Consider the following 55,613-nt stretch of genomic DNA (forward strand, 5'->3'; position numbering starts at 1 on the left):
TTTTTGCCTCTTGGCCCCCTTGTGTTCCGCCCTCAGGGCTAGGAAAGGACACCGGCTCGTTAGACGGGAAAGTGGGTGGGTCGGACGCCTCCTCTTCTCCCCCCAGTTCCGCGTCGACGGACTCGTCCGGCACGTCGGGCTCGCTCGACTCCTCGCCGGCCGACTCCTCCGGCTCGTCCAGCTCCTCTTCGTCCGAGTCCCCCTTGCCCGATTCGTCCTCTTCTGGCACCTCCTCGGATGCGGCCGAAAACTCGACGACGTCCGACACCTCCTCGGGTTCGAGTGGTAGCTCGGACGACGCGAGCACGGACGCCGGTACGGCAAAGGGTGACGAGTCGGACAAGTCCGGGCAGAGTGACGACTCTTCGGAGGCGCCCGACGCGACCGGAACCGACGCGACCGGCTCGGGGCGCCACCGCGGCGACAGTGCGGACGACAGCGCCGCGAGCGGCTCGTCCGCGGGGCGCGACGAGGACGCGGCCGGGCGGCATGCCTCACGCGACTCCGGTGCGGCCCGCGACGCCGCCGACGGCTCCTACACCGTCCGTCCCGGCGACAGTCTCTGGACCATCGCCGACTCCCTTGACCTCAAGGGCGGATGGTCCGAGCTCTACGCCGCGAACAAGAAGTCGGTCGGCGCCGACCCCGACCTCATCCTGCCCGGTCAGAGCCTTGAGCTCGGTAGTGACTAAGTAGCTGTCAGCTGGCGAATCAGGTACAAATCAGCGGCAGTTCACGTCATGATTCGCCGTGGAATGTCCGGTTTGGCGAGATGAGAGATGGGTCTCAGAAGCCCTGATCGTCTTTGAAATTCCGTCGGTCGCGTGTCTACGGTCGTGACCGCTCGCCACAGCGGGCCCCGATGGTCGCAACGCCGAATCCTGCCAGCGGCCGTACGGGAACAGTCGTCGCTTCAAGCGCCGTAGGCAGGAGCGGGGGACCCAAGGTAAGTGCCGCACCGGACAGTTGACCGGGACGGCTTGGGGTTAAGCCGCGCACTGAAGAGTGCGCGGCCGGGCAACTCACTCGGCCCGAACCCGACAGCTCACCTCGCAGGCGTCGGTGAGGGGATCACTTCATGCTGCTTTCCGGCAAGGGCAAGCACCGTCGCCCGTCCAAGGCCACCCGTGTCGCCACGCTCGCCGGCGTCACCGGCGTCGCCATCGCCGCCCCGCTGATGGCGGCCGGCAACGCCTCCGCCGCCTCCACCTCCGAGTGGGACACCGTCGCCCAGTGCGAGTCCGGCGGCAACTGGTCCATCAACACCGGCAACGGCTACTACGGCGGTCTGCAGTTCTCGCCCTCCACCTGGGCCGCGTACGGCGGTACCTCGTACGCCTCCAGCGCCGACCAGGCCTCCAAGTCGCAGCAGATCGCCGTCGGCGAGAAGGTTCTCGCCGCGCAGGGCAAGGGTGCCTGGCCGACCTGCGGCACCGGCCTGTCCGGCGCCTCCCCGTCGAACTCGGGCAGCTCGCAGAGCACGACCCCGTCGCAGCAGCAGAGCACTCAGTCGCAGGAGCAGCGCGCCTCCCGTTCGCAGGAGCGTCCCGCGGCGAAGAAGACCGTCGAGACCCCGACCGGCAAGAAGGTCAAGAAGGGCGACGGCGAGTACAAGGTCGTCAAGGGTGACACCCTCAGCTCGATCGCCGAGAAGAAGAACGTCAAGGGCGGCTGGCAGAAGCTGTTCAAGCTGAACAAGGACATCGTCGACGACGCCGACTTCATCTTCCCGGGTCAGCAGCTCCACCTGAGCTGACACCCCTGAGCCGACATCCGCCCCTCGACCGGTCGGCGGACCGGTCGCGAGGCTGAGGAAGCTCGTAGTTGAACCACAGTGCCCTCACATCCGTGACCTCCAAGGTGGAGGCCTCGTGAGGGTCGCCCCCGTCCCCCACGGGCTGCCCCGTCCCGGTGCGTTCTCCCCCGTACGCACCGGGGCGGGGCTTTTTCGTGCCCTCAACGGGCTCCGGCCGCGCTCCGGTCGGGCTCCGGTCTGGTTCCGGTCGAACTCCGGCCACGCTCCGGTCGGGCTCCCGCCTGGTCCCGGCCGTGCTTCGCCCGCGCCCCGTCGGGCCCCCACTCTGGTTCCGGCCGCGCTCCGCTCGGGCCTTCACCCGGCCCCCCACCCGTCTCCACCCCGCTCCACCCGGGTTCCGGTTTCGCGGCGGGTCAAGGTCCGCTCTTTGTTCCGTTCGGAAACAATTTACTCTCGGTTCCGTCCAGGGGGCGGTCGAGGGCTGGCCGATCCCGCGGAGCCGGTTAGGCTCGTCCCGCGGAGCCCCAGCGGCGCCGCACCTGCCGGGCCACGGTCCGGCGTACCCGCGTCACATCCAAGAAGGAGATGCTCGTGCCGTCCATCGACGTCGTCGTAGCCCGGGAAATCCTCGACTCGCGAGGCAACCCCACCGTCGAGGTCGAGGTCGGCCTCGACGACGGCAGCACGGGTCGTGCCGCCGTCCCGTCCGGAGCCTCCACCGGTGCCTTCGAGGCCATCGAGCTGCGCGACGGTGACCCCAACCGCTACGGCGGCAAGGGTGTCGAGAAGGCCGTCCTCGCGGTCATCGAGCAGATCGGCCCGGAGCTCGTCGGTTACGACGCCACCGAGCAGCGCCTGATCGACCAGGCGATGTTCGACCTGGACGCCACCGACAACAAGGGCTCGCTCGGCGCCAACGCCATCCTCGGCGTCTCGCTCGCCGTCGCGCACGCCGCCTCCGAGGCCAGCGACCTGCCGCTGTTCCGCTACCTTGGCGGCCCGAACGCGCACCTGCTGCCCGTCCCGATGATGAACATCCTGAACGGCGGGTCGCACGCCGACTCGAACGTGGACATCCAGGAGTTCATGATCGCCCCGATCGGCGCGGAGTCCTTCTCCGAGGCGCTGCGCTGGGGCGCCGAGGTCTACCACACCCTCAAGAAGGTGCTGAAGACCAAGGGCCTGTCCACCGGCCTCGGTGACGAGGGCGGCTTCGCCCCGAACCTGGAGTCCAACCGCGCCGCCCTCGACCTCATCGTCGAGGCCATCAAGCAGGCCGGTTACATCCCCGGTGAGCAGATCGCGCTCGCGCTCGACGTCGCCGCGTCCGAGTTCTACAAGGACGGCAAGTACGAGTTCGAGGGCAAGTCCCGCTCGGCCGCCGAGATGACCGAGTACTACGAGGAGCTCGTCTCCGCGTACCCGCTGATCTCCATCGAGGACCCGCTGTACGAGGACGACTGGGCCGGCTGGAAGGTGATCACCGACAAGATCGGCGACAAGGTCCAGATCGTCGGTGACGACCTCTTCGTCACCAACCCGGAGCGCCTGGCCCGTGGCATCGAGGAGGGCTCCGCCAACGCCCTGCTCGTCAAGGTCAACCAGATCGGTTCGCTGACCGAGACCCTGGACGCCGTCGAGCTGGCCCAGCGCAACGGCTTCAAGTGCATGATGTCCCACCGCTCCGGCGAGACCGAGGACGTCACCATCGCCGACCTCGCGGTCGCCGTGAACTGCGGCCAGATCAAGACCGGCGCCCCGGCCCGCTCGGACCGCGTCGCCAAGTACAACCAGCTGCTGCGCATCGAGGAGATCCTCGACGACGCCGCGGTGTACGCCGGTCGCAGCGCATTCCCCCGCTTCAAGGGCTGACGCCCTGCGCTCGGCGGTTCCCCGCTTCAAGGGCTGAGCCGCACCCGCTTGGGAAGCGTCGTACGTACGTCCCCGTACTCGGTCCCGTACCGTGTGCGGGGACGTACGCACGTGACGGGCTTGTTCCGGGGAGGCGGGATTCATGGCCGTGAAGGACCGGGACCGGTTCTCCACCGCGACCAGGCTGCGGGCGCTGGGTGAGCAGACGGCGGCCCGGGTCTACCGCTCGCAGACGAAGCGTCAGGCCCGCCGCTCCCGGCTCACCAGCCGGGCAGCGCTCCTGGCGCTCGTCCTCTGCTCCCTGATCGTGGCCCTGGCGTACCCGACAAGGCAGTACGTGTCCCAGCGCGCCGAGGTCGCCGACCTGGAGCGGCAGCAGGACCAGGCCAGGGAGCGGGTCGAGCAGCTGCGCGACCTCAAGGCACGCTGGCAGGACGACGCGTACGCCGAGCAGCAGATCCGGTTGCGGCTGCACTATGTGATGCCGGGCGAGACCGGCTACATCGTGATCGACCCGGACGCCGCGAAGCAGTCCCGCGCCGAACAGGGCGCGGCCGCCCGTCCCTGGTACGCCAACGTCTGGGACGGCGTGGACAAGTCCGACCGCGCCGCCCGGTGAGCGGGCCGGCGCCCCGGCCGCTCGCCCGCTCCGACCACCGAACTGACTAGAGAGACAAAAGCACAGGCATGGAAACCCCTCCGCCGCCCACCCCGCGCACCGAGCCGACCGACGCGGACGTCGAGGCCTTCAGGCAGCAGCTCGGCCGGCCGCCGCGCGGACTGCGCGCGATCGTGCACCGCTGCCCCTGCGGCCAGCCCGACGTGGTGGAGACGGCCCCCCGGCTCCCCGACGGCACGCCGTTCCCGACGACGTACTACCTGACGTGTCCGCGCGCGGCGTCGGCGATCGGCACCCTCGAGGCGAACGGCGTCATGAAGGAGATGACGGACCGTCTGGCGACCGACCCCGAGCTGGCCGCGGCCTACCGTGCCGCCCACGAGGACTACATCGCCCGCCGCGACTCCATCGAGGTCCTGGAGGGCTTCCCGAGCGCGGGTGGCATGCCGGACCGGGTGAAGTGCCTGCACGTACTCGTGGCGCACTCCCTGGCCGCGGGCCCGGGTGTGAACCCCCTCGGCGACGAGGCGATCGCCCTGCTGCCGGAGTGGTGGCGCAAGGGCGCGTGCGTGGTCCCTGCCGGCGAGAGCTGACCTTCTCCAGAGCCGTCCGCAGTTTCGGCCCCTCCGGCGTTCGAGGAGCGGGGTCTGGGAGCAGAGCCCCGGGTACGGGACCGGCAGGGGCGCAGAGGGCGAAACCATTGCCGCAACGCCCCGTCCGGGAAACAGCGCCTTCACGACAGGAGACCGAACGCATGACCAGGGTCGCCGCCATCGACTGCGGTACCAACTCGATCCGTCTGCTCGTCGCGGACGCGGACCCGGCGACCGGTGAACTCGTCGACCTGGACCGCCGGATGACCATCGTCCGGCTGGGCCAGGGCGTGGACCGGACGGGACGGCTCGCGCCCGAGGCGCTGGAGCGGACCTTCGCCGCCTGCCGTGAGTACGCGGCGGTCATCAAGGAGCACGGCGCCGAGCGGATCCGCTTCGTCGCCACCTCGGCCACCCGCGACGCGGAGAACCGGGACGAGTTCGTCCGAGGGGTCCTGGACATCCTCGGGGTGGAGCCCGAGGTCATCACCGGCGACGAGGAGGCGGAGTTCTCCTTCACGGGTGCGACCAGGGAGCTGACCGGGCGGGACGACCTGGCCAAGCCCTACCTGGTGGTGGACATCGGCGGCGGCTCCACGGAACTGGTCGTCGGGGAGGACCACGTGCGCGCAGCGCGGTCCGTCGACATCGGCTGCGTACGGATGACCGAGCGGCATCTCGTGCACGACGGGGTGGTCACCGACCCGCCGACGGCCGCGCAGATCGAGGCCGTGCGCGCCGACATCGAGGCCGCGCTGGACCTCGCCGAGCGGACGGTCCCGCTGCGCGAGGCCCGTACCCTGGTCGGCCTCGCCGGCTCGGTCACCACGGTGGCGGCGATCGCGCTGGACCTCCCCGCGTACGACTCCACGGTGATCCACCACTCCCGGGTCACCCTCGACCGGGTCCGCGAGATCAGCGACTGGCTGCTCGCCTCGACGCACGCCGAGCGCGCGGCGATCCCCTCCATGCACGCCGGCCGCGTCGACGTCATCGCCGCCGGGGCCCTCGTACTCCTCGCGATCATGGAGCGGATCGGGGCACGCGAGGTCGTCGTCAGCGAGCACGACATCCTCGACGGCATCGCCTACCGGGCCGCGGAAGAGGCGTAGGGGGCGACGGCCTGAGCGGCCGGCGCCCGCAGGACGCGACGGGTGCGATCGAGCCGCTTCGGCCTGCATCGAGCCGCTTCGGCTGCATCGAACCGCTTTGGAGCCGGCTTCGGCTACCCGCCGGTAGCCCTCGGCTGAGCAGGTCATATAACGTATGAGCGGGCCCGAGAGGCCTTCCGGACCCCCTCCGTGACGTGCCGTCGGGAAAGTTCGTGAAGTTCTTCACAAGGAAATCGGCCCTGTTGGGCGCGGATTTCGATCCATCGGCCCCTCCCGGGGTCCCCATGGGCCGTCAGGGGTGCCCGCGAGGGTGTTCCGGGGGTGTTTCGGGGGTGTGAAACGAGGGGCTGGTCCAGCGGGTCCGAAGGGCCGGAGTGGCAGCTCACGCGGTGTTGACAACGGTCCGCACGGCACGGTGGTTCCCCGCCGTGGGCATGACCTGGGTCACGTGAGCCGCGCAGTGTAGCAGAGCCCCCGCCCAAGCTTGTGAAGGGGCGCACGAGCGACCCCCCTGATGCAGGTGGATACTCGATGGCATGAGCACCACGGAGCGTCCCAGGATCCTCGTAGTAGGCGGTGGGTACGTAGGCCTGTACGCAGCTCGGCGCATCCTCAAGAAGATGCGCTACGGCGAGGCGACCGTCACGGTCGTCGACCCCCGGTCGTACATGACCTACCAGCCCTTCCTCCCCGAAGCCGCCGCCGGCAGCATTTCGCCTCGGCACGTCGTCGTCCCGCTGCGACGCGTGCTGCCCAAGGCGGAAGTTCTCACCGGCCGCGTGACCACCATCGACCAGGACCGCAAGGTCGCGACGATCGCCCCCCTCGTGGGCGAGGCGTACGAGCTGCCTTTCGACTACCTCGTCATCGCGATGGGCGCGGTCTCCCGCACCTTCCCGATCCCCGGCCTCGCCGAGCAGGGCATCGGTATGAAGGGCATCGAGGAGGCCATCGGCCTGCGCAACCACGTCCTCGAGCAGCTGGACAAGGCCGACTCCACGACCGACGAGGACGTCCGCCGCAAGGCGTTGACCTTCGTCTTCGTGGGCGGTGGCTTCGCCGGTGCGGAGACCATCGGTGAGGTCGAGGACATGGCCCGCGACGCGGCCAAGTACTACTCCAGCGTGTCCCGCGAGGACATGCGCTTCATCCTCGTCGACGCCGCGGACAAGATCCTTCCCGAGGTCGGCCCGAAGCTCGGCCAGTACGGCAAGGAGCACCTGGAGAGCCGTGGGGTCGAGGTCTACCTCTCCACCTCCATGGACTCCTGCGTCGACGGCCACGTGGTCCTGAAGAACGGGCTCGAGGTCGACTCCAACACGATCGTGTGGACGGCCGGCGTCAAGCCGAACCCGGTGCTCTCCCGCTTCGGTCTGCCGCTCGGCCCGCGCGGTCACGTGGACACCCAGGCCACCCTCCAGGTCCAGGGCACGGACTACATCTGGGCCGCGGGCGACAACGCCCAGGTGCCGGACATCGCCGCCCGCAAGGCCGGTGTGGAGAACGCCTGGTGCCCGCCGAACGCCCAGCACGCGCTGCGTCAGTCGAAGGTCCTCGGTGACAACGTGATCTCCGGTATGCGGGGCTTCCCGCAGAAGGAGTACGCGCACGCCAACAAGGGTGCGGTGGCCGGGCTCGGCCTCCACAAGGGCGTCGCGATGATCGTCATGGGCAAGGTGAAGATCAAGCTCAAGGGCCGGCTGGCGTGGTACATGCACCGCGGCTACCACGGCCTGGCGATGCCGACGTGGAACCGGAAGATCCGCGTCGTCGCCGACTGGACGCTGCAGATGTTCCTCAAGCGCGAGGTCGTCTCCCTCGGCGCGATGGAGACTCCGCGCGAGGAGTTCTACGAGGCTGCCAAGCCGGCGCCGGCCGCGGCCAAGGCCGCCGAGGCGAAGCTGCCTCCGGCGAAGACCGAGGCCAAGGCCGAGGCGAAGACCGAGGCGAAGGCCTCCTGACCGCCGGTCGCCCGACCGCCGGTCTCCTGGCCGCCGGTCACTGAACGCCCCGAAGGGGCCTCCCGCCATCCGTGGTGCGGGGGGCCTCTTCGGCGTTTCCGGGCGGCCCCGGGACCCCTTGAACAGGGGAGCCGGCGGCGCCAAGCGCATGGTGTGTACAGGTATTTTGCTCAGCCGTAACGCGGAAGGGGGACTGCGCGCGGGGGCGGTTGGTGTTTACGTGGTGTTGGACGTTCCGGGATCTGTTGTCACGGAGGTGTGGCCATGCCCGACGCCGCGCTGCGGCTGAAGAGCCTTTTCGAGCAGTTGCTGGGGACCCCGGTCCTGGTACGCATTCGTGCCTGGGACGGTTCGGAGGCAGGGCCCCCGGGCGCCCCCGCACTGGTGATCAGGAACCGCAGGGCCCTGCGCCGACTGCTCTGGAAACCGGGCGAGTTGGGGATCGCGCGGGCCTGGGTCGCCGGGGACCTCGGGGTGGAGGGAGACCTGTACGCCGCGCTGGACGTGATGGCCGGTCTCGTATGGGAGCGCGGAGAGGGCGCCAAGGGCCTGCGTGAGGCCCTGCGGGACCCGGACGTGCGGGCCGCGGCACGCGGGCTCATCCGGATGGGCGGCCCCCCGCTGCCGCCCGCACCGCCGCGCGAGGAGGTCCGCAGACGCCGCCATCTGCACACCAAGCGCAGCGACAGACGCGCCATCAGCCACCACTACGACGTGGGGAACGACTTCTACGAGATCGTCCTCGGCCCGTCGATGGTGTACTCCTGCGCCTACTGGGAGGAGGCCGGCACCCTGGAGGAGGCCCAGCGCGACAAGCTCGACCTCGTCTGCCGCAAGCTGGGGCTGAAGCCGGGGCTGCGGCTGCTGGACGTCGGCTGCGGCTGGGGCTCGATGGCCATCCACGCGGCCCGCGAGTACGGCGTGAGCGTCGTCGGCGTCACCCTGTCGCAGGAACAGGCCGCGTACGCCCGTAAGCGGGTCGCGGACGAGGGGCTGACCGACCGGGTCGAGATCCGGGTGCAGGACTACCGGGACGTCATCGACGGGCCGTACGACGCCATCTCCTCCATCGGCATGGCCGAGCACGTCGGCGCCGACCGCTATCTGGAGTACGCCCGGGTGCTGCACGCCCTGCTGAAGCCGGGCGGACGGCTGCTCAACCACCAGATCGCCCGGCGCCCCCAGATGGACGAATCGGCGTACAGCGTCGACGAGTTCATCGACGCGTACGTCTTCCCGGACGGTGAGCTCGCGCCCATCGGCACTACCTTGACGCAGCTGGAGCGGGCCGGCTTCGAGGTGCGCGACGTCGAGGTCCTCCGCGAGCACTACGCACTCACCCTGCGCCGCTGGGTCGCCAACCTGGAGGCGCAGTGGGTGCGGGCCGTACGGCTCACCAGCCCCGGCCGCGCCCGTGTCTGGCGCCTCTACATGGCGGCCAGCGCTCTCGCCTTCGAGCGCAACCGCATCGGCGTCAACCAGGTACTGGCGGTCCGGACACCCGAGGCCGGCACGTCCGGGCTGCCGCTGCGGGCCCGCACCTGGAACACCGGGACGTAGGGCACGGAACGGAGAAGGGGCCCCGCCCGGTGTCCGGACGGGGCCCCTGCCGTGCACCGCTACTCCGACTTGATCGCCCCCAGCATGTTCAGGCGGGCCGCCCGGCGGGCCGGCCACAGCGCGGCCAGCACGCCGACCGTCGCGGCCAGCAGCAGGAAGAGGGCCATCCGGCCCCAGGGCACGACGAGTTCATAGGTGGCCATCTTGGTGCCCAGCAGCTCTCCGGCGGCCCAGCCGAAGAAGACGCCCAGGCCGATGCCCAGCACCCCGCCGAAGAGCGAGATCACCAGGGACTCCAGCCGGACCATCCGCTTGATGCCCTTGCGGTCCAGGCCGATCGCGCGCAGCATCCCGATCTCCTGCGAGCGCTCGAAGACCGACATGGCGAGCGTGTTGATGACGCCGAGGACCGCGACGATGACCGCCATCGCCAGCAGGCCGTAGAGCATGTTCAGCATCAGGGTGAACATCTGCGCGATGTCGTTGGAGATGTCCTTCTTGTCCTGCACCTTGATGGCCGGGTTGTCGCCGAGGGCCTTCTCCAGCTTGTCCTTGACCTGGCCGGAGGCGCCGCCGGACGTCTTGAGCATGACCTGCATGTCCTGCGGGTCGCTCTGGTGCGGCGCGAGCACCGCGTTGTCGAGCATGATGCCGCGCATCATCTCGGTGCTCCGGTAGACACCGGCGACGCTCAGCCGCTGCTTCCTGCCGTCCTCGTAGGAGACCGTGAAGTGCGAACCGGTCTTCCAGCCGTGGGACTTCGCGGTGTCGTCGTCCACGACGACCCGGCTGCCGTCGACCTTGAAGGCACCCTCCGAGAGGGTCAGGTCGGTGAGGGAGGTGATGGACGCGCCGTTCACGCCCGTCAGGTACTCGGTCTCGCCGTCGATGCGCGAGGGAGCGTCACGCAGCGGACTGGTGGCGGTGACCCCGTCGGTGGCCGCGAGCTTCTTCTCGACCTCGGGGGAGAGCATGTTGCCGTTCGCCATCGACACCACGTAGTCGGCCTTGATCGCCGAGCTGGCCATCTTGTCGATCGACGTCTGCAGACTGCCCGCCATCACCGTCATGCCGGTGATCAGGGTGAGCCCGATCATCAGCGCCGAGGCGGTGGCGGCGGTACGGCGCGGATTGCGCACCGAGTTCTGACGGGCGAGCTTGCCGGAGACACCGAAGGCGCGCAGCACCGGCGCCGCGGAGGCGATGAGCGGGCGCGACAGCAGGGGCGTCAGGATGAAGACACCGATGATGAGCAGCACCGCGCCGAGGCCCATCGGGGCCTGGCCGTCGGAGCCGTCCATGGTGGTGGCGAAGAGGACCACGGCGACGCCGGCCGCCGAGAAGAGCGCGCCGAGGGTGTTGCGTACGACGAGCGACTTGGTGGTCGCCTTCGCGTGCACGCTGCTCATCGCGGCGACCGGCGGGATCTTCGCGGCGCGGCGGCCCGGCAGCCAGGCGGCCAGCATGGTGATCAGGACGCCGACGAGCAGCGCGGTGGCGATGGTGCCCGGCGAGACGACCAGCGGGCCGTCCGGGACGGTGGCGTCGAACGTGCCCATCAGGGCGCGCATTCCGGCGCCGATGCCGATACCCGCGGCCAGGCCGGTGACGGCCGCGACCGTGCCGACCACGAACGCCTCCAGCAGCACCGAGCGCGTGACCTGCCGGCGGGAGGCGCCGACGGCGCGCAGCAGCGCCAGTTCCCTGGTGCGCTGGGCGACCAGCATGGTGAAGGTGTTGGCGATGATGAACGTGCCGACGAACAGCGCGATGCCGGCGAAGACCAGCAGGCCCGTCTTCATCCCGCTCATCGCCGCGGCGATCTGCGTGGCCTGGTCGTCGGCGAGCTGCTTGCCCGTGGTGGTGGAGGCGACGTCCTTCGGCACGACCTCGTCGAGCGCGTTGCGCAGCGCGGTCTGGGTGGTGCCGGTCGCGGCCTTCACATCGATCTCGTCGTACTCGCCCGCCGAACCGAAGAGCTTCTGCGCGGTCGCCGTGTCGAACAGGGCGAGGCTGCCGCCGGCGGCGACATTGCCGTCGTCGGTGGTGAAGACGCCGGTGATGGTGGGCTTCAGAACCGGGCCGTCGACGGACAGCCGCACCGTGTCGCCGATCTTGTAGCCGGCCCGCCGGGCGGTCTCCGAGTCGACGGCCACCTCGTTCCTGCCCTGGGGCGCGTGACCGCTCGTCAGCGGGTAGCGCGGGTCCTTGTCCCCCCAGTAGTTGCCGCCCTGCGACTGGAAGCCGCCGCCGATCAGCTTGCCGTCCTTGTCGGCGATGGCGGTGAAGCCGTTCACGACACCGATGGTGGACTCGGCGCCGGGCACCGCGGCGGCCTTGTCCAGCAGCGCCTGGGTGAGCTTCGGCTCCTTGCCGATCTTGTCGCCCTCGTCCTGCCGGCCGTCGGGGTGGATGGCGACGTCGACCTGGTCGAAGCCCTTGGCGGAGCTCTTCTGGTAGGCGTCCGAGATGGTGTTGGTGAAGACCAGCGTGCCGGACACGAACGCCACGCCGAGCATCACGGCGAGCACGGTCATCAACAGCCTGGCCTTGTGCGCAAAGACGTTGCGCAAGGCGGTACGGAACATGGGTTTTCTCAGTCCAGGGAGAGTAGAAGCTCGTGTCCGCCGCGGCCGGCGGCGAGGGCGGAGGGAAGGTGCGCCGGGCGCCTCAGCTCGTACGGCCCTTGGCGTCGAACTGCTTCATACGGTCCAGGACCGCGTCGGCGGTGGGCTCGTACACCTCGTCGACGATGCGTCCGTCGGCGAGGAAGACGACGCGGTCGGCGTAGGCGGCGGCCACCGGGTCGTGGGTGACCATGACGACGGTCTGCCCCAGCTCCCGCACGGAGTTGCGCAGGAAGCCCAGGACCTCCGCGCCCGACCGGGAGTCGAGGTTTCCGGTGGGCTCGTCGCCGAAGATGATGTCGGGCCGGGAGGCGAGCGCGCGGGCCACCGCGACCCGCTGCTGCTGGCCGCCGGAGAGCTCGGAGGGCCGGTGGCCGAGCCGGTCGGCGAGCCCCACCATCCCGATCACGGTGTCCAGCCACTGCTTGTCCGGCTTGCGGCCCGCGATGTCCATGGGGAGCGTGATGTTCTCCAGCGCGGTCAGCGTCGGCAGCAGGTTGAACGCCTGGAAGATGAAGCCGATCTTGTCCCGGCGGAGCTTGGTGAGCTGCTTGTCCTTGAGGGACCCGAGCTCGGTCTCACCGATGCGCACGGAGCCGGAGGAGAAGGTGTCCAGGCCGGCCACGCAGTGCATCAGGGTGGACTTGCCGGATCCCGACGGGCCCATGATCGCGGTGAACTCGGCCTGCCGGAAGTCGACGGTCACCCGGTCCAGGGCGACCACCTGGGTCTCGCCCTGTCCGTAGACCTTCGACAGTTCCGTGGCGCGGGCGGCCACCGCGGTGGTCCGGCCGGCGAGGGGAGTGGTGGTCACGGGAGGGTGCTCCTGTCGGGACGACGACGTTCTGGGACGTCACCCATCCTCATGGCCGTACGACGCCGTGTAGTCAGCCGTAGTTCCGGTTCCCGGGGCAGACTCGGGGCGGACCGTGGGCGGTTGTGTCATACCTGGGGATGACGGCCACCCCTGAGGGGCGATCAGCCTCGCGGGTGGTGAACGTTCACGTCCGGGCGGTGAAATTCCGTCATTCCGTGTGCGCCGCGTTCGGCGACCAGAAAGGCTATTGGCAAGTGCCGACGGCCCGTACCCAGTGCTGATGCACCCTCAGACGTCAATAAAATAAGACAACATCGGGTCACTCTTTGACTGTTCGGGGGACGGTCCCCGATAGGCTCGGAACCTCGATGCGGAGCCCATGGCCTGCCCGGATGGTGGAATGCAGACACGGCGAGCTTAAACCTCGCTGCCCCTCGCGGGCGTACCGGTTCAAGTCCGGTTCCGGGCACCTCCGACAATCACGCGGACGAAACCACCGCTATGGGCGCAAGGGTCGTGTTCCGAGACACCGTAGACGCGCTGATCGCCCCCATTGACAGTCGGCCGGGACCGTCGGAGACTCGGAGGGCAGCCTAGTGAAGGAAATTTCACTGGACGAACAAGAGCGAAACAAGGCCGAGCGGGGCTCAGGAAGCAGAGGCGTTTCGATGCGTACCACCGTCGGGATCATCGGGGCCGGACCGGCCGGACTGCTGCTGGCGCGGCTGCTGCACAACGCGGGGATCGACTCCGTGGTCCTGGAGAGCCGCGACCGCGCCTACGTCGAGCACCGGCAGCGCGCCGGAATCCTGGAGCAGGGCACCGTCGACGTGCTGCGCGCGGCCGGGGCCGGGGAGCGCATGGACCGGGAGGGCCTGCGGCACGACGGCATCGAGCTGCGCTTCGACCGCAGGCGCCACCGTGTCGACTTCCCCGCCCTGACCGGCGGCAGCTCCGTGATGGTGTACGCGCAGACCGAGGTGTGCAAGGACCTCATCGCGCTCCAGCTCAAGGAGGGCGGACCGCTGCTCTTCGAGGCCGAGGCGCTCGCCGTGGAGGACGCCGAGAGCGAACGGCCGCGGGTGCGCTTCCGGCACGAGGGCCGCGAGGACGTGCTGGAGTGCGACTACGTGGTCGGCTGCGACGGTTCCTGGGGCGTCGCCCGCCGGGCGGTCCCGGCCGGCCTCTCCCGCGTCTTCGAGCGGACGTACCCCTTCGGGTGGCTGGGCATCCTCGCCGATGTCGCCCCCTCGCACGACGAGCTGGTGTACGCCCGCCACGACCGCGGATTCGCGCTGCTCAGCATGCGCTCGCCGGTCGTCTCGCGCCTCTACCTCCAGGTCCCCGAGGGCACCGACGCCGGGGCATGGAGCGACGAGGAGATTTGGGACGAGCTGGAGCGGCGCTTCGAGACCGCCGACGACTGGCGCCTCCAGCGGGGTCCGATCACCGCCAAGTCCGTGACCCCGATGCGCAGTTACGTCCACGAGCCGATGCGGCACGGCCGGCTCTTCCTGGCCGGGGACGCCGCGCACATCGTGCCGCCCACCGGGGCGAAGGGCCTGAACCTCGCGGTCGGCGACGTCGTCACCTTCGCCCGCGCCCTGGTCGGCCTCCGGGAGACCGGATCGGCCCAGCGGCTCGACGCGTACTCCGAGACCTGCCTGCGCCGCGTCTGGCAGGCCGAGCGGTTCTCGTACGACATGACGACGCTGCTGCACCGCGCCCCCGACGCCACCCCGTTCGAGGACCGGCTGCAGCTGGCCCGTCTGGAGCGGGTCGCCACGTCGCGCGCGGCCGAGACGGACCTCGCGGACGCCTATACGGGGTTTCCGCTGGACTGAGCGGGCAGCAGGAGGGTGCCGGGGTGGCACGGAGCGCCCTTGTCACGGCTCAGTACCAGTGCTCGCCGGACAGGGGACGGCCGCGTACCTTGGCACCACAAGGGAAAGATCCTCCCCAAGCAGTAGGGTCATTCCTTTGCCTACCTATTACTCTTGAGCCAAGGCCACGCAGGGTGGCCATGGAGGAGTGAAATGAGGAGCAGCAACCCGGTCTTCTCGCGACGGGGGTTCAGCCGCGACAACGGCTACGCGGGCTTCAACACCGCGCCGCAGGCCGGGGGAGCAGCAGTCGGCACGCAGGGCAACCCGTACGCCCAGCAGGGCGGCGGCAATCCCTACGCGCAGAACCCTTACGCGCAGCAGGACCAGTACGGCCCCGGCGCCCCGCCGCAGGCACCGGTCACCGCCGGCCGTATGACGATGGACGACGTCGTCATGCGCACGTCCATGACGCTGGGTACCGTCGCCGTCGGCGCGATCCTCGCCTGGGCGCTGCTGCCGGTGTCGTCGACGAGCTACGGGCTGGCCATCGGCTCCGCCCTCGTGGCCTTCGTGCTGGCGATCGTGCAGTCCTTCAAGCGCAAGGCCTCGCCCGCGCTGATCATCGGCTACGCGGCCTTCGAGGGTGTCTTCCTCGGGGTCATCAGCGAGATGTACAACAGCAGGTGGTCCGGCGCGCCCTTCCAGGCGGTCCTGGGCACCATGGCGGTCTCCGGCGCGACCCTGCTCGTCTACAAGGCGGGCTGGATCCGGGTGACCGCGCGGTACGCGCGCATCGGCATGGCCATCGCCATCGCCTTCATCCTGGCCATGGCGGTCAACCTGCTGCTGGTCGTCTTCGGTGTCGCCGAGGACGGCGGACTGCGCAGCATGGGCCCGCTCGGTGCGATCGTCGGCATCATCGCGATCATCCTCGGCGCGTTCTTCCTGACCCTCGACTTCAAGCAGATCGAGGACGGCATCGCGTACGGCGCACCCCGCGAGGAGGCCTGGCTGGCCGCGTTCGGCCTGACCATGACCCTCGTGTGGATCTACGTCGAGATGCTGCGGCTGGCCGCCATCTTCAGCAGCAGCGACTAGCCCGCGCACGCCGGCTGGTTGCACCGGTAGTCCGAAGGGCCCGCGAACCACTGGTTCGCGGGCCCTTCGTCGTCTGGTCCGATGTCGTCTCGGTGGTGCGCGCTCAGAGCAGTTTGCGCGCGGCCCTCCTCAGGTCGTACTCGTGAATGATCGCTTTGGCGTGGCCGTACGCGAGATTGTGCTCGGCGCGAAGCCAGCTGACCTTCTCCTCGAAGCGGAAGAGAGCGGGGCCGTCGTCGACGGTGCGAAGCCAGTCGGAGATCTCACGACCGGTGCAGTGGGGGATGCGGGCGAGCAGATTGCGATGGGTCTCCTCAGAGAAGACTTGGGACATCGGCGCCTCCGGACGCAATGGGATGTAAGCCGGTCCTTCACGCCACGGTGCCTGAGGGTTGGGGTGTTGGCAACAGTCCTGCTGCGGCGCGTAGTCTCGCGGCGTGCTGGATACGACGCCCCTGACCCGAGCCGTGGACCACTTCGCCGACCGGCTGCGGGCCGCGCCGCAGAGTCGGCTGCAACGAGGAGGGGCCACCGAGGCACTGGGTCTGGCCAGGGAGTTGGCACTGCGTGCCCAGCGTCTGGAGGACCCCTACGGCGACCCCCGGGAGATGCCCGACGCGGGCATGTTCGCGGCCGCCGACCAAATCACGGTCGCCGGGCACGATTTGGCGCTCGCACTGAAAGACGAGGGCGAACTGGCGGAGGCCATGGCCCTCGTGGCGGAGGCACAGAAACGCGCCGGAGTCTGATCGACTCCGGCGCGGATGCGTCGCCGGGCGGTACGGAGTGAGCGCGGGCGTGCTGCAGCGCCGTACGGGTGCAGCGACCTACAGGGACGCTATGACGCGGTCCGCGAGGATGTAGACGTTCTCCTCGCCGCACGCGAAGGTCAGGGCGTAGGCGCCCGAGACACCGGAGCCGCCCAGCAGCACGGGGGTGTGACCCGCCTGCAGGGCCGCGGCCAGCTGCTCCGCGGTCTCCCGGTGCCCCGGGGTCATGCACAGCGTCGTACCGTCCGCGAAGACGTAGACGTCGAGTGTGCCGAGCGGGCCCGGGCGGACGTCGGCCAGTTCGGTCTGGGACTCGGCGAGTTCCTCGAGGCAGGCCACCGTGCGCTCATGGTCGTTCACGACGGGTGACTGGACCGGTACGAAGTCCGGGTGCGAGGGGTGGCGGCGGCGGGCCGCGGCCAGCTCCGGGGACTCCCCGGTGAAGTCGTCGACGTCCAGGCCCGGCTCGGTCACCGGCTCCAGGTGCTCCAGACCCAGGAAGTCGGACTGACGCGGCAGGAACAGCTCGCTGTCGGGCAGGCCGAGCAGGGAAGGCGCGTCAGAGGCGTCACGCGCCTCCTGGGCGGCCCAGAAGGCCCGCGCCTCGGCCAGCTCCCGCTCGCGCTCCTCGGCGAGCGCCTCGGCCACCGCGGACCGTATCTCCTCGGCGTCGGAGGTGGAGCGGGCGGCGGGCACGAGTCCGCGTGCGGCGGAGGCGCGGCTCTCGGCGAGCTCGGTGTGCAGGGCTGCGACCTGCCGGCGCAGACCCCGCAGGGTGCGCAGAACGGCGACGCCCACAGCCGCGGTGGCGGCTGTGGTGAGCAGCAAAGCAATCGGCATGGCGCTCACTGACGTACTCCCGGTTCAAAGTCGACCCCCGACTTCCTACATCAGCTTGAAGGGCGGACTAACCAGCTGTCAGTGCGTAACGTCACGAATAGGGCAGGACTTTGGGCCCGGGGTTTACTCGCGGAACGGCTCTGACCTGCGTAAATCGCTCTCCGAAGGGAGATAGGTCACATCCTGGGGGAGATTGGATCACAAAACGGCCCAGAGCCCCGAAGTTTCCGGGATTCCGGGCCGGTTCGGTCACGGAGGGTTCAACTGCGGTCACCCATCCGGGACTAGAGCTCTCCTAGCTGAGGCGCTCGATGACCATGGCCATGCCCTGGCCGCCGCCGACGCACATCGTCTCCAGGCCGAACTGCTTGTCGTGGAACTGGAGGCTGTTGATGAGCGTGCCGGTGATGCGGGCGCCGGTCATGCCGAAGGGGTGGCCGACGGCGATGCCGCCGCCGTTCACGTTCAGCTTCTCCAGCGGGATGTTCAGGTCGCGGTAGGAGGGGATCACCTGGGCGGCGAAGGCCTCGTTGATCTCGAAGAGGTCGATGTCGTCGACGGTCAGGCCGGCGCGCCCCAGGGCCTGCTTGGACGCCTCCACCGGGCCGAGGCCCATGATCTCGGGGGAGAGGCCGGTGACGCCGGTCGAGACGATGCGGGCGAGCGGGGTGAGGCCGAGCTCGCGGGCCTTGGTGTCGCTCATGACGACGAGGGCGGCGGCGCCGTCGTTCAGCGGACAGCAGTTGCCCGCCGTGACCAGGCCGTCGGGGCGGAAGACCGGCTTGAGGCCCTGCACGCCTTCGAGGGTGACGCCGGCGCGGGGGCCGTCGTCCTTACTGACGACCGTGCCGTCGGGGGTCGTGACCGGGGTGATCTCCCGCTCCCAGAAGCCGTTCTTGATGGCTTCCTCGGCGAGGTTCTGCGAGCGGACGCCGAACTCGTCCATGTCCTGGCGGGTGACGCCCTTGATGCGGGCGAGGTTCTCCGCGGTCTGGCCCATCGCGATGTACGCGTCCGGGGGCAGGCCGTCCTCGCGCGGGTCGTGCCAGGACGCGCCCTCGCTCTGCGCGACGGCCTCGGTGCGGGCCTCCGCCTCCGCGAAGAGGGGGTTGCGGGTGTCGGGGAGGCTGTCGCTGTTGCCCTTGACGCTGCGGGACACCACCTCGACGCCGGCCGAGATGAAGACGTCGCCCTCGCCCGCCTTGATGGCGTGCAGGGCCATGCGGGACGTCTGCAGCGACGAGGAGCAGTAGCGGGTGATGGTGCAGCCCGGGAGGTGGTCCATGCCCATCTGTACGGCGACGATGCGGCCGAGGTTGAAGCCCTGCTCGCCGCCGGGCAGACCGCAGCCCAGCATCAGGTCGTCGATGTCCTTCGGGTCCAGCTCCGGGACCTTGGCGAGGGCGGCCTGGATGATCGTGGCGGTCAGGTCGTCGGGGCGCACGTCCTTCAGGGAGCCCTTGAAGGCGCGGCCGATCGGGGAGCGGGCGGCTGAGACGATCACGGCTTCGGGCATCACGGCTCCAGTGGGACGGGGGTTGGGCACGGCTGTTTGGAAGTTACCCGGCCGTACGCGCTCGGTCACCGGTATTGACGTGTGACTCGGGACGCACTTTCCAAGCGCTTGCTTTTTTCTGGCGTGGGCGCCTTTCGCTGGCGTGGGCGCCTTGAGCGGGGTCCGGCCTTGTCGCCGGTGCCCGTCCAGACCTGGGGCTCCGCCCCAGACCCCGCTCCTCAAACGCCGGAGGGGCTGATTCCTGCGCCGGTGCGGGGGTCTGGATGCGGAGCCCTCAGGAGGACGGGGCCGGTGTGGACGCCGGGTCGGTGGCGGGGAGGCGTCGGCGGCGGCGGCGTTTGAGGAGAGCCCAGGGGCCGCGCGGGCCCGTGGGCATCGCGGCCGTGACCTCGGTGCCGGGCTCGGACGCGGCCTCCGCGGCGGCCCGGGCCACCGGCAGGAAGCCCTCGCGACGGGAGACGTCCGGCCGCTCCTCCTCCGCCGGCCAGAGGCCGAGCGCGGCACAGACCGTGGGAAGGACGGCCATCGCGGCCGTGGCGTACCCCTCCGCGGACGGGTGGTAGTTGTCGGGCCCGAACAGCTCCCGGGGGTTCGCCTCGAACTCGGGGCCGAGGAGGTCGCCCAGCGACACCGTACGGCCGCCCTGCTCGACCGTGCCGATGGTCTGGGCGGCGGCCAGCTGCCGGGAGGCGCGACGGGCCAGCCAGCGCAGCGGCTGCTGGACCTGCTCGACCGTGCCGAGGTCGGGACAGGTGCCGACGACCACCTCCGCACCGGCGGTCCGCAGCCGCCGTACCGCCGATGACAGATGGCGGACGGAGCGGGTCGGTGGCATCCGGTGGGTGACATCGTTCGCGCCGACCATGATCACGCAGATATCGGGTACTCGGCCGGTGTCCGCGAGGGCGAGCGCTACCTGGCGGTCCAGGTCGTCCGACTGGGCCCCGGGCAGCGCCACATTGGTCAGCTCCACCGGGCGTTCCGCCACCGCGGCCAGCCCGGAGGCCAGCAGCGCCCCCGGAGTCTGGCGGGCCCGGTGCACCCCCTGCCCCGCGGCCGTGGAGTCCCCGAGCATGGCCAGCCGCAGCGGAGTTTCGTCGAGACCCGCGTACGCGTGCCCGTAGAGACCGTCCGCGCGCGGCGGATGACTGTGACCGTTTCCCACATGGCGCTTCGCCAGCTGCACCTCGGCCAGCACGACACCGATCGTGGCCGCGCCCACCAGCCCGATCCCGCCGCCGCCGTACGCCGCTCCCGCCGCGATGCGCCGGGCCACCCTCGCCCTCGACAAGCTCGACATGCGAAGCCGCCACCTCCTCGTAGCCGTACAACCACTGCTTGCCCCGTAGAGCGGGTCGGCCAATCTCAACGGCGGGTGCGGCACCTTCCGGAAGCAACCGCGGGACCCCCCTCCCACGTGGGGCCTTAGGCTGGCTGAACCATTCCTTGATACACAGCTCCGGAGACAACGGTGCAATTCCACGACTCGATGATCAGTCTCGTCGGCAACACCCCGCTGGTGAGGCTCAACAACGTGACCGCGGGCATTCAGGCGACCGTCCTGGCGAAGGTTGAGTACTTCAACCCCGGCGGATCCGTGAAGGACCGCATCGCGCTGCGCATGATCGAGGCCGCGGAGGAGAGCGGCGCCCTCAAGCCCGGCGGTACCATTGTCGAGCCGACCAGCGGAAACACCGGTGTCGGCCTCGCCATCGTGGCGCAGCAGAAGGGCTACAAGTGCATCTTCGTGTGCCCCGACAAGGTGAGCACCGACAAGATCAACGTGCTGCGCGCGTACGGCGCCGAGGTGGTCGTCTGCCCGACGGCCGTCGACCCCGAGCACCCGGACTCGTACTACAACGTCTCCGACCGGCTGGTGCGCGAGACGCCGGGCGCCTGGAAGCCGGACCAGTACTCCAACCCCCACAACCCCCTTTCGCACTATCACTCCACCGGCCCCGAGCTGTGGGAGCAGACGGAGGGGAAGATCACCCATTTCGTGGCGGGTGTGGGCACCGGCGGCACCATCTCCGGGACCGGGCGGTATCTGAAGGAAGCCAGTGACGGGCGGGTCCAGGTCATCGGCGCCGACCCCGAGGGGTCCGTGTACTCCGGCGGGTCCGGGCGGCCGTATCTCGTCGAGGGCGTCGGCGAGGACTTCTGGCCGACGGCCTACGACCGGACCGTCGCCGACGAGATCGTCCCCGTGTCCGACAAGGACTCCTTCCAGATGACGCGGCGGCTGGCCAAGGAGGAGGGACTGCTGGTCGGCGGCTCCTGCGGGATGGCCGTCGTGGCCGCGCTGCGGGTGGCCGAGCGGCTCGGCCCCGACGACGTCGTCGTCGTCCTGCTGCCGGACAGCGGCCGCGGCTACCTCAGCAAGATCTTCAACGACGAGTGGATGGCCGACTACGGCTTCCTCGAGGACACCGGCCCCAGCGCCCGCGTCGCCGACGTGCTCAGCGACAAGGAGCACGGCCACATCCCCTCGCTCGTCCACATGCACCCGGACGAGACGGTCGGCGAGGCCATCGAGGTGCTGCGCGAGTACGGCGTCTCGCAGATGCCGATCGTGAAGCCCGGCGCCGGTCACCCGGACGTCATGGCGGCCGAGGTCGTGGGGTCCGTCGTGGAGCGGGAGCTGCTGGACCACCTGTTCACCAAGAAGGCCTCGCTCGACGACCCGCTGGAGAAGCACATGTCGGCGCCGCTGCCGCAGGTCGGCTCCGGCGAGCCGGTCGGGGACCTGATGTCCGTGCTCGGTGCCGCCGACGCGGCGATCGTGCTGGTCGAGGGCAAGCCGACCGGGGTCATCAGCCGCCAGGACCTGCTGGCCTTCCTCGCCAAGGGCGGCGCGAAGCAGTAGCGGCACCGGCGGGAGACCGACATGGATCTCCCCCGTTCCGCGCCGAAAGGGATCTTCCGGCCCTTTCGGCGGGGAACTTCGCGGAAGTGGTACGAGCGCGTCACGTCCGCGCAGCACCCGCTTAACACGGGTCCGGCACATTGGTGGTTGTCGGCAAGGGCGGGAGCGGCTCCCCGCCCCGGCCGACACCAAAACGGCGTCAAGGACCTCCGGAGCGGCTCCCGGACCTCCAACGACGCCAAGGACGCGCAAGCCCGGCCCTGACCCGGCCCGCGTCCCTCGCGGGGACCGCCGTCGTCCCGCCCCCCGGCAACGGGGGTGCGGCGGTCCCCGCGGCAACTCTTTGCGGCAGCCGTCCTGCTGTGTGCGGCCTTCCTCCGGCTCCTGGCTGCCGCCTTCCGCGGCCCCCCGTCACCCCGTGCGGCTCGTCGCCCAACTGCCCAGCAGCGCCAGGCGTTCCGCCGTCTCCGAGCCCGGCTCCGGGGTGTAGACCACGAGCACCTGGTCGGGTTCCGAGGGCAGCGTCAGCGTCTCGTAGGGGAAGGTCAGCAGACCCACCTCGGGGTGCTGGATGCGCTTCACGCCGTACGTCTTCTCCTTGACCAGGTGGTCCGCCCACAGCCGGCGGAAGTCCTCGCTGCGCAGCGAGAGTTCGCCGACGAGCGCGCACAGCTTCTTGTCCTCGGGCCGGCGGGCCGCGTACAGGCGCAGATACGCGACGGACTCGGCGGCCACCGCCGGCCACTCCGGGTAGAGGTCGCGGGACGCGGGGTCGAGGAAGACATGGCGCGGGATGTTGCGCTCCTCGGACGTCATCCTGCTGTAGCCGGTGACCGCGTCGCCCAGCGTGTTCCAGGCCAGTACGTCGAGCCGGGGGCCGAGGACGAAGGCGGGGGCCTTCTCCACGGTGTCGAGCAGCAGTTGCACGCCGGGGCGGACGCGGAGCGCGGCCGGGCGGACCGGGTTCCTGGCCGGGCGCACCACCGTGTGCAGATAGGTCCGCTCCGTCTCGTCCAGGCGCAGTACCCGCGCGATCGCGTCCAGCACCGCGTCCGAGACTCCCCCGGACTTCGTCCGGGCGGCGCCTCCCGGGCCGCGGCCCTGTTCGAGCCGGATGTAGTAGTCGACGCTCACGCCCGCGAGTTGGGCGACCTCCTCGCGGCGCAGGCCCGGGACGCGGCGCCGTCCGTGCGAGGGCAGCCCCACCTCCTCGGGCTGGATGCGAGCGCGGCGCGAGCGCAGAAAGTCTCCGAGATCCCCGTCCATGAGTTCGATGGTAGGGGGCGCGGCCGGAACGGAGGCTGGTACTGGCAGACCCAGGAAAAGCTCAGCCCTGGGTAGCCGAGGCGCGCACGGCCAGAGTGGATCTCGTCGCCGGGAGAGACCGGGCGACGCGAACTCGGGGAGTACCCACATGTCGTACCAGACACTGGCCGGCCGCACCGCCGTCGTCACCGGAGCCGCGAGCGGGATGGGCGCCGCGACCGCGCGGCTGCTCGCCGCGCAGGGGGCGCGTGTTGCTCTGCTCGCCCGGCGCGGGGAGCGGCTGGCCGAACTCGCCGCGAAGATCGAGGCCGACGGCGGCCGGGCGCTGGCCGTGGTCGCCGACGTCACGGACGACGCATCGGTCCAGGCCGCGGTCGCGCGGGTCCACGAGGTGTACGGGAGCGTCGACCTGGTGGTGAACTCCGCGGGCGTGATGCTGCCCAACCCCATCGAGGGCGGCCGGATCGACGAATGGCAGCGGATGCTCGACACGAACGTGACCGGAGTGCTGCGCGTCATCCGCGCGTTCAACGGCGACCTGCTCGCCGCGGCCGCCGAGGGGCGCACCGCGGACCTGGTGAACATCTCCTCGATCGGTGCGCACGTCGCCTTCCCCAACTACGCGGTGTACGGCGCCACCAAGGCCGCACTGACCTATCTCTCGCAGTCCCTGCGCACGGAACTGGGGCCGCGCGGTGTGCGGGTCACCAACATCGAGCCGGGGCTCACGGAGACGGAGCTGGGCAGCCACATCGACAACGCCCGGCTCTCGGAGGAGCTGGACGGGATGTTCGGGGCGATCGGCTCGCTGTCGTCGGAGGAGATCGCGGACGTCGTCGCCTATGTGACGAGCCGGCCGCCCCACGTCAACCTGCGGCAGGTCATCGTCCTGCCGACCGCGCAGGCGTGAGCCGCGGAGGGCCGGGGTCCGTCCGGTGCATCTTGCGGTTCCGTCCCCGTGACCTGCCGCACGATCCGCCGGACAGGCGCTACGCCTCCCAGTCCGAGTCGGACTTGTCGCGGGGCCTGCGCAGCGGGAAGTCGGTGTGGCGCAGGGCCTGGACCGCGTTGACGCCCACGATGCCCACCCAGGCGACCAGCAGGCCGGGCAGGCCCGCGACGCCGCCGCCGATCGCGGACAGTGGGACCGCCAGGACGAGCGAGACGATCCCGAAGCCGAAGCGCTCGCCCCAGGAGTCGGTCGACCGGGGTGAGCGGGAGCCGCGGGCCACCACCATCTGCTGCTCCGCGAGCTGTCGGCGCACCCGGCGGTCGACCGCTCCGTCGAGGCGCTGCTCGACCTTCTCCAGGAACGACTCGACGAGTGCGGGCTCGTAGTCCTCGCCCAGTTCCCTGCGCGCGTGCAGGGTGGCGTCGAGTTCCTTCTTCAGTTCGGCGTCAGGGGCTTCCATACCGGTCATGGGACCCAGATTAGGGAGCCGGGACCCCCGTGACACTGGGGATAGCCCCCCTGTTGGAGCTGGGCTGCACCCCCGCCGGCAGGACCCCGAGCGACTCCAGCACGTGGCGGTGACCGCGCTCGACCCCGGTGATCCTGACCTCGATGCCCCGGCCGCGCAGATCGCCCACGGCGTCCTTGAGCGCCAGCGCGCCCGTCGCGTCGACCGCCGTGAGCCCCGACATCCGCAGATCCACCGCCGTGACCCCGTGCAGCTCCGCCAGGCCGGACCGGAAGCGGTGGGCCGCGGCGAACAGGAGCGGGCCGTCGAAGCGGTAGGTGACGTCCGCGCATCCCGGTGCCTCGTCGGCCGCGGCCGGGGTGAGCCGGCTGCCCCGTACCGCCGCGCGCAGGGCCAGCAGGACGGACACGGCGAGCCCGAGCAGCACCGCCCGCACCAGGTCCAGGGCGAGCGTCGCGCACGCGGTGAGCGCCAGGACCAGGGCGTCCCCGCGGGTCGCCCGCGCCATGGCCCGTACGGCGTCCGTCTCCACCATCCGTACGGCGGTGGCGAGCAGGACGCCGGCCAGCGCGGCCAGCGGGATACGGGCCACGAGCGGGGCCGCGGCGGCCACGATCCCGGCGAGGATCACCGCGTGCGCCAGCGCGGCCAGCCGGGAGACCGCGCCGGTACGGACGTTCACCGCCGTACGGGCGATGGCTCCGGTCGCCGGTACGCCGCCGAAGAGCGGGGCCGCGAGGTTGGCGATGCCCTGGCCGAACAGCTCCTTGCCGGGATCGTGGCGTTCACCGGGGCGCATGCCGTCCGCGACGGAGGCGGAGAGGAGGGACTCCAGGGCGGCCAGGGCCGCGACGGCGGCGGCCGGCGCGAGCAGGGACGGCACCCGGGCCGGATCGAAGAAGGCGAGTGAGGGCGCGGGCAAGGAGGCGGGCAGGGAGCCGATCCGGGTCACGTGCAGCCCGAGGCCCTCCGCCGTCAGGGTCGCGGCCGCCACCGCGACCAGCGAGAAGGGCACACCCGGCTTCCAGCGGGCGCCCGCGAACATCACCGCAGCCGCCCCGAGGGACAGCGCGAGCGCCGGCCACCGCGGTGACCGGCCGAACTCCTCCGCCGCCCGCATCGCCACCGCCGCGACCTGTTCGCCGTGCGGCACGGGCACGCCCAGGGCCGACGGCACCTGCTGCAGCGCGATCACACAGGCGATGCCGAGGGTGAATCCGGCGATCACGGGCGCGGGCACGTACGCCATCGCCGCGCCGGCCCGCGCGAACGCGAGGGCCAGCAGCAGCACGCCCGCGATCAGCCCGACGGTCAGCACTCCGTCGGCGCCGTACCGGTGGACGATCGGCACCAGGACGACGGTCATCGCCCCGGTCGGCCCGCTCACCTGCCGCGCCGAACCGCCGAACAGCGCGGCGAGCGCCCCCGCGACGATCGCGGTGACCAGCCCCGAGGCGGCCCCGAGTCCGGACGTCACCCCGAATCCGAGCGCGAGCGGGAGGGCGACCACGGCGACGGTGAGCCCGCAGAGGAGGTCCCGGCGCGGCGCACGGCCCATGGACCGCAGATCGGAAACCGAGGGCAGGACGGCCAAAGCCCGGGAGAGGGCGGGAGATTGCTTCATGGGGGATACGTGACTTCTTCGCGTGCGTGCGGGAGGGGGACCCGTCCGCGGACCGCGGTCTGCCGCTGTGGGCAGTCGTGCCGCGGGGCGGCGGGGGAGGAGCCATGGCCAGTTGGGCCGGTTGAGCCGGTTGGGCCGGTTGCCGTCGGGACGTGGCGCTCAGGGCAGCAGGCCGACGGTTCCGGTGTCGAGGTCGAAGCGGGCGGCGGCCACCGTGGCGGGGGCGAATGCCGGGTCCGCCCGGATGGCGTCGCGCACCCACCGCGTGTGGGCCCGTACGGTGTGGTCCGCCCAGTCCCCGGGCAGACCCCGGGTCCGCCGCGCGGCCGGGATGATCTCGTCCACCAGCAGGGCGAGATGCCCCGGCACCGGCGCTCCGGTCCGCAGATGGTCGAGCGTCGCCGCGACGGCCCCGCACCGCTCGTGCCCGAGCACGAGCACCAGCGGGATGCGCAGCTCAGCCACCCCGTACTGGATGGACCCGAGCACCGCCTCGTCGAGCACCTGGCCCGCTGTCCTTATGCAGAGCAGGTCGCCGAGCCCCTGGTCGAAGACCAGCTCGGGCGGCACCCGGGAGTCGATGCACGCGACGACCACCGCGAAGGGGTGCTGTCCGGCGGCGAGGACCTGCCGCCGGGCGCGCCCCTCGTCCGGATGACGGGAACGTCCGGCGGCGTACCGCCGGTTGCCCGCGAGCAGTTCGGCGAGCGCGGCCGGGGCGTCGGCCGGACGGGGGTGCGGACCCGGAGCTGGAGACGGGCGCGGACCGGGACTCGGGAGCTGGTCCGGTGGTGGAGCCGGACGTGGGTCCGGTGGCGACGCGGGGGAGGCCGCGGCCGCCGGGGTCGTGGTGATCGCGGCGGTGGTCGCCGCCAGAAAAGCCCTGCGGTTCGAGGGCATGACGCTCCCTCAGGAGATGTGCTTGTAGCGCTCACTCACCGTACGCACGCGCATGTCACCCTGAGTGTCCGTTTAACGACACTTGGTTGATTCGTCGTCAGATCATCGCTCCCGCGATACCGGCTCTTGATCGGGAAGCGGCGCGGGGGCCGTCCGCTCCGGGATGTGCGCCGTGTTGCGCCGTGCGAGCAGCCAATACAGCAGCGCCGGTACGACGAGACCGACGATCCACGACACATCCGCACCGCCCAGCGACGCCACGAACGGGCCCGTGAAGAAGCTCGTCGCGAGGAACGGGAGTTGAGCGACCAGCCCGGCGGCGTAGACCCCGAGCGCGTCCCAGCGCCACGCTCCGTAACGGCCGTGGGGGTCCGAGAGGGCCGGGATGTCGTACCGCTCCTTGGCGATCAGGTAGTAGTCGACCAGGTTGATCGCCGACCACGGGGTGAAGAAGGTCAGCAGGAAGAGCAGGAAGTCCTTGAAGGAGGACAGGAAGCTGTCCTTGCCGAGCAGGGCGACGACCGTGCCGGCCACCATGATCACGCCGATGTACGCGGCCCGTCCGCGCTGCGACAGCACCCGCCGGCCGCGGAACCCGCTGACGCTCGTCACCATCGACATGAAACCGCCGTACGTGTTCAGCACGTTGATGGTCAGCTTGCCGAGGGCGATCACGAAGTAGAAGAAGGACGCGACGAGGCCGGTGCCGCCGAGGGCGACGACATAGCCGACCTGGCTCGCCAGGAACTTCTCGCCGGCCGTGGCCGCGACCAGCACACCGAAGGTCATCGACCACTGCGAGCCGAGCGCCGAACCGGACAGCGTCCACCAGAAGGTCGCCCGCCCCGACGTCGTCCGCGGCAGATAGCGCGAGTAGTCGGCGACGTACGGCCCGAACGCCAGCTGCCAGGAGGCCGACAGGGACATCGCCAGCAGGAACATGGGCAGGTCGAAGCGGGCGTCGCCCAGCAGGGCGGAGAGGTCCACGCGGTCCAGCAGCCGAATGCCCAGGTAGACGAAGGCCAGCGCGCAGACCACGCTCGCCACCCGGCCCAGCGTGTGGATGACCCGGTAGCCGACGGCCGCCGTCACCGCGGTGACGACCGCGAAGAGCACGATGCCGGTGGTGTCGCCGGTGTGCGTCAGCTCGCCGACCGCCTGCCCGGCCAGCACGCTGCCGCTCGCGAAGAACCCGACGTACATCAGGATCACCAGCAGGAGTGGGACGACCGCACCGCGGACGCCGAACTGCGCCCGCGACTGGATCATCTGCGGCAGCCCCAGCTTCGGGCCCTGCGCCGAGTGCAGGGCCATGACGGCGCCGCCGAGCAGATTGCCGGCCAGCAGCCCGACGACCGACCAGACCACGTCACCGCCGAAGACGACCGCGAGCGCACCGGTGACGACTGCGGTGATCTGCAGGTTGGCGCCGAGCCAGAGGGTGAACTGGCTGAACGCCGTGCCGTGGCGCTCCTCGTCGGGCACCACGTCGATGGAGCGCTGCTCGATGAGGGAGCCCGCCATCACTTGGCCAGCCCGTGCTGCTTCGCGTACGTGTTCCCCACGTCCTCCGGGTCCTTCTTGTCCTTGTCGACCTGGCGGTTGAGCTCGGTGAGCTGGGCCGTCGTGAGGACGTTGCCGAGGGCGGCGAGCGCCTTGCGGACCGTGGAGTCGGCCTTGCGGTCCGCGATGAGCGGGACCACGTGCTGACCCGGGACCAGGTTCTTCGGGTCGGTGAGGACGACCCAGTGGTTGGCCTGGATGTCGGTGTCGGTGGTGAACAGGTTCGCCACGTCCACATCGCCCTTCTTCAGGGCGCCCTTGACCAGCGGCCCCGACGAGTCGAGCGACTTGAACTCCTTGAACTCCACGCCGTAGACGTCCTTCAGGCCGACCGCGCCGACCTGGCGTTTCTTCACCTCGGCGGCGGCGCCGATGACGAGCTTGCCGTTCTGCTTGCGCAGATCGGCGAGGGACGTCAGGCTGTACTTCTGCGCCGTTTCCGGGGTGACCACGAACGCGTCCGAGTCCTCGGCCATCCCGTACGGCAGGATCTGGAGTCCCTTGGGCAGGGCGATCGCGAGGGCGTTCTGCATCTCGCCCTCCTCCGTGGCCTTCGCCTTCGGGTCGAGGTAGTGCAGCAGGGCGCCCTGGTACTCGGGCAGCAGGTCGATGTCGCCGCCCCTGAGTGCAGGGATCAGGATCTCGCGGGTGCCGAGGTTCGGACGGACCTTGGTCTTCACGCCGGCTGCTTCCAGGACGGCGGCGTAGAGATAGCCGAGCACCTGGTTCTCGGTGAAGTTGGCGGTGCCGATGGTGACACCGTCCTTGCTGGAGCCGCCGCCGCTGCCGCCGCCCCCCTGGCCGTCCAGGGAGGTGATGCCGCCGCTGCACGCGGCGAGGGCGGGGACGGAGGCCGCGGCGAACAGGCCGCCGAGGAGAGTACGACGATTCACGGGTTCTCCCTGCGCGGTGCGATGGGGGTCCCCCCGGTCGAGCGAAGTCGAGAGTGGGGGAGGAAGAGGAAGCGCTGCAGGCCGCTCAGGGCCAGGTCCAGGACGACGGCGACCGCGGCGACGAGCACCGCGCCCCCGAGCACCTGGACGAGGTCGCGCTGGGCGAGCCCGTCGAAGACGTAGCGGCCGAGGCCGCCGAAGGAGACGTACGCGGCGATGGTGGCCGTCGCGACCACCTGGATCAGCGCGAGCCGCAGACCGGTCATGATCAGCGGCAGGGCGAGGGGGAGTTCGACCTGGAGGAGGACCTGGTGCCAGCGCATGCCCTGGCCGCGCGCCGCGTCCTTCACGTCCGGGTCGACGGCGGTCATCCCGGCGTAGGTGTTCGTGACGATCGCCGGGACCGCGAGGGCGACCAGCGCGATGTACACCGGCCACATCGACAGACCGCTGGCCAGGAAGACCAGTACCACGAGGCCGACGGTGGGCAGCGCCCGTCCGAACGACGAGAGGTTGATGGCGAGGAACGCGCCCCTGCCGGTGTGCCCGATCAGCAGGCCGACCGGCAGCGCGATCGCGGCCGCGACGAGCGTGGCCAGCAGGGAGTACTGGAGGTGCTCGGCGAGGCGGTGGGCGATGCCGTCGTTGCCGGCCCACTGGTCGCCGCTGACCAGCCACTTGCCGAGGTTCTTGAGGAGTTCGTACATCAGGCTCGCCGCCTCGTCCACGGGGTGAGTACGTACTGCAGCGCGACCAGCAGCGCGTCCGCCACCAGTGCCAGCAGGAGCGTCAGTACGACGCCGACGATCACCGGCGTCGGGAAGTTGCGCTGGAAGCCGTCGGTGAAGAGCTGGCCGAGGCCGCCGTCGCCGATGTAGGTGGCGACCGAGACGAGCGAGATCGACATGACGGTCGCGATCCGGACGCCCGCCATGATCACCGGGAGGGCGAGGGGGAGTTCGACGGTGAGCAGCGTGCGCAGCGGGCGGGTGCCCATGGCCTTCGCGGCTTCCTTCGTCCTGGCGGGGACCGAGTCGAGGCCCTCGACGGTGTTCCTGAGCAGGACCACCAGGGTGTAGATCGTCAGGCCGGTCACCGTGGTGGTGCGGGTGAGGCCGGAGACCGGCAGCAGGAGGACGAAGACCGCGATCGACGGGATCGTGAACAGGACGTTCGAGAGCCCGAGCAGCAAGCCGCGCAGCGGGCGGACCCGATGGGCCAGCACGGCCAGCGGGAGGGAGATCAGCAGCCCGAAGAAGACGGCGGACAGGGCGGCGGAGAGGTGGGACAGGGTGAGCGTGGTGAGGTCGTCGGTGTGGTCGCCGATCCACGACCAGTCGATGGTCATATCGCGGCGCTCGCGCTCGGGGTGGCTGCGGTGCCCGTGCCCGTGCCGGTGCCCGTCGTGCCCATGCCCGCCGTGCTGTGGGCCCGGCCCGCGTACTCGTGGACGGCGTCGCGCGAGGTGACGCCGGTCAGCGCTCCGTCTGCGTCGACGCGGGCGACCAGGCCGGTCGGCGAGGCGATCGACTCGTTGAGCGCCGCGAGCAGGGAGTCGGTGTCCTTGAGCGGCCGTACGGGGAGTTCGGCGTCCTCGGTGCGCCAGTGCCGGGGCCGGCGGGCCTCGTCCAGGACGAGCTCCCAGGGGCCGCCCTCGGGGACGGGGGTGCGAGGGACGTCCTTCAGGGTCGTCAGGGAGAGCAGCTTCAAGCCCCGCTCGGCGCCGAGGAAGTCGGCGACGAAGTCGTCCGCGGGCCGGGCCAGCAGCTCGGCCGGCGCGGCGCACTGCACCAGGTGCCCGCCGGTACGGAAGATCGCGATCTGGTCGCCGAGCCGGACCGCCTCGTCGATGTCGTGCGTGACGAAGACGATGGTCTTCCTCAACTCCTTCTGCAGGCGCAGAAGTTCGTCCTGGAGCTGGGTGCGCACTACCGGGTCGACCGCGCCGAACGGCTCGTCCATGAGCAGGACCGGCGGGTCGGCGGCGAGCGCGCGGGCCACGCCGACGCGCTGCTGCTGGCCGCCGGAGAGCTGGTGCGGGTAGCGCTTGCCGGCGTCGGCGGTCAGGCCGACGGTCTCCAGCAGCTCGGCCGCCCTGGCCCGTGCCTTCTTCCGGCCCCAGCCCAGCAGGAGCGGCACGGTCGCGATGTTGTCGAGCACCGTGCGGTGCGGGAAGAGCCCCGACTGCTGGATGACGTAACCGATCGACCTGCGCAGCTCGGCCGCGTCCTGGCGCAGGACGTCCTTGCCGCCCACCCGGATGGTCCCGGACGTCGGATCGACCATCCGGTTGATCATCCGCAGGGTGGTCGTCTTACCGCAACCGGAGGATCCGACGAGGACGGTCACGCCGCCTTCCGGCATCTCCAGGGAGAGATCGTGGACTGCTGTGGTGCCGTTCGGGAAGCGCTTGTGGACCGCGTCGAACTGGATCATGAGGTGTCCCTTGCCCGGCCTGCATATCGTCATGCAGAGTTCTCGGTGTCTGAATAGGTTGTCAATGCTCCGGCGTTAATCGCTGGTTACTTATGGCCGACTGGTAAGACCCGATGTCCCGGTTGAGGGGAGTTTGCGCGTGATGTCGTCTCGAATCGTGGACGTGGTGGATGCGGTATCGGGACCGGCCGTGTCCGGGCCCGTGGTCCTGGACGGGCGCGGTGTCGACGCCGTGGACGTCGTGCGCCTCGCCGACGGGGTCGCGCGTCCGATACCCGCCGCCGAGGCGATGAAGCGCGCCGAGGAGTCCTGGGACGCGGCCCGGCAGATCGCCGCGACCGGCCGGGTCTACGGCCGCTCGACCGGGGTCGGCGCCAACCGGAACGAGGACGTCCCGACCGAGGCCGCCGCCGGCCACGGCCTGCGCCTGCTGCGCAGCCACGCCGGCGCCATCGGGCAGGAGCTGCCGGCCCGCGAGGTCCGGGCGATGCTCGCGGTGCGGGCCAACCAGGTCCTCGCCGGCGGAGCGGGCCTGCGACCCAGCGTGGTCACGGCTCTGTGCGAGGCGCTGGAGAGCGGCGCGTATCCCGTGGTGAACGAGTTCGGATCCGTGGGCACGGGGGACATCGCGGCGCTCGCCCAGGTGGGTCTGGCGCTGGCGGGTGAGCATCCGTGGCGGGCGCCGGAGGGTTCGGCGGCCGGCTCGACGATCGGTTCGGCGCCCGGGGTGACGTCCGGGGCGACGCCCGGGGTGACGTCCGGCCCGGTGGCTCTCGCCGTGCCGTCGAGGGGCGACTGGCCCTCGGGGGCGGGGGTGGGGGCGGGGGTCGGGGCGCAGGGCGTGGTCCCGGGTGCCGGGCTCGGTGGGGACCGGGTTCGGCGGGTGGCCTCCGGGGGCCGGACGCTGGGCGTTCCTCCCGCGCCGCAGGCCCTCGACAACAACGACGCCCTCGCGCTCATCAGCAGCAACGCCCTGACCCTGGGGCAGGCCGCGCTCGCGCTGGACGAATTGCGGGGGCTGATCGTCGCCACGCAGGTCGTCGCGGCGCTGTCGCTGGTCGCGGTCGACGGATCGCACGAGGCGTACGCGGCTCCGGTGCACGCCGCCCGCCCGCACCGCGGATCCACCGAAGTGGCGCGGCGCATGCGGGAGTTGATCGGGGCCGCCGACCGGCCCACCCCGCCCCTGGGGCGGATCCAGGACCCGTACGGCTTCCGGTGCATCCCGCAGATCCACGGGCCCGCGCACGACGCGGCGGACGCGCTCGACGAAGTCCTCGCGGTCGAGATCAACGCCGCCGCCGAGAACCCCCTCATCTGCGCCGAGGACATGGCCGCCTATCACCACGGCGGCTTCTACCAGGCCCAACTCGCCCTCGCCCTCGACCACTTCAGACTGGCCGTCACCCAGGTCGCCCGCCTCTCGACGTCACGCCTCTCGACCCTGAACGAGCCCGCCTACACCCGGCTGCGCCCCTTCCTCGCCGACCAGGAGCCCGCGTCCTCCGGCGTGATGATCCTGGAGTACGCCGCCGGGGCCGCCCTCGGCGACCTGCGCGCCTTCTCCGCGCCCGCCTCACTCGGCCACGCTGTACTCTCCCGGGGCGTCGAGGAACAGGCCAGCTTCGCCTCGCTCGCGGCACGCCAGACCCTGCGGGCGTGCGGTGCGTACCGTCTCGTCGTCGGCTGCGAACTCGTCGCCGCCGTACGGGCCTTGCGCCAGCGCGACCTGCGGCCCGACCCGGAGCTGCCGGTCGGCCGGGCGCTGGAACTCGCCGAGTCGGCACTCGACCCGGACCAGGCCGACCGGCCGCTCACGGACGACGTGACGGCGGCGGCCGCACTGCTCGACCGGTTCACGGACATCTGGAGGGGGACCACGCAATGAGCGTGACCGACAGCCCTGCCGCGCGGCTGCAGGCGCTCTTCGAGGGGCGCCGGCTGACGCCGACGCAGCGGCGCATCGCGCACAGCATGGTGCGGCGCGCCGCCGACGTGCCGTTCCTGTCGAGCGTCGAGCTCGCCGAACTTGCGGGGGTCAGCCAGCCGTCCGTCACCCGCTTCGCGGTCGCGCTCGGCTTCGACGGCTACCCGGCCCTGCGCAAGCACCTGCGCGAGGTCGCGCCCGCGGAACCGGCGGTGGACACCGCCTCGTACAACGAGTACCAGCAGGCCGTCGAGGCCGAGATCGAGAACCTGAAGCATCTCGCGGAGGTGCTGGCCGATCCCCGGCCGGTGACCCGCGCGGGCCGGCTGCTCGCCGCCTCCCGGCCCCTCCCGGTCCTCGGCCTGCGCGCCGCCGCCTCCCAGGCGTACGGGTTCGCGTACTTCGCCGCCAAGGTCCATCCGGACGTACGGCTGCTGCACGAGGGCGGCACGATGCTGCACGACCGCATCGACGCGGCCGTGCACGCCGGGGCCACCGCCCTGCTGTGCTTCGCGCTGCCCCGGCACCCGCGCGAGGTCGTGGACTCGCTCGCGTACGCGAAGGAGGCCGGGCTGACCGTCGTCACCGTCGCGGACTCCGCCTTCGCGCCGGTCGCCAAGGTGTCGGACCTGCTGCTGCCCGCCGCCGTCGGCACCGGCCTCGCCTTCGACACCGCCTGCGCCCCGATGCTGCTCGGCCGCGTCCTGCTGGAGGCCATGTGCGACGACCTGCCGGACGCGCAGGCACGGCTGGAGGAGTTCGACGCACGGGCTGCTGCCCGCGGTCTCTTCGTGGAGTAGGGGACCCCCGGGGGGAGAGAGACGGATCCGGGGAACAGGGGGCCGGAGCGCCGGATGCAGGGGCCGAGGCTGCGCCGGGCGCAGGGGCCGAGGGTGCGCCGGGCGGAGGGGTCGGGCGTGCTGGGCGGGGGCCGGGGGTGCCAGGTGGAGGGGTCGGGAGTGCTGGGCGGGGGTACCGGGCGGGTGCGCCAGGGTGCCGGGCCAAGGGTGTCGGGAGTACTGGGCGGAGGGCCCGGAGTCTTCGGGTGGCCGTGGTTTCTCAGATTCGTTTCACCTTCCCTCGTTAACCTGCCCGCCGGAACAGGCGGAGGCGGGAGACGGGAGACGAGCGTGGCGCGCGGAGGGCAGGGACTGGCTCGGGTGGCGGTCGTCGTGAGGGCCGGAGCGGCACCGCTGTGGTGGTGCGGAGTGTTCGCGGCGGGCATCGGCGTGCTGCCGCCGGGGGTGACGGGGCGCCGGATCGGGGTCATGGCCGGGGCTGCGCTGTTCATCGTCGCGGCGGCCGTCGTGACGTACACGCGCAGGAAGCGGTATGTGTCGCTGGCCCGCTCCGCGGCCCGCGCGGGCAAGCACGACGTGCTCCAGGACCGTGCCGTGTCCGTACGCAACTGGCGCCGGGGGCACCGCTGGTGGTTGCTGCTCGCCTTCGTCGCCGCGCTCGGCAGCTCGTTCGCCGTGCCCGCCGCGGGCGGTCTGCTGCTGGCCGGCGCAGCCGCGGGCCTGTGGCTGAAGGCCGCCTGGCTCGGTCGCCGCGAGCGCGCCGGCCAGGCCCTGCTGTGGGTGCGCGTGGACTGGCTCGGCCGACGTGACGGCGCGCCCGCGGGCAAGCGGGTCAAGACGTACCGCTCCACCGGCATCGCCGCGGGTGACGCGGCGCCGGGCGGCTCCCGCCGGCGCACGGACGCCCTCGTCTAGGGTCCGCGCCTCCGGTCTTCCGGGCCGCGGGAGGCACCGCGGCGCGGTGCCTCCCGCGGCCTGCGACGCACCCTCGGGTACGCCGCTACCAGGATTCATTCGCAGCGCCCCGGGGTTCACCCCGGGGGTGAAGCGAATCTCACGTCTGCGGCGCGGAGCGTCGCGGTGTCGTTCCGGCGGAGCCGGGCTGGGCTGCCGCACGCTGCCCACCACCCCCACTTCCGTCACCGTGTTCCAGGACAGTGCGGGCAGATTCTTCGCCTCGTTCGTCATCGACACCGACCCCGCCGCCGACCCCGCCGCCGACGCCGCGACGATGCCCGCCACCGACCAAACCATCGGCATCGACCTCGGGCTCACCTATTTCGCCGTGCTGTCCACCGGCGAGAAGATCGACTCGCCCCGGTTCCTGCGCCGGGCGGAGAAGAAGTTGAAGAAGGCCCAGAAGGAACTGTCCCGCAAACAGAAGGGATCGAAGAACCGCGAGAAGGCGCGCCTCAAGGTCGCCCGCGCCCACGCCAAGGTCACCGACGCCCGCACAGAGTTCCACCACCAGCTCTCCACCCGGCTGATCTCCGAGAACCAAGGAATCGCCGTGGAGAGTCTGTCGGTGGCGGGACGGGCGCGTACCAGGCTGGCCAAGTCCGTCCACGACGCCGGCTGGACGGCGTTCGTGAACATGCTGGAATACAAAGCGGAACGGTACGGGCGCACCCTGATCAAGATCGGCCGGTTCGAGCCGACCTCCCAGACCTGCTCCACCTGCGGCGCCGCGGACGGCCCCAAACCCCTGTCCGTCCGCCAATGGACCTGTACCGCCTGCGGCACCGTCCACGACCGGGATCACAACGCCGCGATCAACGTCGAAATGGCCGCCGGACTGGCGGTATCAGCCTGCGGAGCACCGGTAAGACCAGAACCTGTTCTGGCACAGCGCGAAGAAACAGGAAGCCACGGATTCCCGGCCGGAAACCGTGCCGCGTAGCGGCACGGCAACCGGTAGAGAAGGCCAGAATCCTCGCCCTTCAGGGCGAGGAGCAAGTCAAACCTCCAGGTCCGCCTCGATCCGCTTCAACTGGTGCCGGGCCATCGCGAGGTTGGACCGCTTGGAGTCGAGGACCAGGTACAGGAAGAGGCCGTTGCCGCCCCGCCCCTTCATCAGCCGGATCAGGTGGTACTGGTCGCTCAACGTGATCAGGATGTCCTCGATATCGCCCTTCAGGCCGAGGTGTTCCATCGTGCGGAGCTTGGCGCGTACGACGTCGGTGTTGCCGGCCGCGGCGACCGTGAGGTCGAAGCCCTTGCTGCCGCCGATCGTGCCGAGGGCCATTCCGCTGGTGTAGTCGACGAGCGCGGCTCCCGTCGCGCCCTCGATGGACGCCAGTGCCTCTTTCAACGCCGTTTCGGTATTGGTCATGATGGTGTCTGTCCCTTCAACTGTCCGTGGTGGTAGGGGCTTTGCCGGTGGGGGCTTTGGCCGCAGGGGTCTGCGGAGTACGGGCGGCCGGCGCGGCGCGCGGGGTCCTGGTCCGGGTGCCGGTGCTCCGGGTGGCCGGCTTCGCGGGGGCCCGGGCCGGTCCTGCCGGTTCGCCGCGTGCCGTAGCGGCGTCCACGAGCTCACCGATCCGGGTGCCGGCCCGGCGTCCCTCCAGATGGAGCCGGCCGACGTTGGCCCGGTCCTGCGCCAGCAGGGTCAGTACGGCCGAGCCGCCGGCCGCGTACGTCGCCACATAGCCGTACACCCCGCGCACGAGCAGCTCGCGGAAGTCGCCCTGCCCGGTGGCGTCCGTCATCCGCAGGGCGACGCCGAGTGCGGCCGCGGTGAGCGCGGCGACGCCTTCCGGCTCCACTCCGGGGGTGTCGTGGGCCAGCACCAGTCCGTCGGTACTGGCCGCGAGCGCACCGGTCACCTGCGGTACCCGGGCTCTCAACCGGCGCAGTTCTTCGAGTACTTCGGTCTCCGCCGCCATCAGCAGTCTCCTTTCGGCACGCTGTCGGAGCGCGCGGATCACAGGGCCTCCAGGGCGTCTCTGAGCCGGCGCAGCAGGGCGACATCGGGGTTGTCGGACGTCTGGGTGAGCAGGGCGGCCAGGACGGGTTCGGGAGCCTGCCTCGGCGCGTGCGCCGCCGTGACGAACCCGGCGGCGGCCAGCCGGCGCAGGTCCACCAGGGTGTGGAAGGCGGGACGGCCCAGGTCGAGTGAGATCTCCGCCGCGGTGCGGGCGTCGTCCACCCGGTCCAGTACGGCCTTCTGGCGCGGGGAGAGCGCCGGTTCGGCGAGCCCACGGGAGCGGACCAGCGGGGCGGTGTCGGTCACCGGGTCGGGCCAGATGCGGTGCAGCAGCTCACGGCGGCGCAGCGTCTCGCGCACCAGCGCGGCCACCGGGACCGGGCGGACGGAGCCGAGCCAGTGCGCCGCTCCGTAGCGGAAGCGGGCCGGGGAACTGCTCGGGCCGAGCACGAAGTACGCCGCGTCGTACAGCGCCCCGAGGTGGCACAGCTCCAGTGCGCCCTCGGCGATCCGGCCGCTGTCGACCAGGAACCGCCCGACCCGGCGGTGCGCTCCGGCCTCGGCGACCGCCTGCCGCCAGACCTCGGCGTGCAGGGCCCCGCGGACGGTGAGCAGGACGTCGAGGCCGGGGGTCGCCGGGCTCTCGGCGTGCACCACCTCGCCGTCGCAGAGGTAGAGCGTGCCGCGCTCGCGCATGAGCACGCCGGTGGCCCGCTCGGCGGCGAGCCGGCTGAGCATGGGCGAGACGCCCCCACCGGGACCGGTCTGCTTGTCCCGGGCTCGGGTGTCCTGAGCGTTGTCGCGGACTTCGGGGCCCTGCGATGTGTTGCGCGCTCCGTTGCCCTGCGCGTGGTCCCGGGCTCTGGTGTCCTGCGCGTGGTCCCGGGCTCTGGCGCCCTGCGAGTCGTGCCGGGCTCCGGTGTCCTGCGAGTCGTCCCGGGCTCCGGTGTCCTGCGAGTCGTCCCGCGCGGGGACGGGCGGGGGAGGAGGTGTTCTGACCGTGCTCATCCCAGCACCAGCCGTCCGGCCATCTCCCCGAGTCTGATGCGGGCCAGCGCGAGATTCCCGTCCGCGCGGGCCAGCCACAGATGCAGGAAGACGCTGCTGTCGAACGTGGTCCGCACGAACCGGAGCACGTGATAGCTGTCGCGGTTGCTGATGATCAGGTCCTCGACCGGTGGTTCCCGGTCGGACCAGTCCGAGCCGTCGGCCGGCGCGAACGCGTGGTGCTCCGCGGCGAGCCGGGCCAGCTCCGCGGCCTCCGCCGCGGTCGTCTCGTGGTCGCCGCCCGGGGCGTCCCCGGCCGTGCCCAGCGCCAGCCCGCTGGTCCAGTCGACCACCGCCGCGCCCCGCGCACCGGGCAGCCTCATGGCTTCCAGCAGGCACTCGTCGATTCCGGGCACCCTGTCCCCTCCCGCCTCGGGTTCGGCTGAGTGACGCAGAGGCTACGCAACGTGTGCACGAGGGGTGAGGGTTCCGGCATTTTCCAGTGGAACATGCCCGGACTGGCTAAGGTGGGTCAACTGCCCTCAATTACCGGCAAGTTGACCATGCCGGGGCTGCCCTCCAACAAGGCTGCCCGGGTGCGGGTGCGGGTGCGGGTGCGGGTGCGGTCGCGGTCGCGGTCGCGGTCGCGTGGAGCCTGCCGGGACCCCGGGACCCCGGCAGCGTCGGCGCCCCGAGGATCGGCACCCCGGGATCAGCGGACCGCCCCAGCCCGCCCGCGAAGCCCCCGCTACAGCCCGGTCAGCCCCGCGGCATACGCCCCGCCCGACTCCGCCACGATCTCGTCGAGGGTCTGCGGCTTCCTGACGACCGCGAAGCGCACCCCGCCGTCACCGTCCGGAGCGAAGCCGTAGATCCCCGGACGGGCCAGGGAGTTGTACGCGTAGTGGTGGGCGAAGTAGTACGCGCCGGTGTCCAGCACCGCCGCGTGGTCGCCCTGTTCGAGCAGCGGGAGCGCGCGGCCCTCGGCGAGGAGGTCCCCCGCGAAGCAGGCGGGACCCGCGACGTCCTGCACGACGTCGGGACCCGGCTTGGGGCGCCCCTTCGCGTCGTACGCGGCGATCCGCAGCGGCCAGGCGGCCGGTGCGTACACCGTGCGGGCCGCGATCTGCACACCTGCGTGGGTGACCGCGATGGCCCGGCCCCCGGCACTCTTCGTGTACTCGACCCGGGCGAGCACCGTCCCGTGCTTGGCGAGCAGCGAGCGCCCGAACTCGGTCACCAGCCCGTACCGCCCGTCGAACAGCCCCGGCACGGCCTCGGCGAGCAGACGCGCGTACTGCGCGTAGGTCGGCGCCGTGGCCTCGGAGCCGAAGTTGACCGGGAGCCCGCCGCCGATGTCGAGGGTGTCGATCTGCTGCCGGCCGATCCGCCGGTTGATCTCCTCGGCGAGCGCGTACGTCTCCGCCACGCCCTGTGCCAGCAGGGAGAGCGGCATGCCCTGCGAGCCGGAGTGCGCATGCAGCCGGGTCAGCCAGGGCCGGTCCAGATACGCCTGGACGATCCACTCGCGGGCTCCTTCGTCCCGCAGTGCGACCCCGAACTTGGAGGTCGCCGTAGCCGTGGACAGTGCCTCGATGGAACCGCCGCCGACCTGCGGGTTCACCCGTATCCCGAGAGGCGAGCGGGTGGCGGCCGAGCGCACCAGGCCGTCGATGCGGGCCAGCTCCTGCGGATTGTCCGCGTTGACGGCGATGTCCAGCGCCAGCGCCTCGCGCAGCTCGGCCGCCGTCTTGGCGGGCGAGTCCAGGACGGTCCGGGCCGGTGGGATGCCGGCGGCGCGGGCCAGGGCCAGCTCGCCGGGGCTCGCCACCTCGGCGCCGATGCCCTGCTCGCGCAGCAGCCGCAGCACCGGCACGAGCGGGGTCGCCTTCACCGCGAACGCGTGCAGCACCGGCGTGCCCGGCGCGGTCACCGTCTCGAACGCGGCCCGCAGAGCGGCCGCCGAGGCCCGGATGCCGGAGACGTCGAGGAGCGCCGCGATGGGGGTCGCCGCCCCGAGAAGCCCCTGCTCCACGGCGGCCCGTACGGCGTCGTCCCGCCGGGTGAGCCGGTCGCCGTCCTGCTCGCCCCCACCCGCTGAATGCGCCCCCGAAGACGCCGCAGTCCTTTCCACCCCGTTGCCCACCGAATCCCCCGTCGTGTCCGTTTCCGCGCCCATGCATCCCAGCCAAACACCCGCGGCGCGCCCGCGCTGAGGTACGAACGTATTGACTAGCTCTATTCAGGAGTCCAGGATGTGAATAACCACTGCAACTATCCGCATGCCGCCCGCGTGCGGCAGTCCGCCAGGAGGCAGACCATGTCAGGACCCCGCCCCGTCCGAGCGCCGCGCGGTACGGAACTGAGCGCCCTGGGATGGCAGCAGGAAGCCGCCCTGCGGATGCTGCAGAACAATCTCGACCCCGAGGTCGCCGAGCACCCCGACAAGCTCGTCGTCTACGGCGGCACCGGCAAGGCCGCGCGTGACTGGCGCTCCTTCGACGCCATGGTCCGCACGCTGCGGACCCTGAAGCAGGACGAGACGATGCTCGTCCAGTCCGGCCGCCCCGTCGGCGTCATGCAGACCCACGAGTGGGCCCCGCGCGTCCTGATCGCCAACTCCAACCTGGTCGGCGACTGGGCGAACTGGGAGGAGTTCCGGCGCCTGGAGGCCCTCGGCCTCACGATGTACGGCCAGATGACCGCCGGTTCCTGGATCTACATCGGCACCCAGGGCATCCTCCAGGGCACGTACGAGACCTTCTCCGCCGTCGCCGCCAAGAAGTTCAACGGCACGCTGGCCGGCACCATCACGCTCACCGCCGGACTCGGCGGCATGGGCGGCGCCCAGCCGCTCGCCGTGACGATGAACGACGGCGTCGCGATCTGTATCGACGTCGACCCGCGCGCCATCGAGCGCCGCATCGAGCACCGCTACCTGGACGTGAAGGCCGACTCCCTGGAGCACGCCCTCCAGCTCGCCGTCGAGGCCCGCGACGCCCGTCGCCCGCTGTCGATCGGTCTGCTCGGCAACGCCGCCGAGCTGCTCCCGCGCATGCTCGCCGAGGGCGCCCCCATCGACATCGTGACCGACCAGACCTCGGCCCACGACCCGCTGGCCTACCTTCCCGTCGGCGTCGACTTCGACGACATGGCCTCGTACGCCGCGAAGGACCCGGCCGGCTTCACCACCCGCGCCCGTGAGTCCATGGCCCGGCACGTCGAGGCCATGGTCGGCTTCATGGATGCCGGTGCCGAGGTCTTCGACTACGGCAACTCGATCCGCGGTGAGGCCCAACTCGCCGGGTACGAGCGCGCGTTCGCCTTCCCCGGCTTCGTCCCCGCCTACATCCGGCCCCTCTTCTCCGAGGGCAAGGGCCCCTTCCGCTGGGCGGCCCTCTCCGGCGAGGCCTCGGACATCCACAAGACGGACAAGGCGATCCTCGACCTCTTCCCCGAGAACGAGTCCCTCCACCGCTGGATCAAGCTGGCCGGCGAGCGCGTCCACTTCCAGGGCCTGCCCGCCCGTATCTGCTGGCTCGGCTACGGCGAGCGCGACAAGGCCGGCGAGCGCTTCAACGACATGGTCGCCTCCGGCGAGCTGGCGGCTCCCCTCGCGATCGGCCGTGACCACCTCGACTGCGGCTCCGTCGCCTCCCCGTACCGCGAGACCGAGGCCATGCTCGACGGCTCCGACGCGATCGCCGACTGGCCGCTGCTCAACGCCATGGTCAATGTGGCGTCCGGTGCCTCCTGGGTCTCCATCCACCACGGCGGCGGCGTCGGCATGGGCCGCTCGATCCACGCCGGCCAGGTCTCCGTCGCCGACGGCACGAAGCTCGCCGGCGAGAAGATCCGCCGCGTCCTCACCAACGACCCCGGCATGGGCGTCATCCGTCACGTGGACGCCGGCTACGACATCGCCGAGACCGTCGCCGACGAGCGCGGTGTCCGCATCCCGATGCGCGAAGGTGACGACGCGTGACCTTCCACAGCATGTGGGCGGAGCTGCTGCCGATCGGCCGCAGTTCCGCCTCCGGCGGGTACCGCAGGTTCGCCTGGACCGGGGCCGACACCGACTGCCGGGCGTGGTTCCGGGCGCAGGCCGAGGCGCGCGGGCTGACCTACGAGCTGGACCGGAACGGCAACCAGTGGGCCTGGCTCGGCGACCCCACCGCGGGTGACGCCGTCGTCACCGGCTCGCATCTGGACTCCGTGCCCGACGGCGGAGCCTTCGACGGGCCCCTCGGCGTCGTCTCGTCGTTCGCCGCGCTCGACGAACTGCGTGGCCGCGGAGCCGAGTTCACCCGTCCCCTCGCCCTCGTCAACTTCGGCGACGAGGAAGGCGCCCGCTTCGGGCTCGCCTGCGTCGGATCGCGGCTCACCGCGGGCGAGCTCACCGTGGAGCAGGCGCACCGGCTCACGGACGCGGACGGCGTGACGCTGCCGCGCGCGATGGAACAGGCCGGATACGACCCGGACGCCATCGGCCCGGACCCCGAGCGGCTCGCCCGCATCGGCGCGTTCGTCGAACTGCACGTCGAGCAGGGCCGCGCGCTGGACCTGAGCGGCGACCGCGTCGGCATCGCCAGCGCCATCTGGCCGCACGGCCGCTGGCGCTTCGACTTCCGGGGCGAGGCCAACCACGCGGGCGCGACCCGGCTCGTGGACCGGCGGGACCCGATGCTGTCGTACGCGGAGACGGTCCTGGCGGCCCGTCGCGAGGCCCAACTCGCGGGCGCCGTCGCCACCTTCGGCAAGATCGCCGTCGAGCCGAACGGCGTGAACGCCATCCCCTCCCTGGTCCGCGGCTGGCTCGACTCCCGCGCCGCCGACCAGCCGACGCTCGACACGGTCGTCACCGGCATCGAGAAGGCGGCCCGCGAGTACGCGGACGCGCACGGCGTCGAGCTCGACGTCGTCCGCGAGTCGTTCACCCCCGTCGTCGAGTTCGAGCACGCCCTGCGGGACGAACTCGCCCGCATCCTGGGCAAGGACCGGGACGCGGGGCTGACCGTCCCCGTCCTGGGCACCGGCGCGGGACACGACGCCGGAATCCTCTCCGGGAGGATCCCGACCGCCATGCTGTTCGTGCGCAACCCCACCGGTGTCTCGCACTCCCCGGCCGAACATGCGGCCGAGGACGACTGCGAGGCCGGGGTGACCGCGCTCGCCGACGTACTGGAAGGGCTGGCCTGCAGGTGACGCAGACGTACTGGCTGGAGCACGCCTGGCTCGACACCCATGTCGAGCCGGGGGCCGTCCTGGAGGTGGCGGACGGACGCATCACCACCGTCGCCACGGGCACCGACGGCCCGCCCCCCGGCGCCGAGATCCTCCGCGGCCTCACCCTCCCGGGTCTCGCGAACGCCCACTCGCACGCCTTCCACCGGGCCCTGCGCGGGACCGTCCAGGTCGGCTCCGGCACCTTCTGGACCTGGCGCGAGGTCATGTACTCCTTCGCGGACCAGCTGACGCCGGACACCTACCACGCGCTGGCCCGCGCGGTGTACGCCGAGATGGCGCTCGCCGGCGTCACGGCCGTCGGTGAGTTCCACTACGTCCACCACGCGCCCGGCGGCACCCCCTACGCCGACCCCAACGCCATGGGCGAGGCGCTGATCGCCGCGGCGGGCGAGGCCGGGATCCGGATCACCCTCCTCGACACCGCCTATGTCTCGGCCGGCTTCGGCCAGCCCCCGAACCGCCACCAGCTGCGCTTCTCCGACGGGTCGGCGGAGGCCTGGGCGGAACGCTGTGCAGTTCTCAAGGAGCGGGATCACGCACGGATCGGGGCGGCCATCCACTCCGTACGGGCCGTGCCCGCCGAGCAGTTGGCGACCGTGGCGCGGTGGGCCGAGGAGCGGCGGGCACCGCTCCACGTCCATCTGTCCGAGCAGACCGCGGAGAACGACGCCTGCCGGGCCGCGCACGGCCGCACCCCCACCAGGCTGCTCGCCGACCACGGAGTCCTCGGCCCGCGCACGACCGGCGTCCACAACACGCATCTCACGGACGAGGACATCGCCCTGCTCGGCGGCTCCGGGACCGGCACCTGCATGTGCCCGACGACCGAACGCGACCTGGCCGACGGCATCGGACCCGCCGTCGCCCTGCAGAAGGCCGGCTCGCCCCTGTCACTCGGCTCCGACAGCCACGCCGTGATCGACCTCCTCGAAGAGGCCCGCGCGATGGAGCTGAACGAGCGGCTGCGCTCCCGCACCCGCGGCCACTGGACGGCCGCCGCACTGCTGCGCGCCGCCTCGGCGGACGGTCACGCGGCCCTCGGCTGGGACGACGCGGGCGCCCTGGAGCCCGGCGCGCTCGCCGACTTCACGACGATCGCGCTCGACTCGGTCAGAACCGCGGGGCCACTGCCGCGACTCGGGGCCGAGACAGCCGTATTCGCGGCGACCGCGGCCGATGTGCGGCACACCGTCGTGGCCGGCCGGCAGGTCGTACGAGACGGTGCGCACACCCTCGTACCGGATGTGGCGACGGCGCTGGCGGACGCCGTCGAAGCCCTGCGCGGCTGACCCCCGCACCCCGCCGCGCTCCCGCCGACGCCCGAGCCGTCGGACCGGACAGCCCCGTCAGACCGGTCACCCCCGGCAGCCCCGACACGGCCGCCACGCCCGCCAGCCCCGACAGAGCCGACAAGGCCCGCGAGGACGCCATGAGCAGCACGACCGTCATCACCAACATCGCCAGTCTGGTCACCAACGACCCCTCCCTCGGTGACAATTCCCCCCTCGGTCTGATCCACGACGCGGCCGTCGTCCTCGACGGCGACCGGGTCGCCTGGATCGGTGAAGCAAGCAAAGCACCCGCCACTGACAACCGGGTCGACGCCGAGGGCCGGGCGGTGATCCCGGGCTTCGTGGACTCCCACTCGCACCTCGTCTTCGCGGGCGACCGCACCGAGGAGTTCAACGCCCGGATGTCCGGCCGCGGCTACACGGCGGGCGGCATCCGTACGACGGTCGCGGCGACCCGGGCCGCGAGCGACGAGGACCTGGAGCGCAACCTCACGCGCTATCTGCGCGAGGCGCTCCGCCAGGGCACGACGACCTTCGAGACCAAGTCCGGCTACGGCCTGACCGTCGAGGACGAGGCCCGCGCCCTGCGCATCGCCGCCCGCCACACCGACGAGGTGACCTACCTGGGCGCGCACATCGTCTCGCCCGACTACGCCGACGACCCGGCCGCGTACGTGGCCCTCGTCACCGGCGAGATGCTCGACGCCTGCGCGCCGTACGCCCGTTGGATCGACGTCTTCTGCGAGAAGGGTGCCTTCGACGGCGACCAGGCCCGCGTGATCCTCACGGCGGGCAGGGCCAAGGGCCTGCACCCGCGCATCCACGCCAACCAGCTGTCGTACGGACCTGGCGTGCAGCTCGCGGTCGAGCTGGACGCGGCGAGCGCGGACCACTGCACGCACCTCACGGACGCGGACGTCGACGCCCTCGCCCAGGGCGGCACGGTCGCCACGCTCCTTCCCGGGGCCGAGTTCTCCACCCGCGCCGAGTGGCCGGACGCCCGCCGCCTCCTGGACGCGGGCGCGACGGTCGCCCTGTCCACGGACTGCAACCCGGGCTCGTCCTTCACGTCCTCGGTCCCCTTCTGCATCGCTCTCGCCGTACGCGACATGGGGATGACACCGGACGAGGCGGTCTGGTCGGCCACGGCCGGCGGCGCCGCGGCCCTGCGCCGGGACGACGTCGGCCGCCTCGTCCCCGGCGCCTACGCCGACCTGGCACTGCTCGACGCGCCGAGCCACGTACACCTGGCCTACCGGCCCGGAGTCCCGCTGGTCGCGGACGTGTGGCGGCGGGGGGAGCGGCAGCCCACGCGGTGAGCCGTCACGGCCGGGCGCGCCCGGAACAGCGCCGGTCGCCGGGTCAGGCGGTCGTCGGTATGTCGAGGACCGCCTTGCCGTCGACCTTGCCCGCTGCCAGCGCCGCCACCGCTTCGCCCGCCCGGGTCCAGTCGTCGCGGCTGCCGATCTGCGGGTCCAGCTCGCCGCGTGCGACAAGGGCGGCGAGCCACTCCAGGTCCGCGCCGAGGCCCTCGGAGTCGTCGAGCAGGAAGTAGCTCGTGATCGAGCGGTTGTGACGGCCCGCGTCGCCGAAGAACGCGCCGAAGGGGAACGCTTCCCCCGTGCCGGAGGAGTGGCCGAGCGCGACCAGGGTGCCGTGCGCCGCGAGCGCCCCGTAGGCGTGGACGAGGTGCGGGCCGCCGAGCAGCTCGATGACGCCGTGCACGGGCGCGAGGCCGCCCAGTCCGGCCGTCGGTACGACCTCGTGGGCACCGAGTGAGCGCAGGAGCCCGGCCTTGGCCGGATCGTCGGTGGTGGCGACCACGTGCGCCCCGCCCCGGGCCGCCAGTTGCACCGCGAAGCGGCCGACGCCGCCGCCCGCACCGGTCACCAGGACCCGGCGGCCCAGGATCGGGCCGAGCCGGAGCAGTGCGCGCAGCGCGGAACCGGCGGCCACCGGCAGTGTGCCGACCGCTCCGAGGTCCACGCCCTCCGGTACCACACCGGTCAAGTCGGTGTCGGCGGCGCGGAGTTCGGCCCAGGCCCCGTCCGGCCCGAGGGTGACGACCGGGGTTCCGGCGACCGGTCCCGAGCCGTCGGCCGCCGCACGCACGACGACCCCGGCAGCGTCCCAGCCGGGGACCGTGCCGTCCGCGCCGCCAGGGACGACGAACCCCGCCTCTCCGTAGTTGACGGAGAAGGCGCGGACGCGGACGAGGGCCTGGTGGGGAGCGGGTTCGGGGTCGGGCACGTCGGTCAGGGAGAGGTGTCCGGGAGCCGAGTGGTCGATCGTGAGTGCTCGCATGGAAGAGATAGTGCCACTGAGTGGCATAAGGCAACAAGGGGCGAACGCGTACGGGCGGCAAACGGCTAGACTGCGGGCATGGCTGGAGCAGAGACACGCGCCGCGGCGCCGGGCTGGAGCGAACTGCCGCTCCGCGAGCGCAAGAAGCTCCGTACGCGCGGTGCGCTGGTGGAGACGGCGCTCGGGCTCTTCACCGAAAAGGGCTTCGCGGCCACGACCCTCGACGAGATCGTCGAGGCGGTCGAGGTCTCCAAGCGCACCTTCTTCCGCACCTTCGCATCGAAGGAGGACGTGGCCCTGGCTCCGGAGAAGGAGCTGTGGCGTGCCTACGTCGCCGACATCGAGGCCCGTCCGCTGGCCGGCGGGCCCCTGCTCGACTTCTGCGAGGCGCCGCTCTACGCCGCCGTGGAGGGCATGGCGGACGGCTGGGAGCGCCGTTTCGTCGCCAGCCGCGCCCTGGCGGACCGCACCCCGGCGCTCACCGCGCACAGCCTCCAGCACTGCTCCGAGGTCACTGACACCGTGGTCGCCTCCCTGTCCGGCCGCATCGAGGGCGCAAGCGCGGTGGAGATACGGCTGCTGCTGGAGCTGACGCTGTCCGCCTGGCGCTGCGCCCTGAGGGACTGGTCAGCGCCTGGTGGCGGCCGGAGCCGGGCGGAGCTCGCGGCACACATGGACCGGGCGTTCGCCGCGATCCCCGGGGTCATGGGGCTGACAGCGGACTGAGGACGGCCCGCGCCCGGGCCCCTGAGGCAGTCGGCCGGCCCGCGTCACGCGCGTCCCGCCTGCCACCGCTGGCTGTCGCGGTCCCACGCCCGGGTCAGGAACAGGCTGTCGCCGTACGGAGTGACCGCGTGGTCCGGGGCGATGGCCGGTCGGATCAGCCCGCGGTCGTCCACCTGGAACGTCAGGTTCCTGCCGTTGGAGCTGTCCACCGCCCGGCACTCCCAGATCCCGACGCCCCGGTCCGTGGAGCCGCGGCTGTCGAGGCAGTAGTCGGGGTCGGCCGCGGACTGGAGGACTCCGCGACGGGCGTCGAAGCGCCAGCGCTGGGTGCGGGACGAGGTGCAGCGGGCGGTGACGACGTCGGTGCCCAGGTCCAGCACGCCGTCGCGGATGTCCAGGCACAGGCCCGAGTCCGCGTTCACCACCTGGGCGTAGGTGCCGTTCGGGGGGTGCGGCGGGGTCCGGGTGGGCTTCGGTTTCGGCTTCGGCTTGGGGGGAGTGGGGCGCGCCGTCTTCGAGGGCGTCGAAGTCCTCGTGGGCTTCGGGGACTTGGTGGTGCGCGTGGGCGACGGGCTCGTGGAGACGGTGGTGGTGACCGTCACCGCGGGCAGCGGCAGGGGCGTACCCACGGCACTGGCCGTACGGGCCGGCTCCGATCCACCCGAGAACAGCAGGTACACCAGCAGCGGGGTCAGGGCGACGCCGAGTGCGGCGGAGGCCAGTGCGTAGCGGCGCGAGGGCCCCCGGGCCCAGCCGGCCACCGCGCCGGCGGCGGATCGCCGGCCCGCCCGGGCGTCCATGACGTACGCCGCACCGGCCCAGGGCAGCAGACCCTCCGCCAGCGCGCTGCGCGGGGTGCTGCGCAGGGCGGCCTGCTCCTCGTAGGCCGCGGCACAGTGCGCGCAGTGCGCCATGTGGGCGTCCAGGTCGGCGCTGTGGCGGGGGCTCTCCGGGCGCACCGCCTGCTCGATCAGCCGCCGGAAGTCCTGGCAGCGCGGGTTCCCGGAACGGGCGAGGCGGGTCTTCAGACAGGAGTGGCGCAGCGCCTGGAGAGCCGGCTCCTTCCCGTACGTCACGTCCGCGCGGGTGAACCCGAGGAAGCCGGCGGTCCTCTCGTCCGGTTCCTCGTCCACGACGGCGTACCAGACCAGGCCCTGGACGCGGGCCGGAAGCGCGTGGAAGGCGTCCAGCATCGGCGGGACCAGGACGTCGGGGCTGCCGTCGTCCGTACCCCCGGGCCCGAAGGGGTCGCCGGGGCGGTGCGCGGCAGCGGGAAGCAGGGCGCGGTGCGGAGCGAAGCCGAGGGGACTGCCGAGGTCGTCCAGGTCGTCGGGGCCGAGGGGATCCACCGCTGCACCGAACCCGCGCAGGCCCGTCGGTCCCGGGTGACCCGACTCATGGAGCCGGGCGAACAGCCCCGGATCGAGCCGGGCGGCCCGCTCGTCCGCCGCCCAGGACACGGCCGCGCGGCCCGTCAGCAGCAGGAGCTGGTGGCGCCACGGCCCGCGCGGGTCGATCCCGCGCGCCGCGTCACGGGCCGCGAGCGCGAACGCCTGCGCGGTCAGCTGGCGTGCCGCGGGCTCGTCCACCGTGTACAGCCGGGCATGGGCGAGAACGGCGGACCGGTGCCGGACGCGGAGTTCGCGCAGCGCCGGATACGCCGCCGGGGTGTCCGCACGCAGCAGCTCGGTGAGCCGAGCGTCGGACGCCGCGGTGTGCATCCCGCTCCCGCCCCCGGCATCGGCCTCGTCGTCGTCGGTCCGGCCGGCCCGAGCCATGTCCCGCCTCCTCGCACCCTGTCCAACTCCCCGCCGGGGCTTGTGCGTACCGGTGGGTATGGGGGTGCCCATGGTGGTGGAGGGCTTCCCTGCGAGAAAAGGGGTTTCCGCGGGTAACCGCGCCCGATGCCAAGCTGTGACTAGTCCCACAGTCGGCCGGCCCCGACACCGGTGCTCATACCGACCGGATTCGCCGGTCGAGGCCCGGAACGCGGCCCGCGCAGCGGCTCGGGACTCTCCGGCCGAGGCCCCCGGAACGCGACGCGTCCGGCGCCCCAACAGCGGGCGCCGGACGCGGTCGACGGCTCGACAACGGCCTCGGCGACTTCGGCGGGCCAGGACCCGACCCGTCACTCCTCGACGGTCAGACCCTTCCGCAGCCGCACCAGCGTCCGCGACAGCAGCCGGGAGACGTGCATCTGGGAGATGCCGAGCTCCTCGCCGATCTCGGACTGGGTCATGCCGGCGACGAAGCGCAGGGAGAGGATCTGCCGGTCCCGGGACGGGAGTTCGGCGATCAGCGGCTTCAACGACTCGACGTACTCGATGCCTTCGAGCCCGTGGTCCTCGTAACCGATGCGGTCCGCGAGCGCACCCTCGGAGTCGTCCTCCTCGGGCTGGGCGTCCAGCGAACTGGCGGTGTAGGCGTTCGAGGCGGCCATGCCCTCGACGACCTCGTCCTTGGTGATGCCCAGGCGCTCCGCCAGCTCTCCCACCGTCGGGGCACGGTCGAGCTGCTGGGCGAGTTCGTCGCCCGCCTTGGCCAGGTCGAGGCGGAGTTCCTGAAGTCGGCGCGGGACGCGTACCGACCACGAGGTGTCGCGGAAGAAGCGCTTGATCTCACCCATGATGGTTGGCATCGCGAAGGTCGGGAACTCGACTCCCCGACTCAGTTCGAAACGGTCGATGGCCTTGATCAGACCGATGGTGCCGACCTGGATGATGTCCTCCATCGGCTCACTGCGGGAGCGGAACCGGGAGGCGGCGAACTTGACCAGGGCGAGGTTGAGTTCGACGAGCGTGTTGCGGACGTACGAGTATTCGTACGTGCCTTCCTCGAGGGACTCCAGCCGCTCGAAGAGTGTCTTGGACAGGGCCCGTGCATCAACCGGCCCCACCTTCTCGTACGGAGGGATCTCCGGAAGGCCGGCGAGCCCGTCGCACTCCACAGGAGACTCGACCAGGGGCCCGCTCTCCGGACTGACCGGAGGGGGTGTCGACGTCGCCCTCTGGGTATGCGATTCGTCGAGCCGGGGTGACATGATGTCCTCCATCGTTCTCGGCATATGGCCGCCGATGCCTATACGTGCACTGCGGTGTGCGGCGCCTCCAAAGCCGGCCGTGTCGATTAGGTGTCCCTACTAGCCCTACCCGGTTTCGCAACACCGCCGCAAGTGCGTTTCGTTGTGAAATGTCCATTTTGGTGTGGTTGTTCGGGTGTCGGGGTGCGTGGGGAAGGCGTAATGTTCGAGTGCACATGCAACAGCCACGACGGTCGGGAGAGAGACGGCATGGACCGCGGGACGGTCGGCAGCGCACAGTCGGGCCGGCTTCTTGTCGAAGTGCGGGAAGAGGGCAGGAGCGCCGTCGTGACGCCGGCAGGTGAGTTGGATCACCACACCGCTGATCTGCTGCGCGAGCCTCTCGAGGAGTGCCTCGCCAAGGGCTTCGCCCGCCTGGTGGTGGACTGCTCACGCCTGGAGTTCTGCGACTCCACCGGCCTCAATGTGCTGCTCGGTGCGCGCCTGAAGGCCGAGGCCGCCGGGGGCGGGGTGCACCTGGCGGGCATGCTGCCCGTGGTTGCGAGGGTCTTCGAGATCACCGGGGCGGAGGCTGTCTTCACCGTCCACGAGACGCTGGACGCCGCCCTGGCCGACCAGGCGGACTAGCTTGACCAGCCCGTTTGCGTCAAAGTTGTGCCCCGGATACCCCTGTCTGGCCGACGCGTTGTCCGCGTCACAGTTTCCGTGCCGAATAAGTGGGTGTTCGGACGGATCGGTCGGGCAGGAGACATCCTGAATATGTTGGCACCACGTATGTCGGCAGCCCGCGGGGCGGTCGCGCCGTTGATCGAAACGTACTGAGACCGAGTCTTGAATCATGAACTGGTGAATCGGTGAGGTGAAGCGCTGATGAGCACCACCCGGCCTTACTCGCCGGGCGACCGCGGCCCGGAGCCGGGCGCAGGCGGCGCTTCCGGGGCGTCCGAAGCGGGCGCGGCCGTGCCCTCGACCGGCCGCCATGCCCGCAGGCTGACCTTCGACGACGACAGTGGAGTAGTCCCGCTCGCCCGGGACTTCGCCCGTCAGGCCCTGTATGCGTGGGGCTGGCTCCCGGCCGACTCCGCCGATCAGCGGGCCGCCGCCGAGGACGTCCTGCTGGTCGTGTCCGAACTCGTCACCAACGCCTGCCTGCACGCGGGGGGCCCGCACGAGCTGCGCATCGCCTGCGACAACAAGGTGCTGCGGATCGAGGTCTCCGACCGCGGCACCGGCCAGCCGGCCCCGCGCACCCCGCATCGCGCCGGGCGGCCCGGCGGGCACGGGATGTTCATCGTGCAGCGGCTGTGCCTGGACTGGGGAGTCGTGCGGACCCAGGACGTCGCGGGCAAGACCGTCTGGGCCGAACTGGGCTCACCTGCCTGACCCGGCGGCGTCCGCCTGACACCTTCGGCCAACCTCCGGACGCCGCTGCCGCAGAGCCGTCACCCGTCGTGCCCGACGGCCCGTCGCCCCGGCCGCCGGACCGTCGCCCCGGCCGCCGGACCGCCGTCCCGGCCCCTCGCCGGCCTCCGCGCAACTCCCATCAGGGGGTTACCCGCGGTTCGAACTCCCTTCGGGCGTCGCCTCGTGCGCGTCGGATCTCCTCAGATCCGGCGCGCACTTTGTCTTCCCTCTCCAAGTCCCCGGGCGTACTTTGAGCGCCAAATCTGATGTGCCGTCAGCAAATCTCGGCGACGAGGGGACTTGAGGTGTCGTACCGGATGTACCAGAAACGAACCGCCGCGCTCGCGTTCGCCGCGGCCCTGGCCGGCTCGGCGGTGCTGATGGCAGCCCCCGCCGCCCAGGCCGACGTGGTGGACGTCAACTACCAGTGCAAGACGCCGATCGGTGACAAGAGCGCCGTCTCGCCCATCGACATCAAGAGCGTCAAGAGCGGCAGTGGCTACAAGCTCACCATGTCCTTCCAGAAGGGCGTCTCCTCCAGCCCGGTGGAGCTCGGCAAGGGTGCCATGAGTCCCAGCGCCGTCATCAAGCTGGGCGGCGCGGAGAGCGGCACGGTGGCCGTGAAGGGGCCGGCCAACGCGGCCGCGATCCCCGCCAACACCCCGATCAAAATCACTGACTTGACGGGTACGTACACACCCGGGAAGACCGGCAAGGTCACCTTCACCGCGGGCGTGCTCACCATCAAGGCGCTCGGCACGACCACGACGTGCACCCCCGGGAACAGCCCCAAGCCCTCGCTGACCCTCGACGTCACGGCCGCGGGCGGCGGTGCGGCGCCCAGCGACCAGGCGGGGACCGGTTCCGACTCCGGCGAGCTGCCGCAGACCGGCCCCGAGGACTCGGCGATCGCCCTCGGCACGCTCGGCGGCACGGTGCTGCTCGCGGGTGCGGCCGGTGCGCTGTGGCTGACGCGCAGGCATCAGGCGGTACGCCGCTGACGTCTCGTACGACAACCAGGAGCCGCCGATGCCGTACGCCCCCGCCTGCGCCCGTGTCCTCTGTCTCGCCGTCCTGACGCTGGCGGCTGCCGCGCCGCCGGCCGTGGCGGGCGGGAGCTGGTCCGCCGTGCCGGCCGCGAGCACGGCGGACGGGCGGCCGTACGTCTACGCGGAAGGCGAGCCGGGCACCGTGCTGCAGGACGCGGTGTCCGTGCTGAACCCGGGCGCGAAGCCGCTCACCGTCCGGCTGCGCGGCGCGGACGCCGACAACACGGCGGGCGGCGGCTTCACCGTCCGCGAGCGGGCGACGGACACCGGCGCGTGGATCGGCTTCGCCGGGACCGAGGGCAAGCGGCGGGTGCCGGTGCGCGCGGTCTCGGTGCGGGTCCCGGCGCACACCCGTGCCGACGTCCCCTTCACCGTGAGCGTCCCGGCGGGCGCGGTGCCCGGGGACCATCCCGGCGCGATCCTGGCGAGCGGCGGCGGCCGGTCCTCGGCGGTCCGCGTCCAGCTGCGCGTCGGCGGCCCGACGCTGTCCGCGCTCACCGTCGAGCACGTCACGGTGTCCGGCGCGCGCATCTCGTACGAGCTGGTCAACCGCGGCAACACCGTCCTCGCGCCGCGGCTCGCGGTCCACGCGGGCGGCGTCTTCGGAGTCGTCCTCGACCGTGCCCCGCGCACCCTGCCCGTGGAGCTGCTGCCCGGCCGCCGGATCACGCTGCACGAACCGTGGCCCGACAGCCCGGCGCTGGACTCGGTCGACGTGCGGCTGACCGTGACGGCGGCCGGCGGGGCACGCGACACCGCGTCCACGTCGGCGCGCTTCGTGCCCTGGGCGCCCCTGGCGGGAGCCGGCGTCGGCCTCGCGGCCGTCGTCGCCCTGTTCGTCGTACGACGGCGAAGGCATCGCGCGACGGCCGGTGGCCACCCCGAACAACCGCGTACGGAAGCCAAGTTGACGGGAGCGGTGACGTGCTGTGCTCACCCGGGGGACACCCCCCGGACCCCCGGCCGGAGAAGCAGGTCGGACGGCGTGCCCGAAACGTCCCTGCGAGGTGGATTTCAGTGAAGTCGCGAATTCCGGCGTGGGTTGCGGTCCTCGCGCTCGTCCTGGTGCCCCTGTCCGGCGCCTCCGCGGCGGCGCCGGAGAAGCCCGGCGTCAAACTGTCCAAGTCCCAGGCGGGGACCGGTGGTTCGATCACCGTGACCGGCAGTGGCTGGGGTTCCAAGCGACTGCTGATGATGCTGATCTGCGGCCAGTCCGTGCCCAGCCGGGGCGTGATCGGCGGCACCAACTCCTGTGCCAACGCGGACGGCCGGGCCGTCACCACCGACGCGAAGGGGAACTTCAGCAAGAAGCTGCCCGTCGCCGAGCCGCCCAAGCCGTGCCCGTGCGTGGTGCACGTCGCCACGGTCACCGGTGAGAAGGCGGCGGCGGACGCCATCTTCATGGTCGCCGGCCACTCGGTCGAGCCGCTGCCGAGGGAGGAGACCGGCGGACGCCTCTCGGTGCTGACGGACACCCGGCTCAACGGGTCGAACGGCCTGCTGACCTGGTTCGGCGCACCTCCCTCGCGCAGCTTCGTCTTCACCGTCGGCAACACCGGCACGTCCGCGATCAAGAACCCGGTCTTCCAGGTCGGCACCTCCCACGGCGTGTTCGCCCCGCAGTGGGAGGAGCAGCAGTGGCGCGGCACGATCGCGCCCGGCAAGAAGGCGCGGATCACCCTGCCCGTGGAGCTCTCCGCCGGGGCGCACGGCGACTACTCGGTCTCGCTGAAGTACGGCGGGAAGGTGCTCGCCGAGCAGCCGTGGGGCGTCGGCCGCCCCTGGGGCGTGACCCTCTTCTGGCTCCTGCTGTGCGTCGTCGTGCCGGCGGCCGTGTTCCGGATCGGCATGGCCCTGGTGGAGCGGGTACGGCCGCGCAGGCCGGGGCGCGGCGGCCGGCACCGCGGACTGCGGCTGCCCGAACTGGCCGTACGGCTGCCCAGGTTGAGCACTCCCGCGACATCGTCCCCGGCCC

At 71.5% G+C, this 55,613-nt stretch carries 49 protein-coding genes, 1 tRNA gene, 2 pseudogenes and 1 riboswitch (1 of these 53 running past the window's edge); of the genes and pseudogenes, 28 read left to right on the top strand and 24 right to left on the bottom strand.

Annotated features, from left to right (window positions below):
* A pseudogene (locus ACFWM2_RS14250) lies at positions 1-229 on the bottom strand (hypothetical protein); the annotation flags it as partial.
* Between ACFWM2_RS14250 and ACFWM2_RS14255 the strand changes: the two are divergent.
* From ACFWM2_RS14255 to ACFWM2_RS14290, 8 genes are all read left to right on the top strand, one after another.
* A complete protein-coding gene (locus ACFWM2_RS14255; RefSeq protein ID WP_383278033.1) occupies positions 204-692 on the top strand; it encodes a LysM peptidoglycan-binding domain-containing protein in 489 nt (162 codons plus the stop codon). The pseudogene ACFWM2_RS14250 and the gene ACFWM2_RS14255 sit on opposite strands and share 26 nt — an antisense overlap.
* A 216-nt stretch (positions 693-908) precedes the next feature.
* Positions 909-1,074, top strand: a riboswitch (cyclic di-AMP (ydaO/yuaA leader).
* Between the two features lie 4 nt (positions 1,075-1,078).
* Positions 1,079-1,756: a transglycosylase family protein gene (locus tag ACFWM2_RS14260; RefSeq protein WP_383278036.1), complete on the top strand. Its 678-nt coding sequence runs from the start codon at positions 1,079-1,081 to the stop codon at positions 1,754-1,756.
* A 585-nt stretch (positions 1,757-2,341) separates the two neighbouring features.
* Entirely contained in the window at positions 2,342-3,628 is a 1,287-nt protein-coding gene (eno, locus tag ACFWM2_RS14265; protein WP_383278039.1) for a phosphopyruvate hydratase, read from the top strand.
* A gap of 142 nt (positions 3,629-3,770) precedes the next feature.
* Positions 3,771-4,247 carry a septum formation initiator family protein gene (locus ACFWM2_RS14270; protein ID WP_383278041.1) on the top strand — a complete coding sequence of 159 codons (477 nt, stop codon included), beginning with the start codon at positions 3,771-3,773 and terminating at the stop codon, positions 4,245-4,247.
* 68 nt (positions 4,248-4,315) lie between these two features.
* Positions 4,316-4,840 (top strand): DUF501 domain-containing protein, encoded by a 525-nt coding sequence (locus ACFWM2_RS14275; RefSeq protein WP_383278044.1) that lies wholly within the window; start codon positions 4,316-4,318, stop codon positions 4,838-4,840.
* A gap of 161 nt (positions 4,841-5,001) precedes the next feature.
* Positions 5,002-5,952 carry an exopolyphosphatase gene (locus ACFWM2_RS14280; RefSeq protein WP_383278047.1) on the top strand — a complete coding sequence of 317 codons (951 nt, stop codon included), beginning with the start codon at positions 5,002-5,004 and terminating at the stop codon, positions 5,950-5,952.
* A gap of 536 nt (positions 5,953-6,488) precedes the next feature.
* Positions 6,489-7,913, top strand: a complete 1,425-nt coding sequence (locus ACFWM2_RS14285) for an NAD(P)/FAD-dependent oxidoreductase (RefSeq protein WP_383278049.1) — start codon at positions 6,489-6,491, stop codon at positions 7,911-7,913.
* A 264-nt stretch (positions 7,914-8,177) separates the two neighbouring features.
* Positions 8,178-9,473, top strand: coding sequence for a class I SAM-dependent methyltransferase (locus ACFWM2_RS14290; protein WP_383278051.1), 1,296 nt, complete (start codon positions 8,178-8,180; stop codon positions 9,471-9,473).
* A 59-nt stretch (positions 9,474-9,532) separates the two neighbouring features.
* Here ACFWM2_RS14290 and ACFWM2_RS14295 read toward each other — a convergent pair whose 3' ends face one another.
* Together ACFWM2_RS14295 and ACFWM2_RS14300 are read right to left on the bottom strand one after the other, a co-directional pair.
* Complete coding sequence (locus tag ACFWM2_RS14295; protein ID WP_383278053.1) at positions 9,533-12,061, bottom strand: ABC transporter permease; 2,529 nt, start codon at positions 12,059-12,061, stop codon at positions 9,533-9,535.
* 82 nt (positions 12,062-12,143) lie between these two features.
* Positions 12,144-12,914 (bottom strand): ABC transporter ATP-binding protein, encoded by a 771-nt coding sequence (locus ACFWM2_RS14300; protein ID WP_383278055.1) that lies wholly within the window; start codon positions 12,912-12,914, stop codon positions 12,144-12,146.
* A gap of 389 nt (positions 12,915-13,303) precedes the next feature.
* Between ACFWM2_RS14300 and ACFWM2_RS14305 the strand changes: the two genes are divergently transcribed.
* From ACFWM2_RS14305 to ACFWM2_RS14315, 3 genes are all read left to right on the top strand, one after another.
* Positions 13,304-13,386 (top strand) — tRNA-Leu (locus ACFWM2_RS14305).
* Positions 13,387-13,585: 199 nt separating this feature from the next.
* Positions 13,586-14,761: a 4-hydroxybenzoate 3-monooxygenase gene (locus ACFWM2_RS14310; RefSeq protein WP_383278057.1), complete on the top strand. Its 1,176-nt coding sequence runs from the start codon at positions 13,586-13,588 to the stop codon at positions 14,759-14,761.
* Between the two features lie 192 nt (positions 14,762-14,953).
* Positions 14,954-15,841: a Bax inhibitor-1/YccA family protein gene (locus tag ACFWM2_RS14315; RefSeq protein ID WP_383278060.1), complete on the top strand. Its 888-nt coding sequence runs from the start codon at positions 14,954-14,956 to the stop codon at positions 15,839-15,841.
* 103 nt (positions 15,842-15,944) lie between these two features.
* Here the strand turns inward: ACFWM2_RS14315 and ACFWM2_RS14320 are convergent, their stop codons facing one another.
* On the bottom strand, positions 15,945-16,175 hold the full coding sequence (locus ACFWM2_RS14320; protein WP_055612668.1) for a DUF4287 domain-containing protein: 231 nt from the start codon (positions 16,173-16,175) through the stop codon (positions 15,945-15,947).
* Positions 16,176-16,278: 103 nt separating this feature from the next.
* Here ACFWM2_RS14320 and ACFWM2_RS14325 point away from each other — a divergent pair, with 103 nt between their 5' ends.
* Positions 16,279-16,590, top strand: a complete 312-nt coding sequence (locus ACFWM2_RS14325; RefSeq protein WP_383278063.1) for a hypothetical protein — start codon at positions 16,279-16,281, stop codon at positions 16,588-16,590.
* 78 nt (positions 16,591-16,668) lie between these two features.
* Here ACFWM2_RS14325 and ACFWM2_RS14330 read toward each other — a convergent pair whose 3' ends face one another.
* The 3 genes from ACFWM2_RS14330 to ACFWM2_RS14340 all read right to left on the bottom strand — a co-directional run bounded on the left by ACFWM2_RS14330 (position 16,669) and on the right by ACFWM2_RS14340 (position 20,267).
* Positions 16,669-17,451 (bottom strand): hypothetical protein, encoded by a 783-nt coding sequence (locus tag ACFWM2_RS14330; RefSeq protein WP_383278066.1) that lies wholly within the window; start codon positions 17,449-17,451, stop codon positions 16,669-16,671.
* A 295-nt stretch (positions 17,452-17,746) separates the two neighbouring features.
* A complete protein-coding gene (locus tag ACFWM2_RS14335; RefSeq protein ID WP_383278069.1) occupies positions 17,747-18,967 on the bottom strand; it encodes an acetyl-CoA C-acetyltransferase in 1,221 nt (406 codons plus the stop codon).
* Positions 18,968-19,241: 274 nt separating this feature from the next.
* Positions 19,242-20,267 (bottom strand): SGNH/GDSL hydrolase family protein, encoded by a 1,026-nt coding sequence (locus tag ACFWM2_RS14340; protein ID WP_383278072.1) that lies wholly within the window; start codon positions 20,265-20,267, stop codon positions 19,242-19,244.
* Between the two features lie 171 nt (positions 20,268-20,438).
* Between ACFWM2_RS14340 and ACFWM2_RS14345 the strand changes: the two genes are divergently transcribed.
* Positions 20,439-21,833: a cystathionine beta-synthase gene (locus ACFWM2_RS14345; protein ID WP_383278075.1), complete on the top strand. Its 1,395-nt coding sequence runs from the start codon at positions 20,439-20,441 to the stop codon at positions 21,831-21,833.
* Positions 21,834-22,244: 411 nt separating this feature from the next.
* Here the strand turns inward: ACFWM2_RS14345 and ACFWM2_RS14350 are convergent, their stop codons facing one another.
* A complete protein-coding gene (locus tag ACFWM2_RS14350; RefSeq protein WP_383278078.1) occupies positions 22,245-23,099 on the bottom strand; it encodes a helix-turn-helix transcriptional regulator in 855 nt (284 codons plus the stop codon).
* Positions 23,100-23,247: 148 nt separating this feature from the next.
* On the opposite strand from ACFWM2_RS14350, the gene ACFWM2_RS14355 reads away from it, so the two are divergent.
* On the top strand, positions 23,248-24,009 hold the full coding sequence (locus ACFWM2_RS14355; protein WP_383278080.1) for an SDR family oxidoreductase: 762 nt from the start codon (positions 23,248-23,250) through the stop codon (positions 24,007-24,009).
* A gap of 79 nt (positions 24,010-24,088) precedes the next feature.
* Here ACFWM2_RS14355 and ACFWM2_RS14360 read toward each other — a convergent pair whose 3' ends face one another.
* From ACFWM2_RS14360 to ACFWM2_RS14395, 8 genes are all read right to left on the bottom strand, one after another.
* Positions 24,089-24,520, bottom strand: a complete 432-nt coding sequence (locus ACFWM2_RS14360; RefSeq protein ID WP_383278083.1) for a hypothetical protein — start codon at positions 24,518-24,520, stop codon at positions 24,089-24,091.
* Positions 24,521-24,530: 10 nt separating this feature from the next.
* Complete coding sequence (locus tag ACFWM2_RS14365; RefSeq protein ID WP_383278086.1) at positions 24,531-26,144, bottom strand: SulP family inorganic anion transporter; 1,614 nt, start codon at positions 26,142-26,144, stop codon at positions 24,531-24,533.
* Positions 26,145-26,303: 159 nt separating this feature from the next.
* Complete coding sequence (locus tag ACFWM2_RS14370; protein WP_383278089.1) at positions 26,304-27,044, bottom strand: carbonic anhydrase; 741 nt, start codon at positions 27,042-27,044, stop codon at positions 26,304-26,306.
* A 102-nt stretch (positions 27,045-27,146) separates the two neighbouring features.
* On the bottom strand, positions 27,147-28,568 hold the full coding sequence (locus ACFWM2_RS14375; protein ID WP_383278092.1) for a purine-cytosine permease family protein: 1,422 nt from the start codon (positions 28,566-28,568) through the stop codon (positions 27,147-27,149).
* Entirely contained in the window at positions 28,568-29,500 is a 933-nt protein-coding gene (locus ACFWM2_RS14380; protein ID WP_383278095.1) for an ABC transporter substrate-binding protein, read from the bottom strand. The genes ACFWM2_RS14375 and ACFWM2_RS14380 overlap by 1 nt, the downstream gene beginning before the upstream one ends.
* Complete coding sequence (locus ACFWM2_RS14385; protein WP_383278334.1) at positions 29,497-30,207, bottom strand: ABC transporter permease; 711 nt, start codon at positions 30,205-30,207, stop codon at positions 29,497-29,499. The genes ACFWM2_RS14380 and ACFWM2_RS14385 overlap by 4 nt, the downstream gene beginning before the upstream one ends.
* Positions 30,207-30,848, bottom strand: coding sequence for an ABC transporter permease (locus ACFWM2_RS14390; RefSeq protein ID WP_383278098.1), 642 nt, complete (start codon positions 30,846-30,848; stop codon positions 30,207-30,209). Before ACFWM2_RS14390 ends, ACFWM2_RS14385 begins: the two co-directional genes overlap by 1 nt.
* Entirely contained in the window at positions 30,845-31,936 is a 1,092-nt protein-coding gene (locus ACFWM2_RS14395; RefSeq protein WP_383278100.1) for an ABC transporter ATP-binding protein, read from the bottom strand. The genes ACFWM2_RS14390 and ACFWM2_RS14395 overlap by 4 nt, the downstream gene beginning before the upstream one ends.
* A 142-nt stretch (positions 31,937-32,078) precedes the next feature.
* On the opposite strand from ACFWM2_RS14395, the gene ACFWM2_RS14400 reads away from it, so the two are divergent.
* The 4 genes and pseudogenes from ACFWM2_RS14400 to ACFWM2_RS14415 form a co-directional block, all read left to right on the top strand.
* Positions 32,079-33,824, top strand: coding sequence for an aromatic amino acid ammonia-lyase (locus tag ACFWM2_RS14400; protein ID WP_383278103.1), 1,746 nt, complete (start codon positions 32,079-32,081; stop codon positions 33,822-33,824).
* Positions 33,821-34,663, top strand: coding sequence for a MurR/RpiR family transcriptional regulator (locus ACFWM2_RS14405; RefSeq protein ID WP_383278105.1), 843 nt, complete (start codon positions 33,821-33,823; stop codon positions 34,661-34,663). Before ACFWM2_RS14400 ends, ACFWM2_RS14405 begins: the two co-directional genes overlap by 4 nt.
* A gap of 330 nt (positions 34,664-34,993) precedes the next feature.
* Positions 34,994-35,578 carry a hypothetical protein gene (locus ACFWM2_RS14410; protein WP_383278107.1) on the top strand — a complete coding sequence of 195 codons (585 nt, stop codon included), beginning with the start codon at positions 34,994-34,996 and terminating at the stop codon, positions 35,576-35,578.
* 196 nt (positions 35,579-35,774) lie between these two features.
* Positions 35,775-36,563, top strand: a pseudogene (locus ACFWM2_RS14415) (RNA-guided endonuclease InsQ/TnpB family protein); the annotation flags it as partial.
* Positions 36,564-36,620: 57 nt separating this feature from the next.
* Here ACFWM2_RS14415 and ACFWM2_RS14420 read toward each other — a convergent pair.
* The 5 genes from ACFWM2_RS14420 to ACFWM2_RS14440 form a co-directional block, all read right to left on the bottom strand.
* A complete protein-coding gene (locus tag ACFWM2_RS14420; protein ID WP_383278110.1) occupies positions 36,621-36,995 on the bottom strand; it encodes a hypothetical protein in 375 nt (124 codons plus the stop codon).
* A 16-nt stretch (positions 36,996-37,011) separates the two neighbouring features.
* Positions 37,012-37,548, bottom strand: a complete 537-nt coding sequence (locus ACFWM2_RS14425; protein ID WP_383278113.1) for a roadblock/LC7 domain-containing protein — start codon at positions 37,546-37,548, stop codon at positions 37,012-37,014.
* 38 nt (positions 37,549-37,586) lie between these two features.
* The gene (locus ACFWM2_RS14430; RefSeq protein WP_383278337.1) at positions 37,587-38,327 is read right to left on the bottom strand and encodes a transcriptional regulator; all 741 of its coding nucleotides are present in this window, start codon (positions 38,325-38,327) and stop codon (positions 37,587-37,589) included.
* Positions 38,328-38,593: 266 nt separating this feature from the next.
* On the bottom strand, positions 38,594-38,992 hold the full coding sequence (locus ACFWM2_RS14435; RefSeq protein ID WP_383278116.1) for a hypothetical protein: 399 nt from the start codon (positions 38,990-38,992) through the stop codon (positions 38,594-38,596).
* A 332-nt stretch (positions 38,993-39,324) separates the two neighbouring features.
* Complete coding sequence (locus ACFWM2_RS14440) at positions 39,325-40,755, bottom strand: diaminopimelate decarboxylase (RefSeq protein WP_383278119.1); 1,431 nt, start codon at positions 40,753-40,755, stop codon at positions 39,325-39,327.
* A 141-nt stretch (positions 40,756-40,896) separates the two neighbouring features.
* Between ACFWM2_RS14440 and hutU the strand changes: the two genes are divergently transcribed.
* From hutU to hutI, 4 genes are all read left to right on the top strand, one after another.
* A complete protein-coding gene (gene hutU, locus ACFWM2_RS14445) occupies positions 40,897-42,561 on the top strand; it encodes a urocanate hydratase (RefSeq protein ID WP_383278122.1) in 1,665 nt (554 codons plus the stop codon).
* The gene (locus ACFWM2_RS14450; RefSeq protein ID WP_383278125.1) at positions 42,558-43,781 is read left to right on the top strand and encodes an allantoate amidohydrolase; all 1,224 of its coding nucleotides are present in this window, start codon (positions 42,558-42,560) and stop codon (positions 43,779-43,781) included. The genes hutU and ACFWM2_RS14450 overlap by 4 nt, the downstream gene beginning before the upstream one ends.
* A complete protein-coding gene (locus ACFWM2_RS14455; RefSeq protein ID WP_383278127.1) occupies positions 43,778-45,112 on the top strand; it encodes a formimidoylglutamate deiminase in 1,335 nt (444 codons plus the stop codon). Before ACFWM2_RS14450 ends, ACFWM2_RS14455 begins: the two co-directional genes overlap by 4 nt.
* Before the next feature lie 140 nt (positions 45,113-45,252).
* Complete coding sequence (gene hutI / locus ACFWM2_RS14460) at positions 45,253-46,434, top strand: imidazolonepropionase (protein ID WP_383278130.1); 1,182 nt, start codon at positions 45,253-45,255, stop codon at positions 46,432-46,434.
* A 43-nt stretch (positions 46,435-46,477) separates the two neighbouring features.
* Here the strand turns inward: hutI and ACFWM2_RS14465 are convergent, their stop codons facing one another.
* Positions 46,478-47,419 carry a zinc-binding dehydrogenase gene (locus ACFWM2_RS14465; protein WP_383278133.1) on the bottom strand — a complete coding sequence of 314 codons (942 nt, stop codon included), beginning with the start codon at positions 47,417-47,419 and terminating at the stop codon, positions 46,478-46,480.
* 78 nt (positions 47,420-47,497) lie between these two features.
* Between ACFWM2_RS14465 and ACFWM2_RS14470 the strand changes: the two genes are divergently transcribed.
* The gene (locus ACFWM2_RS14470) at positions 47,498-48,145 is read left to right on the top strand and encodes a TetR/AcrR family transcriptional regulator (RefSeq protein WP_383278136.1); all 648 of its coding nucleotides are present in this window, start codon (positions 47,498-47,500) and stop codon (positions 48,143-48,145) included.
* A 44-nt stretch (positions 48,146-48,189) separates the two neighbouring features.
* Here ACFWM2_RS14470 and ACFWM2_RS14475 read toward each other — a convergent pair whose 3' ends face one another.
* Both ACFWM2_RS14475 and ACFWM2_RS14480 read right to left on the bottom strand, forming a co-directional pair.
* Positions 48,190-49,866 carry a ricin-type beta-trefoil lectin domain protein gene (locus tag ACFWM2_RS14475; protein ID WP_383278340.1) on the bottom strand — a complete coding sequence of 559 codons (1,677 nt, stop codon included), beginning with the start codon at positions 49,864-49,866 and terminating at the stop codon, positions 48,190-48,192.
* 407 nt (positions 49,867-50,273) lie between these two features.
* Positions 50,274-51,185: an RNA polymerase sigma factor SigF gene (locus tag ACFWM2_RS14480; protein WP_383278343.1), complete on the bottom strand. Its 912-nt coding sequence runs from the start codon at positions 51,183-51,185 to the stop codon at positions 50,274-50,276.
* A gap of 249 nt (positions 51,186-51,434) precedes the next feature.
* Here ACFWM2_RS14480 and ACFWM2_RS14485 point away from each other — a divergent pair, with 249 nt between their 5' ends.
* The 5 genes from ACFWM2_RS14485 to ACFWM2_RS14505 form a co-directional block, all read left to right on the top strand.
* A complete protein-coding gene (locus ACFWM2_RS14485) occupies positions 51,435-51,812 on the top strand; it encodes an STAS domain-containing protein (protein WP_383278139.1) in 378 nt (125 codons plus the stop codon).
* Positions 51,813-52,055: 243 nt separating this feature from the next.
* Positions 52,056-52,568 (top strand): ATP-binding protein, encoded by a 513-nt coding sequence (locus ACFWM2_RS14490; RefSeq protein ID WP_383278142.1) that lies wholly within the window; start codon positions 52,056-52,058, stop codon positions 52,566-52,568.
* 338 nt (positions 52,569-52,906) lie between these two features.
* Positions 52,907-53,590 (top strand): LPXTG cell wall anchor domain-containing protein, encoded by a 684-nt coding sequence (locus tag ACFWM2_RS14495; RefSeq protein WP_383278145.1) that lies wholly within the window; start codon positions 52,907-52,909, stop codon positions 53,588-53,590.
* A gap of 28 nt (positions 53,591-53,618) precedes the next feature.
* Positions 53,619-54,659 (top strand): hypothetical protein, encoded by a 1,041-nt coding sequence (locus ACFWM2_RS14500; protein WP_383278147.1) that lies wholly within the window; start codon positions 53,619-53,621, stop codon positions 54,657-54,659.
* On the top strand, positions 54,650-55,613 hold the 5' portion of the coding sequence (locus ACFWM2_RS14505; RefSeq protein WP_383278346.1) for a hypothetical protein. It continues 134 nt past the right edge of the window; the window shows 964 of its 1,098 coding nt (coding positions 1-964); the start codon lies at positions 54,650-54,652; its stop codon lies off the right edge, out of view. Before ACFWM2_RS14500 ends, ACFWM2_RS14505 begins: the two co-directional genes overlap by 10 nt.

It is taken from the genome of Streptomyces sp. NPDC058371 (assembly GCF_042723265.1).
Classification (GTDB): domain Bacteria; phylum Actinomycetota; class Actinomycetes; order Streptomycetales; family Streptomycetaceae; genus Streptomyces.

What these genes read in the sequence shown, in the direction of transcription:
- ACFWM2_RS14260 (WP_383278036.1), top strand. Translation starts at nt 1,079, where the DNA reads ATGCTGCTTTCCGGCAAGGGCAAGCACCGTCGCCCGTCCAAGGCCACC.
- eno (WP_383278039.1), top strand. Translation starts at nt 2,342, where the DNA reads ATGCTCGTGCCGTCCATCGACGTCGTCGTAGCCCGGGAAATCCTCGAC.
- ACFWM2_RS14270 (WP_383278041.1), top strand. Translation starts at nt 3,771, where the DNA reads ATGGCCGTGAAGGACCGGGACCGGTTCTCCACCGCGACCAGGCTGCGG.
- ACFWM2_RS14275 (WP_383278044.1), top strand. Translation starts at nt 4,316, where the DNA reads ATGGAAACCCCTCCGCCGCCCACCCCGCGCACCGAGCCGACCGACGCG.
- ACFWM2_RS14280 (WP_383278047.1), top strand. Translation starts at nt 5,002, where the DNA reads ATGACCAGGGTCGCCGCCATCGACTGCGGTACCAACTCGATCCGTCTG.
- ACFWM2_RS14285 (WP_383278049.1), top strand. Translation starts at nt 6,489, where the DNA reads ATGAGCACCACGGAGCGTCCCAGGATCCTCGTAGTAGGCGGTGGGTAC.
- ACFWM2_RS14290 (WP_383278051.1), top strand. Translation starts at nt 8,178, where the DNA reads ATGCCCGACGCCGCGCTGCGGCTGAAGAGCCTTTTCGAGCAGTTGCTG.
- ACFWM2_RS14295 (WP_383278053.1), bottom strand. Translation starts at nt 12,061, where the DNA reads ATGTTCCGTACCGCCTTGCGCAACGTCTTTGCGCACAAGGCCAGGCTG.
- ACFWM2_RS14310 (WP_383278057.1), top strand. Translation starts at nt 13,586, where the DNA reads ATGCGTACCACCGTCGGGATCATCGGGGCCGGACCGGCCGGACTGCTG.
- ACFWM2_RS14315 (WP_383278060.1), top strand. Translation starts at nt 14,954, where the DNA reads ATGAGGAGCAGCAACCCGGTCTTCTCGCGACGGGGGTTCAGCCGCGAC.
- ACFWM2_RS14320 (WP_055612668.1), bottom strand. Translation starts at nt 16,175, where the DNA reads ATGTCCCAAGTCTTCTCTGAGGAGACCCATCGCAATCTGCTCGCCCGC.
- ACFWM2_RS14330 (WP_383278066.1), bottom strand. Translation starts at nt 17,451, where the DNA reads ATGCCGATTGCTTTGCTGCTCACCACAGCCGCCACCGCGGCTGTGGGC.
- ACFWM2_RS14335 (WP_383278069.1), bottom strand. Translation starts at nt 18,967, where the DNA reads ATGCCCGAAGCCGTGATCGTCTCAGCCGCCCGCTCCCCGATCGGCCGC.
- ACFWM2_RS14340 (WP_383278072.1), bottom strand. Translation starts at nt 20,267, where the DNA reads ATGTCGAGCTTGTCGAGGGCGAGGGTGGCCCGGCGCATCGCGGCGGGA.
- ACFWM2_RS14350 (WP_383278078.1), bottom strand. Translation starts at nt 23,099, where the DNA reads ATGGACGGGGATCTCGGAGACTTTCTGCGCTCGCGCCGCGCTCGCATC.
- ACFWM2_RS14355 (WP_383278080.1), top strand. Translation starts at nt 23,248, where the DNA reads ATGTCGTACCAGACACTGGCCGGCCGCACCGCCGTCGTCACCGGAGCC.
- ACFWM2_RS14360 (WP_383278083.1), bottom strand. Translation starts at nt 24,520, where the DNA reads ATGACCGGTATGGAAGCCCCTGACGCCGAACTGAAGAAGGAACTCGAC.
- ACFWM2_RS14365 (WP_383278086.1), bottom strand. Translation starts at nt 26,144, where the DNA reads ATGAAGCAATCTCCCGCCCTCTCCCGGGCTTTGGCCGTCCTGCCCTCG.
- ACFWM2_RS14370 (WP_383278089.1), bottom strand. Translation starts at nt 27,044, where the DNA reads ATGCCCTCGAACCGCAGGGCTTTTCTGGCGGCGACCACCGCCGCGATC.
- ACFWM2_RS14375 (WP_383278092.1), bottom strand. Translation starts at nt 28,568, where the DNA reads ATGGCGGGCTCCCTCATCGAGCAGCGCTCCATCGACGTGGTGCCCGAC.
- ACFWM2_RS14385 (WP_383278334.1), bottom strand. Translation starts at nt 30,207, where the DNA reads ATGTACGAACTCCTCAAGAACCTCGGCAAGTGGCTGGTCAGCGGCGAC.
- ACFWM2_RS14390 (WP_383278098.1), bottom strand. Translation starts at nt 30,848, where the DNA reads ATGACCATCGACTGGTCGTGGATCGGCGACCACACCGACGACCTCACC.
- ACFWM2_RS14395 (WP_383278100.1), bottom strand. Translation starts at nt 31,936, where the DNA reads ATGATCCAGTTCGACGCGGTCCACAAGCGCTTCCCGAACGGCACCACA.
- ACFWM2_RS14400 (WP_383278103.1), top strand. Translation starts at nt 32,079, where the DNA reads ATGTCGTCTCGAATCGTGGACGTGGTGGATGCGGTATCGGGACCGGCC.
- ACFWM2_RS14405 (WP_383278105.1), top strand. Translation starts at nt 33,821, where the DNA reads ATGAGCGTGACCGACAGCCCTGCCGCGCGGCTGCAGGCGCTCTTCGAG.
- ACFWM2_RS14420 (WP_383278110.1), bottom strand. Translation starts at nt 36,995, where the DNA reads ATGACCAATACCGAAACGGCGTTGAAAGAGGCACTGGCGTCCATCGAG.
- ACFWM2_RS14425 (WP_383278113.1), bottom strand. Translation starts at nt 37,548, where the DNA reads ATGGCGGCGGAGACCGAAGTACTCGAAGAACTGCGCCGGTTGAGAGCC.
- ACFWM2_RS14430 (WP_383278337.1), bottom strand. Translation starts at nt 38,327, where the DNA reads ATGCTCAGCCGGCTCGCCGCCGAGCGGGCCACCGGCGTGCTCATGCGC.
- ACFWM2_RS14440 (WP_383278119.1), bottom strand. Translation starts at nt 40,755, where the DNA reads ATGGGCGCGGAAACGGACACGACGGGGGATTCGGTGGGCAACGGGGTG.
- hutU (WP_383278122.1), top strand. Translation starts at nt 40,897, where the DNA reads ATGTCAGGACCCCGCCCCGTCCGAGCGCCGCGCGGTACGGAACTGAGC.
- hutI (WP_383278130.1), top strand. Translation starts at nt 45,253, where the DNA reads ATGAGCAGCACGACCGTCATCACCAACATCGCCAGTCTGGTCACCAAC.
- ACFWM2_RS14465 (WP_383278133.1), bottom strand. Translation starts at nt 47,419, where the DNA reads ATGCGAGCACTCACGATCGACCACTCGGCTCCCGGACACCTCTCCCTG.
- ACFWM2_RS14470 (WP_383278136.1), top strand. Translation starts at nt 47,498, where the DNA reads ATGGCTGGAGCAGAGACACGCGCCGCGGCGCCGGGCTGGAGCGAACTG.
- ACFWM2_RS14475 (WP_383278340.1), bottom strand. Translation starts at nt 49,866, where the DNA reads ATGCACACCGCGGCGTCCGACGCTCGGCTCACCGAGCTGCTGCGTGCG.
- ACFWM2_RS14480 (WP_383278343.1), bottom strand. Translation starts at nt 51,185, where the DNA reads ATGTCACCCCGGCTCGACGAATCGCATACCCAGAGGGCGACGTCGACA.
- ACFWM2_RS14485 (WP_383278139.1), top strand. Translation starts at nt 51,435, where the DNA reads ATGGACCGCGGGACGGTCGGCAGCGCACAGTCGGGCCGGCTTCTTGTC.
- ACFWM2_RS14490 (WP_383278142.1), top strand. Translation starts at nt 52,056, where the DNA reads ATGAGCACCACCCGGCCTTACTCGCCGGGCGACCGCGGCCCGGAGCCG.
- ACFWM2_RS14495 (WP_383278145.1), top strand. Translation starts at nt 52,907, where the DNA reads ATGTACCAGAAACGAACCGCCGCGCTCGCGTTCGCCGCGGCCCTGGCC.
- ACFWM2_RS14500 (WP_383278147.1), top strand. Translation starts at nt 53,619, where the DNA reads ATGCCGTACGCCCCCGCCTGCGCCCGTGTCCTCTGTCTCGCCGTCCTG.